Here is a 57671-nt window from a genome sequence, read left to right on the forward strand (position 1 = left end):
ACGCCAGAATGATCCTCGCCCGCTTGGCCAGCACCTGCGCCGTCGACCCCCGACGCGTCCAGTTCGTCAGCGTCACCCGCTCCCGCTCAGTCAAAATCAGAGGCACCATCGGACGACCAGCACGCGACATCCTCCGACGCTACACCGAATAACCGGCGAACTTCAGGCGCAGGACACTAGCGACGACGTCGAATCCTTCTTCACGATGGCGCCGTTGCTGTCCTCGTAGATCTCGTATGCCACCGAGTTGAAGATCCCGCCAGCGCGCAGACCGAGTGCTTTACCCAGTGCCCCGAATTGTTCGCACTGACGGTGTAGGTCTGACAGGTGCCTCCGCTGACGATCGCGCAGGACTCGCTGTAGGCGAAGCTCGGGAAGGCGGGCACGGGCCGACCGGCGCGTTCCTCAGTCCGGAGCGCGACGTCCGTACATGGCTGGCCCCGGTTCTGGTTGGCGATGGCGTTGCTGCAACCGCTCAGCGGGGTGGTGTTCGGGCTAGTCGGCGTGCTCATCGTCGCGGGTTACGGCTTTTACCTGGCGGTGGCCGGTCTGGTGGCAACCGCGCTGTTCGTCGTGGCCGCCCGGCTCGTGGCCGCACTGGGCGGAAGCGTGACCGTGCTGTGGTGCGCGGTCGCTTCTTCATGGTGACCAGGGCGGTGTTCCTGGGTTTGCGGGCCAGGAGCGGCGCGTGGCTGGTGGTTGCGTCAGGTGAGCGACGGCTCCTGATCCGCGCCAAGCAACTCCGCGTAGGCGCGTGCAGCCCCCGGGTGTGCCGGAACCGGCGGCTCGGCCACTGTCCAGAGCCGAGAACTTGAGCCGAAATCGGCCGGACGAAGCTGCAATCAATGGTCGTCAGGAGTGCGGCACTCGTCCTGACCGTACGAACGAGCTATTTCATCGTGCAGGGCGAAGGCGGCGATTGTCGGCGCGGGCGGTACCACAACATTCGGCTCGTCGAAACGTCGCTGCGACTCGTTGGTTGGCCCGTCCACTCGTCTACGGCGGGCCGCGACCGGTTCGGGTCGGTGCCAGGCAGTCGACGTGCGCTGCGCATGATCGTCGGATGTGTCTCATTTCACGCTGGCATCAGGTTTACGTGAAGGGGTTACTGTCCGCAGTCGCGAACCTTGATTCGGCGCGTGTGCGGCTGCCGGGGCAGCTGATTCTTGATCTTGAGCACTTGTCACGGCGTGACGCGCCTCCGCAGGCTTCCACTGTTTGGTGACTGCGCGTCACCCTAGCCGTAGCTGCGAGTTGCTGCCTCCTCGCTTCGGATATTGACTGTCATCTAGCGCGGCTCCTAAATTGTCGATCACTGTTCGGCCTACGGGGAGTCGGCTGTGTCGATGCATCATCGTCTGCGTTTTGCCATGTCGTTCTTTGTCTCGGCGCTCCTGACCGTCACGTCGTCGCTGGTCACAGCGACAGAGGCAGCCGCGGAACCATCCCGAAGCCCGGAGAGGTGTCCGGCCGGGGTCGAAGGTGAGGCGGCCGCTGCTCGCGCAGCTGTCGCCTGTCGTGGCCGGGTCGAGGTCACCTCTCTCGGTGACGAGCGGACCCAGGTGTTCGCGACCGGGGACGGCTCCTTCGTATCGGAGACCTCCGCGGTGGTCCGGCGGGTACGAAGCGCAGCCGGGAAATGGGTCAAGCCCGACCCGATACTGGAGGCGGATGATGAGGGACGACTCGTTCCTGCCGCCGCTGCTCTGGACATCTCCTTCTCGGGCGGTGGAAGCGGGCCGGCGATCACGGTGGGCAGAGGCGAATCACGGCTGAGCCTGACCTGGCTGAACAAACTTCCTGCCCCCAGAGTCTCCGGTGCCAGCGCGACGTACGCCGAGGTCTATCCGGGTGTCGACCTGGTTCTGACGGCCGAGGCTGAAGGCTTCACGGAGATGCTGGTGGTGAAGACGCCCACCGCAGCAGCCAACCCGGCGCTGACATCAGTGCGGTTCAAGATGGCAACCCGCAAGTTGAAGCTGCGGAAGGGTGCCAGCGGTGACCTGAGCGCCGTGACCGACTCCGGGGTGCGGCTTTTCGGTTCCGGCACGCCGATGATGTGGGACTCGTCGAAGCCGGCGGACGACTCTCGTGCTGACGGGCCGAGCCTGGCGTCCCGGCTGGCTGTGCCGGGTCAGCGATCCAAGGTGATGCCGCTGGCCCTAAACAAGGGACACCTGGTCATTCATCCGGACACCACCATGCTGCGCAGCAAGGCGATGAAGTTCCCCGTGTATATCGACCCGGGGATCAGTGCATCGACCTGGACGATGATCAACAGTGCCTATCCGAGTCAGTCGTACTGGAGTTACGACCGCCGGGACTGTCCCGCCCCGCACACCGCGGTGCCGTGCGCGAAGGTCGGTTACACCACCACCCCCAAGGCGATGATCTATCGGTCCCTGTTCTCCTTCAATATCAGCACCCTGCTGGACAAGCACATCCAGAAGGCTGTCCTGTCGATGGACACCGTCTACTCGTACTCGAACACCGACTACGGCACTCAGGCCCGGGTGGTGACCGGCGGCATCAACTCCGGTACGACATGGACCAACAGCGTCGACAAGTGGGGCGGCGTGGCGGCGACTGCGCTGAGTCATGCCTATGACCGCAAGCGATATCACACCGAATGGGGTGTGGTAGGAGCGGTGACGACGGCTTCCAAGGGCGACGCGACGGTACTGACCTTCGGTCTGCGGGCAGTCAGTGAGTCGAACGTCTACCACTGGAAGAAGTTCGACGCGAGCACGGCGGTGCTCTCAGTCACCTACAACTCTTACCCGAATGCGCCGCAGTGGGTCGATGTCGGGGAGAAGACCTGTGCTCGTGGCACGTCCCGGCCCTACATCCGGACCACGACACCCAAGCTCAGAGCGAAGCTGACCGATCCGGACGGCACGAGCAGGCTGTTGAAGGGCACGTTCTACTGGCGTAAATACGGTGTCGCCCAGAACGACAACGACAAGATCGCCCAAGGATCGGTGACCCCCGGCCAGACGGCAGTCGTGACGATACCGTCCGGCCGGCTCGCGGATGGCAGTACCTATGTCGTCGACGCCGTCGCCAATGACGGGATCGACAACGGCCAGCGGTCGGTCACTTGTGAGTTCATCGTCGACGCCACACCGCCGCCGGCGCCGGGCGGGGCGAGCTCGACGGCGTATCCGAACAACGGGCAGGCGAATGGCGGTGTGGGGACCGAGGGCACTTTCCGTGTCCTGCCGCCGGCCACGATTCCCACCGACCTTGACGGCTACGCCTGGACGGTCGACCCCGGTGTCAGCGCGGCAGCCGCCAACCAGATCACGGCGAATGCGACCAGCCGTGAGGGCGAGTTCAAATTCACGCCGGCTGTCGACCGCAAATACAACCTGCGCGTCTGGACCCGGGACAAGGCAGGCAACCACTCGGCGGTGCCGTTCGAGTACGAGTTCATCGTGCGCGCCGGCACCGGTCCGGACGCTCGCTGGACCTTCGACGAGCAGGACGGAAAGGATGTCAGCGAGCACGGCAACACGGTGACGGTCGACGGCGGCTCCTGGACGCCGGGCCGTGGGGGCTGGGGCAAGGCCCTGCTCGCCGACGGGACGTCGACCACCGCGGTGACCGCTGGGCCCATCACCACCAACGATCCGCAGACCGGTGACCCGATCAGTCTCCACTCCAACGGCAACTTCACCGTGGCGGCGACGGTCCGGCTGGACAGTACCGAGGGATCCGGGCAGCGGGTCATCATGGCGCAGGATGGGGACCGGACCTCGCCGTTCCTGCTCAGCTACAGCGTGGCCGATAAGAAGTGGCGATTCGCCGTGGCCGCCACCGATGCCGACGCCCCGGTGACGGCTGCCGTGCTGTCGAACGCCACCGCCACCACCGGAGTTTGGACCCGGCTGCTCGCGACCTATGACGGCACGACCCGTGTCCTGCGGTTGTACGTCAATGGCGCATTGCAGACCGCCACGGCGACCGCGGCGGCGGCGTTCGACGCCACCGGCCCGGTCACGATCGGCCGCGGCCGGCAAGCGGGTGTACCTGCCAACTTCTTCGCCGGAGCGATCGACGACGTCCGTATCTACGGCCGGGTGGTAGTGGGCACGGAGGGTGAGTTCACCCTTCTTCAACGCCCGAACCCGCCTCTGGTGACCTTTCCCGCCGGTGCGAGCGCTTATGTGGGACGCACGCTCACCGCCGTGGTGTCCGCCGGTGGGGACACCACCGTGACCCGGGTGCGGTATCAGGTCGGCGCCAATGGTGAGGCAAAGGTCGAGACGCTGTCCGCGGCGGGCGGTCAGAAGACGCTTACGCTGCCCGTCACCAGCGCCGGGACCCCTCATCTGATACTGACGAGCCTCGACAGCGGGAATCTTGAGTCGGCTGCCCACGGCTCGGTTCTGACCTTCACCGAGCCCCCTAAGCTCAGCGGCCGTGTCGTTGACGCCATCACCGATGCGGCGCTGTCCGGTGTTCCCGTCAGATTGCGACCGGGAGACCGGATCCAGAACACCAATGCGAACGGTGAATACGCGTTCACCGGCCTCGATCCCGGTGACTACACACTGAGCGTTGCCTACGCCGGAAGCGGCTGCGCGGCGATGACCGCCACGACTGAAGTGGCCGTGACCGGCGATGAGGTGCGGAATCTCAGAATCGCCCCGGAATCGGACACCTACGGCTACGTCTGCCGGGTGAAGACCTCCACCCCGTTCGTAGCGGGAACGACGAAGCTGGCGCTCTCCGGCTACAAAGCCGCTGTGCAGGTGCCGAACTTGCCGTTCGCGGTGCCGTACTACGGGAAGACCTACCAATCGCTATGGGTATCAGTCGATGGCTTCCTGTCCTTCGTGAATCCCTCGAGCCGCTACTACGAGGTCGGTGTCAGCCTCCCGGATCGTAGGAACGCGCCTTGGGCGGCTGTCGCACCGTTCTTGAGCAGCCTTGACGTTGATGCTCAGGCCAGCGTGTGGACGTCGGTGACCGGAACAGGCGCGGGGCAGAGGTTCGTGGTCGAATGGCGCAACGTGCTGATTCGCGGGACTACCAGCCGCCTGACGTTCGAGGCGATCCTCGCGCCGAACGGTGACATCACCTTCAACTACTCCGGTCTCTCGGGAGACCTGCCCAAGGGTGCCGGCGCCACCGTCGGTATCACCAGCCCCGGTGGCAACTATGCGATGCAATACTCCTTCCAGGAGCCGGTTCTCGCCTCAGGTGCAGCAGTCACTTTCATCCATCCGGCTGAGTCCGTGGCCAACCTGGTCGGCTCCATATCCGGCATGGTCGTCGACCCGACCGGCGAAGCCCGTGAGGGCGTCAGGGTGTGGATGGACGGCTCCTACTCCGCCGTCACCGACGGCACCGGGTACTTCCGTATCGACGGGGTCGAGAATGGCACGTACCAGATCGGTGCGAATGTAGGCTGTTTCGAACTCGACGATCAGTTGGCCACGGTGGACGGTGACAGCTGGCATGAAGGCGTATTGAGGGGTGCGACGGACTCCTTCGGTAACTGGTGTGAGGTTACGGAGGAGGCCTGGATGGCTGCGGATAATGAATTGCAGTTCGCTTTGAACGGTGAAATCAATACGAGCCTGCCATTCCCTGTGCGTTTCTTCAATAACTCCTTCACTGCGGCCACCGTGGACAGGTGGGGAACTCTCATCTTCCAAGGCGGTTCCATTCCAAATGCCGGTGGTCGCGTCTATATGTGGCCGGGTGCGCCGCAGGCCGTCGATGAAAAGACAAAGGTCTATACCGGCGTCGTAGGTGTTTCGCCGAATCGGAGATACGTCCTGGAATGGCGCGATCTGACCGTGCGCGACTCTCCGGACCTTCGTTTCGATCTGCAACTCGTGATCGGGGAGGACAGTTCGATCACTGTCGGTTCAAGGAACCTCCCGTCAGGGCGTGATGCAGAGATCTATTTCTACGGTGGCGGCTCGAGCTATATCGAATTGATCTACTACGAGGACGGCAGAGGATTGCGCGCCGGAAAGACCGTGACCTTCCGCCCCCCTGCGGCGGCCTGACATGACCGAACGACAGCGTGATCTGTGGAGGTCGCCGGTGACGACCCGCTTCTCCCGTCCCGTCGCGGCGCTGGCCTCCGCTCTTGCGGTCGTGCTGGCTGTGACGATGCAGGCCCAGCCGACGTGGGCGGCGAAGCCGGACCCGTTCGCCCCGCCCAAGGCGCCGGAGATGCCGGCTGTCGAGGTGCGCAAGGTGCACACGAAACCGGCGGCGCGCGCGGCCCAGAAACAGGCCGGCGATCGGCGGTCACCGAAATGGCCGTCCGCAGCCAGTGCCGACGTGACGGTCGGTGACACCAAGGCTCCGATCCGGTTCCGGCAGGCCTCCGGTGACGGGTCGGCGACGGCGAACGCCAGACTGGCGGCGGCGAAGCCGTCGAAGATGCGGGTGGATGTACTGGATCAGGCTGCCTCGCAGCGCGCTGCAGTCGACGGCGTGCTGTTCCGGGTTCGGCGTGCGGACGGACGGACCGGCCGGGCCGAGGTGGGTGTCACCGTCGACTACAAGGCGTTCGCGAACGCGTACGGCGCAGACTGGTCGACCCGGCTTCAACTGGTCAAGCTGCCCGAATGCGCACTGACCGATCCCGAACTGGTCCGGTGCCGGGGAATTGCGGTGCCGGGTACCAACGACACGGTCGCGCAGGCGGTGTCCGCCGACGTCGCGGTCGAGTCGGCGCAGCTGATGGCGGTCACCGCCGCACCGTCCGGCGCGGCCGGGTCGTACAGCGCCACCAAGTTGTCGCCGTCCGGCGTCTGGTCCGCAGGCGGCTCGTCCGGCGACTTCTCCTGGTCGTTCCCGATGCGGGTACCGCCGGGCATCGGGGGGCCGTCGCCGTCGGTGGAGCTGAAGTACTCCGCCCAGTCCGTCGATGGCCGGATGGTCGCCTCGAACAACCAGCCGTCCGAGGTCGGCGAGGGCTTCGAGCTGTCGACCGGCGGCTTCATCGAGCGCAGGTACAAGCCGTGCTCGGCTGACAAGAAAGACGGCAACAACACCAGCGATCTGCACAAGATTTCGGCAGACATGTGCTGGGTGACCGACAACGCGACCATGAGTCTCGGTGGCGCCGGTGGCGAGCTGATCCAGGATGCCGACAACGAGAATCTGTGGCATCTACGTAATGACGACGGATCGCGGATCGAACGTCGGTTCGGCGCCGACAACGGCACCCACGACGGCGAGTGGTGGGTGGTCACCACCACCACCGGCACTCAGTACTGGTTCGGCCGCAACAAACTGCCGGGCTGGTCCGCCGGTGACGACAACACCAATGCCACCTGGACCGCGCCGATCTTCAGCAACCACAGCGGCGAGCCGTGCTACAAGCCGGAGTTCAGTGCCTCATCGTGTACCACGCCGTGGCGGTGGAACCTCTCCTATGTCGTCGACCCGCACGGCAACAGCATGTCGTACTGGTACAAGGCGGACACCAACAACTATTACTCGCTCGGCCTCGGCAAGGTACGGACGTACACCCGGGGCGGCTACCTCGATCACGTCAGCTATGGCACCCGGGTACTGCCGAATCTCGAGACCGGGACCGACACGATCTTCAGCGGGCATGCAACAGCTCGTGTCGACTTCGATTACGGTGACCGCTGCCTCAGCGACTGCGGCACGAAAGACGCCGTCAAGTGGCCGGACACCCCGTGGGACCTGAGCTGCACCAGTGACACCGAATGCGATCCGCTGGCCCCGACCTTCTGGTCGACCCATCGGCTGACCACGATCACCACCAGTGTGTACGAGCAGACGACCGGCAAGTTCCGTGACGTCGAGCAGTGGGGCCTGACCCACTCGTACCCCGATCCCGAGGACGGCACCCGCGCCGGCCTCTGGCTCGAGAAAGTCAGCCATACCGGGCTCGTAGGCACCCCCACGAAGCTTCCCGACGTCACCTTCACCGGATACCCGAAACCGAACCGGATCGACGGTGTCGACCACTCGCCGGCGATGAACTGGCACCGTCTCACCGACATCAACACCGAGACCGGCTCGATTCTGCATGTCGACTACCTGGACAGCGACTGCGTCAAGGGCAGCAAGGTTCCCACGGTGCCGGAGAACAACAAGCTCCGTTGTTACCCGGTCCGGTGGACACCGAGTGGCCACGACGACGAACTGGTCGACTACTTCGCGAAGTACGTCGTCAACTCGGTCACCGAGACCGACCGCACGGGCGGCTCCCCGCGCGTGCTGTACCAGTATCGCTACATCGGTGACCCCGCCTGGCACTACAGCGACGATGACGGCCTGATCGACAAGGACGCCAAGACCTGGAACCAGTGGCGCGGCTACCAGAAGGTCGGTGTCCTCACCGGTGATCCCGGGGAGCAGACCTACCGCGAGACAACCTACTTCCGTGGCATGAACGGCGATCACCTGCCGAACGGAACCCGCTCGGCGACGGTTCCCGACTCACAGGGCGGCTCCGTTCCCGACGACGAGGCCTTCGCAGGCGTCACCCGGGAAACGCGAACTCTGCTCGGTGTCGGTGGCGCCGAGGTGTCCGGCGAGCTCAACGAACCGTGGAAGTCCGAGCCGACGGCCAGTCGCACCATCAACAAGGTCACCACCCACGCCCGCCGTACCGGAACCGCAGCGACCCACACCCGCACCACGCTCGACCACGCTCCGTGGGTCCGGACCACCACCACCAAGCACCATTTCGATGGGTACGGGCAGGTCGTCAAGACCGAGGACCTGGGTGACGCTGCGGTCCCCGGTGACGAACAGTGCGTGAAGACCACCTATGAGCCGCGCAACACCAAGGCATGGATCCTGTCGATGCCGCACCGGACTCAGACCTTCGCTGTCGACTGCGTCAAGGCTGACGCGGGCGGGCTGACCGAAGATCAGGTGATCGGCGACGGGCGGACCTACTACGACGACCAGAACTACGGTGTCGCCCCGAAGAAGGGTGACGTGACCAAGGTTGAGCAGATGGACGCGTACAACAACGGCAGTCCGTCGTACGCCCTGGTGAGCCGCAGTGCCTTCGACGATCTCGGCCGAGTCACCAACTCCTGGGACGTCCTCGGCAACGAAACCAAGACCGCCTACACACCTGCCACCACCGGCCCGGTCACCCAGACCGTCGATACCAACCCGCTCGGCTGGACCACGAAATCCTTCGTCGAGCCGGCGTGGGGTCTGTCCACCGCCACCGTCGACGTCAACCAGCTGCGTACCAGCCTCGAGTACGACGGTCTCGGTCGTCTCACCAAGGTCTGGAAACCCGGTAGTACACCCGGCACCGGCACTCCTGACATCGAGTACAGCTATCTGATCCGTACCGACGGGGTCAACGCCGTCACCACCAGCCACGTCAATGCCAAGGGCGGCGTCACCAAGTCCTACACACTCTATGACGGCCTCCTGCGTACCCGGCAGACCCAGACCGCGTCGCCGTCGGGCGGCCGGATCCTGTCGGACACCTTCTACGACTCCGCCGGCCGGCAGGTCCTCAGCTACGGCGCCTACTACGACAAGACCGGATCGCCCGGAACCGAGCTCGTCAAGCCGCTGACCCAGCAGGACGTGCCGAACCAGACCTCGGTGGAGTACGACGCCGCGGGCCGGCAGATCGCCTCGGTGTTCCAGCCGAAAGGCGTCGAACGCTGGCGGACCACCACCAGTTACGGCGGCGACCACGTCGACGTCTCACCCCCGGCCGGCGCCACCGCCAGTTCCACCTGGACCGACGCCCGTGGCCGCACCATCCAGGTACGCCAGTACCCGACCCGCACACCCAGCGGCGACGACTACGACAAGACCGACTACAAGTACAACTCCAAGGGCCTGCTCGCCTCGGTGACAGGGCCTGACGGCAGTCAGTGGGCCTACAGCTACGACTTGCTCGGCCGTCGGACCAGCAGCATCGACCCCGACAGCGGCACCACCACCACCAAATACGACACGGCGGGCCGGGTCACCAGCACCACCGACGGCAACGGTCAGGTACTGATCAGCGCCTATGACAAGCTGAGCAGGAGGGTGGCCCTCTACAAGAGCAGCGTCACCTCGAACAACCAGGTCGCGCAGTGGGACTATGACCAGGCGACGTTCGCCGACGGCGTGACCCCCGTCCTGGGACAGGTATTCCAGTCGATCCGCATCGACTCCGGCCGCTGGTACATCAAGGGTGTCACCCAGTACGACGAAAACTACCGGCCGAAGGTCAGCAAGGTGACCATCCCGACCGGCGAGACCGGCCTGGGCGGGAGCTACACCTACACCAACGGCTACAACGCAGACGGCAGTCTCGCCGCCATGAGCTATCCGGCGACCGCCGACCTGAACGCCGAGACGATCAAATATCGCTACACCGATCACGACCAGCCGCTCGACATGACCACGCTGTACGGCAACGGCATCGAGAGCAGCATCGTCTCCGACAGTCAGTACGACGCGCTCGCCCACGCCACCCAATACACCCTCTACACCGGCAAGTTCAGCGGCACCGGTTCCAGGGCCTACGTCTCGCTGGAGACCGACGCCACCACCGGCCGGCTCAACAAGATCAGCGTCCACCGCGACGGCAAGAACCCCAACACCGTCACCGACCAGAAGTACACCTACGACGACGTCGGTAACGTCACCAAGATCGCCGACAAGCCCGCCGGCGGCAGCTTCACCGACATCCAATGCTTCACCTACGACCGTCACCGGCGGCTCCAGGACGCCTGGACCCCGGCATCGGACGACTGCATCGCGGCGCCCACCAACGCGACCCTCGGCGGTCCCGCCCCGTACTGGCAGTCCTACAGCTACAACGCGGCTGGAGCCCGGACCGGACTGGTCGATCACGCCACCGCCAAGGGTGACGTCAGCACCACCTACCGGTTCGCCGACACTACACCGGCGGTTCCTACCACCGGCCAGCCGCACGTGCTGCGCAGCACCTCGACCGTCGACAGCACCGGAACCCGATCCGCCACCTACACGTACGACAAAGCCGGCAACACCAAGACCAGGCCCGGTCCCAACGGCACCCAGACGCTCGTCTGGGATGCCGAGAACCGTCTGCAGAGCGTCACCGACACCAGCGGCAGCAACAGCTACCTGTACGACGCCGACGGCAACCGGCTGATCAGCCGTGACAAGAACGGCAGGACCCTGTACCTACCGGGGCAGGAGGTCCGCTACAACAACAGCAGCGCCACGCAGTCCTGTACCCGCTACTACTCCTTCGCCGGTAGCACCCTTGCCCAACGCACCAGCAAGGGCCTGACCTGGCTCGCCAGCGACCACCACGGTACCCAGAACGTGTCGATCGACTCGGTGACCCAGACCGAGACCGTCCGCCGCCAGACCCCGTTCGGAGCCAGCCGCGGCCCCAATGTCACCTGGGCCAACACCAAGGGCTTCGTCGGCGGTACGGAAGACCCGACCGGCCTGATCCACATCGGTGCCCGGGAGTACGACTCGGCGCTGGGGCGGTTCATCTCCGTCGACCCGGTCATGGACAGCAGCAATCCGCAGTCGATGAACGGTTATGCGTACGCCGGGAACAACCCGATCGTCAACGCCGACCCCAGCGGCCTCATGTATCCGATGGAGAGCGGCGGCGGCAGCACGGTCACCGAGACGCCTCCCAGCACCAGCTCGACGCAGGAGGAAGAGCCGCCGTCCCAGCCGTCAGGCCAGGCGCAGGCCGCACCGCAGACCCAGTCACCGCCGAAGAAGGAACCCTGCGGATGGCTCTGCAAAGCCGGTAACTGGGTAGACGACCACAAGGCGGAGATCGCCGGCGCGGCGGCCGGAGCGGTTGTCGGTATTGGCTGCGGCATGGCCATCGGCTGGACCGGTGTCGGCGCCGTCGCCTGCGGTGCCGCAGCAGGTGCCGTCGCCGGCGCAGTCGAGTACTCCGTCAACACCGCCGTCGAGCATGAGGGCAACTGGAGTCTCGGCGGCATGACCAAGGCCGCGGTAGGCGGTGCCATCGTCGGTGGCGTCACCGGAGGCCTGTTCTCCGTGGGCGGAGCCGGAATTAAAGCCGGCGTGTCCTCGATGCTGTCCGGCACCGGAGCCAAGGCTGCCGTCAACGCCGGTACCTCGGCGGCCAAGAAGGAAGCCGGAAACATCGTCAGCGGTCTCACCCGCGGCGGCTTCCGGAATTCTGCTTCCAAGGCGAGTGCCGGTGCGGCCGACGGCATGCCGGCGGCTGGCAAGAGGAATTACGCCAAGGACAAGGGGCAATTGAGGCCCTTGACTGGTCCGTACCGTCCCGATGGGCAGAAAGTACTTCATGGCCATGGTGGCTGGGATTCTGCGGATGGCTACATCACCGTTCCCGAGGGTACTTCGGTCGCGTTCTATTCGGGGCATGGCACCGAGATCAATAGATTTAAGACCCTGATGGTCGGGGGGGATACGCGGATGGGGCCGGTAGATGTCAAGGGTCCAGGTTCCAGGATCCCGAACTATGCTCTTTACCCCTTGGAGGTGGGGGATTCGTACCGAGAAGGAATGACTCTCGTCTTCGAGCGGACATTGCTGAGCAATCTGCTTGAAGAGGGGCAGGGTACGGTCCACTGGGCGGCATGCCGATCGGTCTCGGGATAGGCTTGCGTGGCTGACGGGCGGCTCCGGCATGACCGATCATTCAATACTCGGGAGTTGATGTGGAATATCGTGACCTCTCTCCTTACTCGTATGCGCCCTCGCCTCTTCCGATGCTGAACGTCGGTTGGCTCGGGTTGGAGATGGGTTTTCAGGGCGGGCTGCGGGGCTCGGCGCCGGATGCAGGCTATGAGGTCGTTCGCGCGGCCTCACGCCGGGTGTCGAACAAGATGATGGGTTACCACGCTTGCGACTTCTGTGGTGATCTCGATGCTGCTTCGGGAAACGGCGAATATCGTTATTACTCGTCGAGCGGTGAAACATTCGTTGCCCCTGAGTTGCTGCTTCATTACATGGAGGTTCATCGCTACAGTCCGCCCGATGCTTTCCTGGAGGCGCTCGGCGGGGGTTCGGAACTGGCCTGGGATTGGAGGGCGGAACGCCTTTCCGCTATTCTCAGGGATGAGGTGGAAGATCCCGAGATCCGATGGAATGCCATATTCGACATTGCCAACTGGAAAGATGCTCGGGCGGTAGAGGCCTTGAGAGTGGCCGCAACGGACCCAATCCTTCTCGACAATGCTGGGTTCGAGATCGGGGAATCATTGGGTATGGTCCTCGGCGCAGATGCCGTTGGGGAGTTGGGCGGCGATGTGGCTGCTGGGGAGATACTCAGGGGAATCGAAAGTGTTCAGGAGAAGACGGGGTGATCTCGGCGCAGGCGCCACGTAGGCGTTTGCCTGCTCGACGGTCACCGGGCCGGTCAGCGCCACAGGCGGGTCCGGGATCCAGGATGGTACGGGGCGCCTGCGCGGCACGCTCAGCGTCAGCGCGTAACTCGTCGGCGCGTCTGCTGCCGTCGTGCATCTTGTCGCGCAATGCGGGGCCGGCGTCCCCGCTCCAGCTTCGGTCGGCCTCGTCGCGGACCGCGTATCGGTCGGTGACCGACTGGTCGGCCGTGGTGGCCAGCGAGCCCCGGTGAGCCACGTTGCCGAAGCCCGGATTCTTGCCGGCTGACCGGCAAGATGGGTGTCGATCGACATCAGGACCCCGGAACGAGTCCGCCGACGACTGGTCACGGCCGCGCACTCACGGTGGGCCACGGCAACCTGCTCACCGGCGCTGGCGACCATATTGCCGGGGCTCTCGGTGAGGTGCGCGATGGCCGCGCCCATGATCCGGGAGATGTCGCCGGCAGGCCGGGAACGTTCGTGCCGGCCGTCGACGGCGTCGGCGGCCTGAACGAGCCGGCCGGTGATCGCGTCGAGGAAGGCGAGCTCGTCGTCGAGGTTACCGGCCGTCAGATCGCCTCCCCGGTGGGCCCCAGCTCCTGCGCAATGCCGAGGTCAAGCAAGACCAGATCGAACCGGGGCATCGGAGTCTGCGTGGCGAGACCACATCGTGCGGCTGGCTGCAGGATCGATCGGCGACCACGCCGGGTGGAGAGGACCGATGATGCTGGACAACAGGGCCGTCATCCAGCGTCGCAACGACACCGATGCCCGCCGCCACTATCGGCACAGATTCGCCGAGGGCAAGACCACCATGGAAGCCATGCGCGCCCGAGTCGGGGTTGTCCCCCGTGAGAGCTACCCGCAAGTGTCCACCGCACGGTGACGATTACGGCGGCGGAAATTCATAGGTTTCTTCCTGTCCGCGCCGCTCCGGTCGCGGTCCGTGAAGGAGTCCTCATGCGATTCGTCAAACAGTTCCTCGCCGTCGCCGCCGTCGCTCTCGTCGGCGGGCAGAGCGCCGCCGCCGTCAAGGGCGCCTTCTTCCCCACCTTGGTGATCGGCGCTGTGACGGCGTTGCTGGCCGTGGTCGTCTACCGGTGGGTCGTGCGGCGTACCGAACGCCGGGAGCCTGCCGAACTCGGCCGGGACGGCTGGGGCCGGAAGCTGGGCCTCGGGACGCTCATCGGCTTTGCCATGTTCGCGGCAGTCATCGCCAACATCGCGTTCCTCGGCGGCTACCACGTCGAAGGGTGGGGTTCGCCGACCGGCGCACTGGGCCTGCTCGGGCTGATGGCGGCCGCCGCGGTCACCGAGGAGCTGGTCTTCCGCGGCGTGCTGTTCCGGATCATCGAGGAGCGTGCCGGCACCTGGATCGCCCTGGCCCTGACCGGCGTGTTGTTCGGCGCCATGCATCTGGCGAACCCGGACGCCAGCCTGTGGGGAGCGACGGCCATCGCGATCGAGGCCGGGTTCATGCTGGCCGCCTGCTACGCCGCCACCCGCAACCTGTGGGTGCCGATCGGCCTGCACTTCGGCTGGAACTTCGCCGCCGGTGGCGTCTTCAGCGTCGTGGTGTCGGGTAACGGTGAGTCGAAGGGCCTGCTGGAGGCCTCGACGTCGGGGCCGGTCGCGGTGAGCGGGGGCGCCTTCGGGCCGGAGGGCAGCCTGTACGCGGTGCTGGCCGGCGTGGTGCTGACGGTGGTGTTCCTGTGGATGGCCAAGCGCCGGGGACACATCGTCGCGCGCCGACGCCGCACGGCGCAGTCCCCGGCAACCGCTACAGTCACCCGGTGATCAAGCTCCGGAGGTTCCCGGGCCTGTGGCGGCGGTGGCCGGTCACGGTCCGGGATCTCCCGATCGCCCTGGCGTTCGCCGTCGCGGCGGCGGTTCCGGCCCTGGAACGGCAGGGCACGCAGCTCGGCAACCTCCCGGACCGCCCGTACGACGCCATGACCGTCGCTGTCGTCGCGCTGGAGTGCCTGCCGCTGGCCGTCCGCCGCCGGTGGCCGGCCGTCTGCCTCGCGCTGGTGTCGCTCGGCTTCGCGCTCGATCAGCTCCTGCGCTACCACACCGTCGCGGGTACGGGACTGGCCATCGCGCTCATCAGCGCCGGCGCCCACCTGCAACGGCACCGCCGGCTCGTCGCGGGTCTCGCCACGGCGGCGTACGTACTGCTGGCTTTCGCCCTGGATCGGCTCGGCTCGGGTGAGGGCCTCGTCGGGTTCACCACCTTCTACCTGCTGCTGGCGTCCGCGTGGGGCGTCGGGGCGTGGCTGCGCCAGAACCGGGCCGCCGAGGCGGAACGCCGCCGCCACGTCGAGGAGGCCACCCGGACCGCGGAACGCACCCGCATCGCCCGGGAGCTGCACGACGTCGTCACGCACCACGTGACGGCGATGGTGGTGCAGGCCGAGGCGGCGCGGTATCTGACCGGCGCCCCGGACAAGCTGGAGCAGACCTTGACCGCGATCACCGGCACCGGCCGCCGAGCCGTCGGCGACCTGCGGCAGCTGCTCGACCTGCTCAATCCCGATCATGACACCGGCAATCCGCGTACGCCCTCCGCCGGCGACCTGGACGCCCTGGTCGACCAGATCCGGCAGGCCGGGCAGCCGGTCGAGTTCGTCCGCGACGGCACGCCGTCGCCGGTCGGCGGCAGCACCGAGGTGGCGGCGTACCGGGTGGTGCAGGAGGCGCTGACGAACGCGCTGAAGCACGCGCACGGCAGCCGGACCAGGGTTCACGTCCACCACGGGGAAGGGGGGACGACCGTGGAGATCAGCACCGACGGGCCCGGATCCGGATCCGTGTCCCCGGGCGGCAGCGGGCGCGGCCTCGCCGGGCTCCGCGAGCGGGTCACCGCCCTCGGCGGCGACTTCAGCGCGGACGCGCAGCCCGGCAGTGGCTTCGTCGTCCGGGCCCGGATCCCCGCCGGAGACCCGTCGTGACCGCCGCGATCCGGGTGCTGGTCTGCGACGACCAGGAGCTGATCCGCGCCGGCTTCGCGACGATCATCGACGCCCAGCCCGACATGGAGATCGTCGGCGAGTGCGGCGACGGGCGCGCGGCGGTCGATCTGGCCGCCCGGCTCCGGCCGGACGTGGTCGTGATGGACGTCCGGATGCCGGTGCTCGACGGGATCGGGGCGACCCGCCTGCTGGCCGGCGCCGGGGTTCCCGAACCGGTGAAGGTGCTCGTGGTGACGACGTTCAACCTCGACGAGTACGTCTACGAGGCGTTACGGGCGGGCGCCAGCGGTTTCCTGCTCAAGGACGCCCCGCCGGCGCAGCTGCTGGGCGGCATCCGTACGGTCGCGACGGGTGCCGCGCTGCTGGCCCCGGAGGTGACCCGGCAGCTGGTGGGCAGGTACGCCGCCCGTATCCGCCCGGCCGAGGACGCTCCGGACGGCGGCCCGCTGACCCCGCGTGAGCTGGAGGTGCTCCGGCTCATCGCGGAGGGCCTGTCCAACAGCGAGATCGCCGCGGCACTGGTGATCAGCCAGGAAACGGTCAAGACGTACGTCTCGCGCATCCTCACCAAGCTCGACCTGCGCGACCGTGTTCAGGCCGTCGTGTACGCGTACCGCCGTGGCCTGGTGGTCTGAAGCGGTTGACAAGCCCTCGGACCGTTTCCGCTCGCCGGTGACGGGTAGGCCTTGACGAACGGTTCGAGGGGGAGCGACGTGCCTGGACGCATCGAGGACTACGCCGTCATCGGCGATCTGCAGACCGCGGCGCTGGTCGGGCGGGACGGGTCGATCGACTGGCTGTGCCTGCCGCGGTTCGACTCGCCGGCCTGTTTCGCGGCGCTGCTGCACGACGACTCGGCCGGGCACTGGCGGATGGCACCGGTCGCGGGCGGCCCGGCGACCCGCCGGCGCTACCAGGACGACACGCTCATCCTGGAGACCGAGTGGGACACCCCGGACGGCACGGTACGGGTGATCGACTACATGCCGCCGCGAGGCAAGGCCGCCGACGTCGTGCGCATGGTGGAAGGCCTTTCCGGAGCCGTACCGATGCGCATGGATCTGACCCTGCGTTTCGACTACGGGAAGGTGGTGCCGTGGGTCCGCCGCACCGGCCCGGACCTGGGCGCCATCGCCGGACCGGACGCGGTGTGGCTACGCACCGACATCGACCTGCACGGGGAGAACCGCACCACGGTCGCCGAGTTCACCGTGCGGGCGGGGGAGCGGATCCCGTTCGTGCTGACCTACCAGCTGTCCCACCTGCCCCGCCCTCAGCCGGTCGACGCCGAGCGGGCGCTGGCCGACACCGAACGCTTCTGGCGGGACTGGATCGGCCGCTGCGACTACGACGGACGCTGGCCCGACGCCGTACGCCGCTCGCTGCTGACCTTGAAGGCGCTGACCTACGCACCGACCGGCGGCATCCTCGCCGCCGCGACCACCTCGCTGCCCGAGCAGTGGGGCGGGCCCCGCAACTGGGACTACCGGTACTGCTGGCTACGTGACGCCACCTTCACGTTGCAGGCCCTGCTGGGCACCGGCTACGTCGCCGAGGCGAAGGCGTGGCGCGAGTGGCTGCTGCGTGCCGTCGCCGGCGACCCCGCCGACCTGCAGATCATGTACGGGCTCGACGGCACCCGCCGGCTGCCGGAGTACGAGCTGGACTGGCTGCGTGGCTACGAGGGCGCCAGCCCCGTCCGCGTCGGCAACGGCGCCGCCGACCAGCTGCAGCTCGACGTCTGGGGCGAGGTCCTGGAGAGCCTGCACCTGGCCCGCGAGTCCAGTATCACGGCCACCGACACCGCGTGGGACCTGCAGCGTGCCCTGCTGGAACACCTGGAGGGCAACTGGCGGCTGCCGGACAACAGCCTCTGGGAGGTACGCGGCCCGCGCCGGCACTTCGTGCATTCCAAGGTGCTGGCGTGGACCGGGTTCGACTGCGCGATCCGCGCGGTGGAGCAGCACGGCCTGGCCGGATCCGCGGACCGGTGGCGTGCGGTCCGCGACGAGATCCACGCCGAGGTCTGCGCCAAGGGCTTCGACACCGATCGCAACACCTTCACCCAGTCGTACGGCTCCCGCGGCCTCGACGCCGCCACGCTGCTCATCCCGCGCGTCGGGTTCCTGCCGGCCTCCGACCCGCGGGTGATCGGCACCGTGGACGCCGTACGCAACGAACTCTGCGAGGACGGTTTCGTACTGCGCTACCGTCCCGAAACCGAGGGCGTCGACGGCCTGCCCGGCACCGAAGGGGCTTTCCTGGCCTGCACCTTCTGGCTCGTCGACGCGCTCGACGCCATCGGCCGGCGCACGGAGGCGGAGCAGCTGTTCGAGCGGCTGCTCGACCTGCGTAACGACGTCGGCCTGCTCGCGGAGGAGTACGACCCGGCCACCGGTCGGCACATGGGCAACACCCCGCAGGCGTTCAGCATGGTCGGCCTGGTGAACTCCGCCCGCCAGCTCAGCGGAACCACCACCCGCACCAGCGCCGACGCCACCCAGCAGCACACCGGCCGACGCTGATCGTCGACTTCTGAAACAGGCCTTGGTCGGCCCCTGACTGCCTTCCGTGTGGGCCCATGGGCGACTCAGACCCACGGCTGCGGCGCAGATCACCACCTCGGTCTGACAGGGCAGCCGGACCTGCGGAAGCAGTGACGCGAATATGATCTGTGTTTCACAGCCGCGCGACGATCCGGCTGACGAGGGACGGCGGCTGACGTGTTTGCGCTGGTGGTTCGCTTCGATTGCCGGGATGAGGCCGCCGCAGCGCGCTTCGACGAGTTGACGGCGGCTGTCGTCGAGCAGATCACCGAGCATGAGCCCGGCACGCTGTCATACGCCACCTCGGCCGTCGAGAGCGAGCCGCTGGCCCGCGTCTTCTACGAGGTCTACCGAGACCGTGACGCCTTCCAAGCGCATGAGGACGCAGAGCACGTCCGGCGCTTCCATGAGGCGAAGGACTCGCTGTTGACCGCCACACGGGTGGAGTTCCTGCGTCTGGGCCCGGCCAAGGGGTGACCGCGCGGTGCTGCGGCCGTAGCACCGCGGGCGTCGCGCCAGGACGATCCTTCGAGCGCCCGCGGGTTGCCTTCGGCCGAGTTGACGTGCTTGGTGGCTCAACTGGGTCTGAAAGTGGAGTGCTGGCCGGCCGGCCGCTTGTGGGGCCACCTTGCACCCCGCCGGCGGGCGGAGCGGCGCCTGTCGGGTTTGTTCGCACCGACCCGGCCGCTGGCCCTGCGGCACCGAACTACGCCATCAGGCCGGCTCGGCCACGATGAGGCCGGAGGGAGGCGGCAGCTCGTGCAGGCCGGCGAACCGCCAACCCGTCGCGCCGAGCCAGGTGGCGACCTCGTCCACCTGGTACAGGTCGCCGCCGCTGATCATCAGGAACTCGCCGGCGCCGAACCGGGCCGACGGGTGCGGCGCCACGTCGGTGCGCCACCAGTCGACCAGCAGCAGGCGCCCGCCGGGGGCGATCGCCGCGCGCGCCCGGCGGAGCAGCTCGGCGATCTGCTCGGGCGGAAACAGGTGCACCACGTTGGCGACCAGCACGGCGTCGTGCCCGCCGGGCAACGGCTCGGCGAAGATGTCCTGCCCGACGGCGGTGAGGCGGCCGGCGAGCGGCCCGTCCGCCGCCTCCGCGGCGACCGCCGACGCCACCTCCGGCAGGTCGACCAGCGTCGCGCTGAGATCGGGGTACGCGGCGAGGATCGGCCTGACGAACGTGCCGTAGCCGCCGCCCACATCGAGCAGCCGCCGGTGCGGGCCGAAGTCGTAGCCGCGGGCCAGGTCGGCGGCGGTCTCGGCGGTGACCAGTTCGACGGCAGACTCGTACGCCTCGGTCTGCGTCTTGTCGAGCTGCGGCCGCACACCGCGCCGGGTACGGTACGCCTCGGTGGCGTACCGCCAGGTCGGGTAGCTCACCAGATCCCAGTAGCGGGCCAGCGGCCGCAGGTCGAACGGGCCCCGCCCGGCGAGGAACGCCTCGGCGTCGGGTGCGTTGCGGAATCGGTCGCCGTCGCGTACCAGCAGGCCCGCGTCGGCCAGCAGGTCGGCCATCGCGCGGGCGCTGCGCTCGGGAATGGAGCACCGCTCGGCCAGCTCGGCCGGGGTGCTGCCGTCGGGTGCGGCGGCCGCGAACAGTCCCACCTCGATGGCCGCGAACAGCGTCTTCGAGACCATGAAGCCGGCGGCCAGCTCGATGATGCGGGCGGGCGGCGGCGGGCCGGCCGCGGCGCTGTCGGTCTGCTCGGTCGGCGTGAACATGCGCTGCGGCTCGTCGGACATGGCGTGGTCCCCCTGTCACCCGTCGTTGAACCTCATCGTAGGCCGGTCCATTGTGGTCGCGTCACCCAGCGAATCGGCCCGGACGCGCTCGGCGACGGGCGCGGGGCTCGTCGCCGACGAGGACCAGCCGCGCCGACTCGACCGTGCCCCGGTACCCGCCCGGCGCCTGGCGGGGTGCTGTTGCGGCACGATTCGGGTCCCCACCAACGCCGGTCGGCGGCGGGAGTGGAACGGGTTCATTCGATTACTTGCCCTCGGCCTCTGAGAGCCGGGCCGAGGGTAGATCGTCTACCCGGCCCATGCCGTAGAACCCATGCGGCCGAGCTCCGGCGGGGTTACGTCGAGCCCGCCGGAGGAGCGGTCAGGTCTTTCGGTGCTTCCGTGGGCTGACGGGACGTGGTGTTGCCTGGCCGTTCGCGAATGAGCCGGCTGCGCCGGGCGGCGACGTAGCGCCGCATCTTTTCGGCGGTGCCGCAGTCCTCCATGCTGCACCAGCGGCGGCTGCGGTTCTTGCTCTCGTCGTAGAAGACGAAGCTGCAGCCCTCACACCGCTTGATGCGTTCCGTCGTGGCCGTGGTGAGCAGCCCGATCGCCGCGTGTACCACGGGCCGTAGCGGGCGCGCCAGTGAGTGGTCGTCGCGCCAGGTCCAGGCGAACCCGCCGTCCGGGTCGAGCCGGGCGTGGGCGAGCGCGTCCGCTTCGTCGTCCCGCAACTGGGCCAGAGTGGTCGGCTCCGGGCTCCGGCCGGCGGCCAGCCCCTGGAATATCTCGTCCAGGTAGGCGCGGGTATGCAGAGCGCGCAGAAAGGTGGCGTCCGCGCCGGCTGCATCGGCGCGGGCGCGTCGGCGTAGCGCTGTCGTCTCGGCGTCGGTCAGGTCGCCCGTGTACCTGCCCCAGGCGACCAACTCGGGATAGCTCGTGAGCACGTCGTCGTCCGGGGCGGCGCCCGGTGGACCGACCCGAGTGTTGACGAAGTCGAGCGCGAGGTTGCCGCCGACCAGACGCATGCGAGTCACTGTTTCCATCAAAACGCAGTTTACCGGTTGCGCGGCAGTCCGGCGCCATGTTTCCATCAAAATCTGCTTAGCCGGAAACGAGGTGAACCCGTGAAGCGCGCGGTTGTTGCTCTGATCGGCTTGGCCGGTGGCACCTTTCTGTACGGCACCGCTGAGGGCCTGCCGGTCGGCCTGCTGCTCCCGATGGCCGCTGACCTGGACGTCTCCCCGTCGCGAGTCGGCATGCTGGTCACCGTCTACGGCGCAGTCGTCATGATCACCTCGGTCCCGTTGACCGTGCTCTCCCGGCGCGTCTCGCGTCGATGGTTACTGTCCGGGCTGCTGGCCGGCTTCATCGTCAGCAACGCGGCCATGGTCCTCGCCACCTCGTTCGCACAAGCAGTGATGGCCCGGGTGGCCACCGGGCTGACCCATGCCCTGTTCTGGGCGGTCGTGGTGCCGGCCGCGGCCGAGCTGTTCCGGCCCGGCCTGCGCGGACGGGTGGTCGCGGCGGTGTTCGCCGGCGGCAACGTCGCGCTGCTCGTCGGAGTGCCAGCCGGCACCTGGCTGGGCGAGAAGGCCGGCTGGCAGGCGTCGTTCTTGGCGGTAGCCGGCCTCGGCGCGGTGGTCCTGGCCATGGTGGCGACCCTGCTGCCGTCGGCACGACCCGGCGAGGGGCACGCCACCTATGGCGCGGCCCCCGATGCCCGACGGTTCTGGCTGCTCGTGGTGATCGCCATCCTGACAACGGCCGGCGCCATCGCCGCCTACACCTACGTCGCCCTGTACGTCACCGAGGTCACCGGCCTCGCCGCCGCGTCCGTCGGCGCCATCCTCCTGGCGCGCGGTATCGCCAGCGTGCTCGCCATGCTCGCGATCGGAGCGTTCGTCGACCGCAACCCGTGGCGTGCCCTGACAGCGACCGTGGCGCTGCAGACCGTGGCACTGCTCGTCCTGTACATGTTCGGTCGGCAGCCGGTGGCGGCCGTCGGCATGATCGCCCTGTCCGGCATGGCATTCGCGGCGTTCACGGCAGTACTGGGTGGCCTGGTTCTGCAGGTGGCGCCCGGACGCTCCGACGTGGCGGCCGCGACGCTGTCAGCCGCGGTCAACGTCGGCATCACCGTAGGGGCCTTCGCCGGTGGCCTGACGGTGTCGGGGTTCGGCGTGGCAAGCACGCTGTTGATCGGAGCGGCGCTCGGAGGGATCGCCTTGGCGCTGGCCTGCGGTCAACCAGTGGGCCCTCGGCGGAAGCAGCGGGCGTTGTCCACCCGGTGAGGCAGCACGTTGCGGTCGTCGGCAACGAGAACAAATGTCACCCACTACTGAGGATCTTCGCTGGATGAGCCCGGCCGTGAACGACGAACTGTTGCGGCCAGGACTGGTCGACACAGTGCCGCAGGTGTTCTCCGCAGCGGTGAACGAGCCGACGTTCAGTTACGAAGGCACGCTGGAAGCGACGGTTTGTCTGTGTCGGCAAGCCCGCGATGACCGGTGGCACGCCGGCGACATCGACTTTCCGACCACCCCGATCCCGACGGCGCCGATCGGCTCTTCTCTGTCATGCTCGATCCGACCGGCCTCGCCTATCACCGCTTCGCCGAGGACCACTACGGCAAACCCGTAGACCTTGAGGCCGTACGTCAGGTCTTCGCGTGGACCCCGCTGAGCCCGAGCCTGGTGCGGCGCCTAAACGCTGAACGATCGACAGCCGACCTCCTCGCCGACCTGGCCTATATCGGCTATCCGAGATTGTTGGCATAGAGCTGTTCGCCTCGCCGACCCACCGACCGACGTCCGGCAACCGTCAAGGCTGGGCAGCAAGCGGATCGCGGCAGATGAGAGTGCGCCGCGGAGCCGAATCAGCTCCGGTACTGATCAGGAACCGGTAGCTCGAACCGGCGGCACAGCGCCAGGACATCGGCGCGGTCGTCGGCATCACCCGGGTAGGCGTCGCGGAACTTGACGGCCCATGCCGCAGCGATGCAGTCCACGATCCGATCGGCGATCTTGCCGCGCCCGGTCAGCGACTCGGCTGGATAGGCCTGACCCGCTTCCGGTGGCCCCAGCACGCCATCGCCATTCGCGTCGAGAATGATGACGTGCAGATCGACGACCGCTCCCGTGGCGTTACGCATCAGGAAGTTCCACGCCGTAGCGCCATCCTCCCCGACCCGCACGAAGCCGTGGTCTGACAGCCCGGCGAGGAAAGGGCTGAGGTGACGAGCCTCGATCGCGACGTCGAGGTCGCCATGCCCGCGGGTCTGGCCGCCCATCAGCGCGTCGACTCCCCAGCCGCCGTCGATCCACAACCGCGCACCCACCTGATCGGCCAGGCGGAGGACAAAGAGGACATCGTCAAGCGTGGTCTGCGCTCCAGGCGGGGTACTGCTCGGCATGAGGAAAGTATGCGGGCATATCGCCCCGGTTCCACACCGTTGCGACGGCACGCCGTCGAGCGGTACGCGGCAGAGGAGCATGCGTGATCTTGGGCTGGTCCCAGTAGTTGAATAGACCCCTCGCCAACGTTTGGGGTTGCCAGTAGCGCATGTCGGATTTGGCTGATCCGTGGCCACTTCGCTGCGTCGAGCGCTCCATCCAGTTCCGTTGTGGTCAGCAGGCGGAATCCCGGTTCTGCTCCAATGCGGCTGCCAGGTCGGGAACGTCGACGAAAGTCAGCGGACCCTCTTCACGTGCTGGCGTGAGCTCGATGACGCGGGGAACGGCGTGTTCCGCCCCGGGTTTGATGGAGACACCTGCACATCATCTCTGTTCGTTCTCGAGGGCCGGTTCAATCAGCCTGCCCGAGTGCTGCGGGTGTAACGGGCGGCCAGCGCGCGGAGATGGTCGACCAGTTCCACCGGTTCGGTGACCGTGAAGTCGGCGTCGAGGAGACTCAGGTGCACCGCCAGTGTCTCGATGGAGTCCGCGCCGGTGTGGAACACGCAGGACCGGCCGTCGTCGCCGGGTTCGACGGAGCCGGCCGCCGGGTTGATACGGGCCGCGATGTCGGCCGCCGGGGCGTGGACGATGACCGCGGCCCGGTACCGCCAGGCAGCCGCGGAGGCGCCGCGGGAGACGTGCGCGGCCACGTCGTCGGTGGGCAGCGGGCGTGGGGTGAACCGGGGGTTGTTCGGTGTCCGCAGGCTGATCCGGTCCACGCGGAACGAGCGCCAGTCGCAGCGGCTCAGGTCGTAGGCGAACAGGTACCAGCGGCGGCCCCAGTTGACCAGCCGATACGGCTCCACCTCCCGCCGGGAGGCCACCGCGCCGTGGGACTGGTAGTCGAATCGGATGCCTTCGTGCTCGCGGCAGGCGGCGGCCAGCGTCGACAGCACGGCGGGATCGGCGAACGGGCCGGCCGTGTCCGGGCGCACGGACACGGTGACCGTCCGCAGGGCGGTGGCCCGGCGGCGGAGCCGGGGTGGCAGCACCCGCTCGAGCTTGGTGAGGGCGCGAAGCGCGGTCTCCTCCACGCCGCCCGGTGAGCTGCCGATCGACCCCGACGCGGCGGCCTTGAGCGCGACGGTGACCACGACCGCCTCGTCGTCGTCGAGCAACAGTGGAGGCATGTCGGCGCCGGCGCCGAGCCGGTAGCCGCCGACCGCCCCGCGCAGCCCCTCGATGGGGTACCCGAGGGTGCGCAGGCGTTCGATGTCGGCCCGGATCGTGCGCCCGCTCACCTCGAGGCGCGCGGCCAGCTCGGTGCCCGTCCAGTCTCGGGGGCTCTGCAGTAGTGACAACAGGCGCAACAGGCGCGCGGACGTCTCCAACATGGTTCCAGAATCTCACCTTATTAGGAACGTTGTTCTCCTAATAGGGTGAGACCGTTTTGGCATGACGGAGATCCGGGAATTCACGATCGACATCCCGCAGGCCGACCTCGACGACCTCGCCGACCGCCTGGAGCGAGCCCGCTTCACCGACGAGCTGCCCGACGCGGGTGAGGACTACGGCGTGTCACTGGAGCGGGTCCGGTTGCTGGTGCAGCGGTGGCGCGACGGGTACGACTGGCGCGCCTGGGAGCGGAAGCTGAACGCCTTCCCGCAGTTCACGACGACGATCGACGGGCAGAACGTGCACTTCCTGCACGTTCGCTCGCCGGAGCCTGACGCGACGCCGCTGATCCTCACGCACAGCTGGCCGGGCTCGGTGCTCGACTTCATCGACGTGATCGGGCCGCTGAGCAACCCGCGGGCGCACGGCGGCGACCCGGCCGACGCGTTCCACCTGGTGATCCCGTCGATCCCCGGGTTCGCCTTCTCCGGCCGCACCGCAGAGAAGGGCTGGAACCGCTACCGGATCGCCCGGGCGTGGGCGGAGCTCATGCGCCGCCTTGGCTACGAGCGGTACGGCGTCCATGGCAACGACGCCGGGGCGCTCATCTCACCGGAGGTCGGCCGGGTCGACCCGCAGCACGTGGCCGGCGTCCACGTGACGCAGGTGTTCTCGTTCCCGTCGGGCGACCCGGCCGAGTTGGAGGGAATGTCCGAGGAGGACCAGGGCCGGGTTCAGTTCCTGCAGTGGTGGAACGAGAACGGCGGCGCGCACGACAAGATGCAGTCGCTCGCGCCGCAGACGATCGCGCACGCACTGGCCGACTCGCCGGTGGCCCAGTTGGCGTGGAGCGCGCAGCTGATCGGGTCGCTCGACCCGGACATCGTGCTCACGAACGTGAGCATTTACTGGTTCACCAGCACAGCCGGGGCGGCGGCGCGGCTGTACTTCGAGGACCGTCACGCGTCCGACAAGCCGGAGGGGCCGACGACGGTCCCGTTGGGGCTGGCCAACTTCAAGTACGACTTCCAGTCGATCCGCGCGCTCGGCGAACGCGACCACGCGAACATCGTCTCGTGGCGGTACTACGACGAGGGTAGCCACTACTCCGCGCACGACGCGCCGGCCACGCTGGTCGCCGACATGCGTGAGTTCTTCCGCAACAACCAGTAGAGGGAGACGTCGATGAGGGTGCTCGATCACCGGGCGCTGAACCGGGCAACGTTGGCGCGGCAGTTCCTGCTGTGTCGGACCGGGCTGCCGCCACTGGAGGTGACCGAGCACCTCGTCGGCCTCCAGGCACAGACGCCGCATACCTGGTACGTGGGTCTGTGGGCGCGAGTCGCCGGGTGCCGGCCCACCGACGTGGCCGATCTGCTCACCTCCCGCCAGGCGGTGCGGATGGCGTTGATGCGTTCGACAATCCACTTCGTCAGCGCGGCCGACGCGGTGGCCTTGCGCCCGCTCGTGCAGCCCGCCCTCGACCGGGACCTGTTCCGTAACAGCACCCACGGGCGCTGGACGCGCGAGCTCGACACCGACGCGGTGGTGGCGGCCGGCCGCGAGATCCTGGCGGAGCGGCCGCGCACCCCGGCGGAGCTCGGCGAGGCGCTGCTGGAGCGCTGGCCCGACAACGATCCCGCGGCGCTCGCGTACATGGTGCGCAACCTTCTGCCGGTGGTGCAGATCCCGCCGCGGGGGGTGTGGAAACGCAGCGGCCGCACGATGCACGCGCCGCTGGACGAATGGGTCGACGCACCGGCGCGGACCGCGTCGTTGGAGACGTTGGTGCTGCGGTATCTGGCCGCGTACGGACCGGCGACGGTCCGGGACATCCAGATGTGGTGCGGGCTCACGAAGCTGAGCGAGATCGTCGAGCGGCTCCGGCTGGTCGAGTTCGCCGGCGGGTACCTCGACCTGCCCGACGCGCCGCGTCCCGATCCGGACACGCCGGCACCCGTGCGGTTCCTGTACGACTTCGACAACCTGCTGCTCTCCCACAAGGACCGCAGCCGATTCGTCACCGACGAGTTCCGCACCAAGGCGGTAACGCCGCACGGGCCGGTACCGAACCCCGTGCTCGTCGACGGTGCCACTGCGGCGGCGTGGACGGTCGAGAAGAACCACGGCGAGGCCACGCTGGTCGTACGGACGTTCCTGCCGATGTCCGCCGCCGACCGGGACGCCGCGATGGCGGAAGGGCTCGACCTGCTTGCATTCCTCGAACCCGATGCGGCACACTGCGTCAGGTTCGACGCGGTGGCATGACGTCCTCCACCAGCGATCCGCCGGTCTGGTCCGCGGTTGACGAAGGGCAGTACAGCGATTAGCGCTGACAATGACCTTGTTGTTGGGGCCTCACGTAAACGACCGTTTCCGATAGACCCGGCTCGAGTAGGTCGCCGTCGACCATCGGCCCAGGTGCCTTCCCGACCTGCCGGGGAAATGCCTGCTGAAACCGATGGGGTGCACCTTCCGATGCGTAACTCGGCCACCGGCGGCTGGCGTTCTCCGAACCCGATTGAGTAGTGCTGGCTGTACCGGTGCTGGGTAGTGCGTGGGATCGTCCGACGTGGATTTGCTGACAACACTGAGTGAGTCAGTGCGAGTCAAGCAAATGGGAGTTCCCGTGTTCAGTATGGTGAATCGTCCGACGCGTGAATCGCGTTCCCCCGGCGGCTGGCGCCGGGGTGTGATCGCCGCGGCGGTGGCCTCGGTGGCGGCTGCCGGCCTTGCGGTCGCCGGTGTGGGCGTGGCGTCGGCGGACGTGTCGAAGGCAAGCGCCGGCAAGGGCCGGGACAAGGCGCTGCAGGCGGCCCTGGACGAGATCGTCAAGGACGGAACGCTTCCCGGGGCCCTGATGTCGGTCCGGGATCGCCACGGCCGGGTCACCGACTACACCGCTGGGGTGGGTGAGATCCGGACCGGAGCGAAGGTTCCGACCGACGGATACGTACGGATCGCCAGCAACACCAAGATGTTCACCGCGGTGGTCATCCTCCAGCTGGTAGGCGAAGGCAAGATGGCGTTGACCGATCCGGTGGAGAAGTTTCTGCCGGGTGTGGTGCGAGGGATCGGTGCCGGCGCGGCGATCGACGGACGCCGGATGACGATCGAGCAGCTGCTGCAGCACACCAGCGGGCTGGGCACCTACACGTTCCTCAACGGGGGGATCCTGCCGATCCGAAACCGGTTCTTCGAACCCCGGGAGTTGCTCGACTCCGCTCTGACTCAGCCTCCGACGTACACCCCGGGTCAGGACCCGGTGTGGAGCTACAGCAACGCCGGATACGTGGCACTGGGTCTCGTGGCGCAGAAGGTGACCGGCCGGCCGCTCGCCGAGGTGATCACGGACCGGATCCTGAAGCCGATCGGTCTGCGGGAGACCTATTACCCCGGCCCGGGTGAGCGCGACATTCGCACACCGCACCCGCAGGGCTATCTGATGGGCCAGGACGGCAAGCTGATGGATATCACCCGGTTCGACCCGGCGATCGCCGGCGCCGCGGGGCAGATGATCGCGACCCCGACCGACATGAACAAATTCCTGGTCGCTCTGCAGGACGGCCGGCTGCTCAAGCCGCGCGAACTGGCAGAGATGCGCCGGACGGTGTCGGCTCCCGGTTTTCCCGAGGGGTGGAGCTACGGCCTGGGCACGATCAAGTTCGAGCTCAGCTGCGGGGTGACCGCGTACGGCCACGGCGGCGACGCCGACGGGTTCCAGAGCCGCGTCGGGATCACGACCGACGGCCGGGCGGTCACCCTCGTCGGAACCAATGAAGACGCCAAAGAGGGCGAAATGCTGGCCCTGTTCGACAAGGCGTTGTGCGCCGGTAAGTGAGATCAACCTGATTCCCCGGGCCGGTGTGGTGGCGGTGCCACCGCACCGGCCCGCTGCCTTGTGCCGACGTGGCCACCGCGTCCGACGAGGTCCGGCGCGAGGGCGGAGCGTGAATCGCCCCGTGGCTGCCCCTGCTGGTGGTGGGCCGGCCCGTGAGCAGAAGGGCTGCATGACCATGTCCGTGATCGACCTCGGCGACATCAAACACCTGCCGGACGAGCCGAAAAGCGACCCGCGCGTGCATCGGGGGATCGCCCGGTTCCGGATAGGCCGGCTGGCGAAAGCCGCGACAGCGGTGCTGACCGTCCTGGCGCTCGGTGGCTCGGCGCTGCCGGGCCCGCCGGTGCTGCGTGAGGTCTGGTCGACGGCGGTCTCGGACACCGAGTCGTGGTCCGTCGATCAGGACGCGGTCTACGTGCACCGGGCCCGCGGCGGAAGGACCGAGCTGACCGAGTACGAGTCGGCGACCGGCGAGGTCCGCTGGACCCACCCGGTAGCGACCGGCCCGTCCCGGGCGAACGTCACCGCGCGCCACGGTGTGCTACTGCTGCCCAAGGCCGAACAGTCGATCGACGTCGACGGTGGCGCCCCGGCCCGGGTCGTCACCGCCACCCAGCAGGATGGGCTGACCGTGCTGCGGTACGCCGACGGTACCCCGCTGGCCTCCGGGTCCGTGCCGTGGCGGCCGACGTCGTACGCCACCCGCTCGGGCAGTTACCTGAGCGCGGTGGACGGACGGCTCGTCGTCGTCGACCTTGTGCTGGAAACCAGCGGAGACCTGATCCGGGTGGCCGTCTACCGGGCCGGCGACCTCGGCCACTCTGGGGCCGCGAGGTCAAGGGATACGCGACCGTGCGGGACTGCGGACCGCTGCTCTGCCTCACGAAGAACGGCCAGGGCTTCGTCGTCGAGGCGGTCGACCCGGATACCGGGGAGCAGCGCTGGGAGATGCCGGGTGGCCAGTTCACCGGCTCGGTCCCGGGTGGGGAGCGCCTGCTTGTCTCCGGCGCCGTAGACAAGCCGACGCAGACCCTCGTCGACACGGCCACCGGACGGACGATTGCTCCCGCTGGTAGCGGCAGCCTGCTCTCCGTGGATCAGCAGAAGGGCACCGCCCTCCTGCTGCGTCACATCGACCCGGCCACCAGCGCCCTGAGCCGGATCGTCACCGCCACCGGCAGGAAGAGCACGGCCGGGCCGTCCGGTTCCCCGCGTAGCAGGTGCCGGAAGTGCGCCGGCTCCGCCGCTCTGCCGGCGAAGGCCCGGCCGCGCGCCCGGCGCAGGCGCTCGGCCAAGGTCGTCGTGGTCACGGTTGCATGGGTGGCCGTTTGCCTGAACGGGCGAAGCCTCCGGTCGGGCGGACCGCACCGGCAGCGCCGATGGCGGCAGCGGATCGCATGGTGGAATGCCTCCGTCGGGTTCGACCGGTCGTGAGTGCGACGGGCTCATGCCCGGCCAGGATCGATGATCGATGGGGGAGAGTCCGTCGGGAATGTTCGGCAGGTGTGGATTTCGCTAATCGTGGTGCCGATAATGGTCGACCACGAGAGTTGCGGCACACATGAGTGCGACCAAACCGAAAAGAATGCTGAGAGCGGTCGTCAGGGTGGTCGCGCCTATCGACGAGGCGACTGCATTGGCGGCCACATTGAGAATCAGCAGAATCCACAGCGTCGGTCGCAGGTGGCCTCGGTTGTTCCGGAGGTGCCGTTGGTCGTTCGATGAAATGCGATCCGTCATGTTTGCAAGGCTACTGAGGACTGCCGTTGACGACGATCCAGCCACCGAGACAGCTGATGGTACAGCCTGCTGTACTGCCTGGTGATCGACGATGTTCTAAGGTTTCGGCGTAAAGATCTTTCAGGAGGTCGTCATGCGGCGATATCTGGTCGAACGGATTCGCATCGCCGTCGACGCGCTGGAACATCTGGTCGGTGGCCTCGGTACCGCTGTTCTGGCTCTGGCGACCTTGATGTGGCTGTTCGTTGTTCTGGTTCTCTGCGTCGGAGGTGTGGGGATCTTCTTGATCCCGGCTGCGTTACGGACCGTTCGATCGAGCGCCGACCGCGAACGCAGCCGCCTGTCCCGTTGGGGTCCGGAGATCCTCGGGCCACCGGAGTTGTCCGACCGAACCGCCACCGCGATACGTGATCCCGCCGTGCGTCGTGAGCTCCTCTGGTTGCTGGTGCATGCGACCGCCGGGTTCTCGGTGGGCATTATCGGGCTGACACTGCCGGTAACCGCCCTGCAGAGTGTGACCTTTCCCTTCTGGTACACCCTGGTGCCGCCGGAGGCGGGCGGGCCGGGCCTGGTGTCGTGGAGAATCAACGGGTTGCCGGACGCGATCGGTGTCGCGCTGCTCGGTGTCGGCATGCTGGCAGTCATCTTCGGCGCCGGGCAGTGGATGGCCAAGTTCCAGGCCCTGCCCGGTCGTCGCCTGCTCGCGCCGCCACCCGGCACCGATCTTTCTCTCCGCGTGGCTCAACTGACCAGTACCCGAGCCGCCGCGCTGGATGCGCATGCCGCTGAGCTGCGCCGCATCGAGCGATCGCTGCACGACGGCGCCCAGAACCGCCTGGTCGCGGTAGCCGTGCTCCTCGGCGCCGCACGGCGGGCTCTGGCACGTGATCCCGAAGCGGGCGCTGAGTTGCTGGATCGGGCGCAAGACGCCGCCGAGCAAGCGCTCGCTGAGCTCCGTACGGTCGTGCGAGGCATCCTTCCCCCGGTCCTTGACGATCGGGGATTGGCCGGCGCACTCGACGGGCTGGTCGCCGGGTGCGCGTTGCCGTGCCACCTGGATGTCCGCCTGCCCGCCAGATGCGCCGTCTCCGTCGAGGCCACCGCCTATTTCGTGGTGGCCGAGTCGTTGACCAACGCGGTCAAGCACAGCGGTGCGACCAGCGTCTCCATCACCGTTGTCATCGATGCCGATATGCTGCATCTCACCGTGAGTGACGATGGGCGCGGCGGTGCCGACGAGAGCGGAGGCTCCGGACTGGCCGGCATCCGCCGTCGCATCGAGGCGTACGACGGGCACTTCCGGCTGACGAGCCCGGTCGGCGGGCCGACGACCATAGATGTGGAGCTTCCGTGCGGATCGTGATCGCCGAAGACGATGCGTTGTTGCGCGAAGGACTCGCGCTGCTGTTGCGGGCAGAGGGCCTCGACGTGGTCGCCACCACGTCGACGCCGGCCCAATTCCTCGTCGCCGTCGACGAACACAAGCCGGACGTTGCGATCGTGGATGTACGGATGCCGCCCACCCACACCAACGAGGGGATCGTCGCCGCCGGTGAAGCGCGCCGCCGGCTGCCGGGGCTGGCGGTGCTCGTTCTCTCCGCCTACGTCGAGCAGGCCTTCGCCACCGAACTTCTCGTCGACGGCGCCGAACGACTCGGTTATCTGCTCAAGGAGCGGGTGGGCCGGGTCGACGAGTTCCTCACCGCCCTGCACCGGGTCGCCGATGGCGGCACCGCGGTCGACCCGGATGTGATCGGACAACTCCTTGCCCGTAGCCGCCCGGACGCCGCCCTGGACCGGCTGACGCCGCGAGAGAAGGACGTCCTGTCGTTGATGGCGCAAGGCCTCGGTAACGTGGCCATCGCGGAGCGCCTGTTCGTCAGCGAGGGCGCGGTGCACAAGAACATCCGCAGCATATTTTCCAAGCTCGATCTGAACCCGGCTGATCGGGTCGACCGCCGGGTGACCGCCGTCTTGCGTTATCTCGAGAGCACCCTGCACCAGTGATTGTCGAGACAGGGCCCTTCGCCGGGGCCCTGTCTCAACTGCTCTGCGTACGGGTGGGCACCGCGGCACGCCCGCGGGCCGGCACGCGGATCCGACTGTCGGCGGATACCCGACGTCTCCCGACCATATGAGGCCGCACGGCGACACCGACGGGCATCTCGACGAGTCCCACCGCGACCACGGAGACGTCACAGGTCAGCACGGGGCGCTTACCGGCAGCGCGGCCGGTCACCGTTATCAGCAGGCCGGCGAAGATGACCGTACAACCGAGCACCTCTCCCGCTGACAGACGTTCCCCCAGGAGTGTGGTGCTCAGCAGTGCCGCCGCGAGCGGCTCCGCCATGCTCAGCGTTCCCGCGGTGACCGCGCTCGTGCGCCGCAGGCCCTTGCTGTAGAGCGAGTAGGCCAGCGCGGTGGCGACGAGTCCCAGCCAGGCGATGATCGCCAGGGCACGTGGCTGCTCGACCTCGCCGCGGCTGTTGATGATCAACGGTGCCAGCACCAGAGCGCCGACCAGCATGCTCAGCCCGGTCGTCGCCTTGATGTCGCCCGCCCGCGATGTCATCCGTTTGGCGGCGACGGTGTACGCGGCGAAGAGCGCCCCGGCGAGGATGCCGCATCCCGCACCGATCAGGTCGACGCGACCGTCGCCACCCGGCACGAACAGGATGCCGCACCCCACGATCGCCGCTGCGGATCCCCAGATCCACCGGCGGGTGATCGCCGGTCCGCCGGTCCAGCGTGCCGCCAGACCGCTGAACAGGGGCACCGTCGCCACTCCGAGCACCGTCCCCAGCGCCGCTCCGGTCAGCGCCACGGAGGTGAGGAAGGCCACCTGATAACCGGCGCCGATCGCGCCCGTCACCACTACGGCGAACCAGAAGCGCCGGCCGCGGTGCCGTAGTGCCGGCAGATGCGGCAGACACAGTGCGAGCAGTGCGGCGCCGCCGATCAGGTGCCGCCACCCCGCCACCGCGCCGGGGCTGAGGATGCCCGCTGCCAGACTCTGCGCCGGCCCGATCGTGCCCCACATCACTGCCGCGATGAGTATGTAGCCCGCGCCCTTGCCTTCTTCGTTGTCGGTCACCGCACGCCCGGGGTAGTCGGGCACGGGGTGACGTGACGTGATTCCCGTTCGCGCCCGCCTTCATGAAAGGGAGTGCGAGGGTGGCGGTCCGGCCCGAGTCGGGACTCGCGCATTGAAGTGTCTCCTGAGGTCTGGATCAGCGGGGCGCAGCCCGGAGATGCCGGAGACCCTCACGGCATGGCTGACTCGGGCCACGTCCTAATCGGAACGTCGATCGGTGGTACCGGCGACGGGAATGCGCCTCACCCGGCGCAGCCGGTGAATCGCCGCAGCGCGGCACGATGCCGCCGCCGGACACGCCGTGATTGACGCGTCGCGACGACGGCACCGGCTGTCGACTCGCAGGTCAGCGGCAGAGGGCCGTGTCCAGGGCCTGGTCGAGATGTTCGGCTGCGGCCTGACTGGTGATCATGGAGTTCACCGCGATCGACGCGGCTTTGCCGGTGGACGTCACGCCGACGTAGGTCACGTAGCCGGGAGCGACGCCCCCGTGGGTCCAGGCGAAGCCGCCGCAGCTGAGGCTGAAGGTCGCGATGCCGAGGCCGTACCGGGCGCCGCCGACCGTGTCGAAGCCGGGGGCGTCGACGGTCTTCTTCATCTCGGCCAGTTCCGCCGGTTTGAGCAGCTTGCCGCCGAGCAGGCCCGCCAGGAAGGAGTTGATGTCCGTGGGCGTGCCGACGAGAGCTCCCGCGGCCCAGGCCGGCGACTGCTCGGCTGCGGTGACGTTGATCAGGTTCGTCGGAGACGCCGGGTAGTAGCCGGTCGGGTGGACGCCACGGATGGTGGTCTCACCTTCGCCGGGCCAGTAGGTGTCGCGAAGTTTGAGCGGCTCGAGGATGCGCTTGGTGATCAGCTTCCCGACCGGGCTCCCGGTGACCTTCTGAGCAATGAGGCCGGCCAGGATGTAGTTGGTGTTCGAGTAGGCGAACTTCTCGCCCGGCTTGGACTTCGGCGCGATGGCGAATGCCACCTTCAGGAGGTCGTACGGCTCGTAGTAGGTGTTCAGCGCGTTGACGAAGTCGGCGAACAGCTCATCGTCGTAGTCCTCGAGTCCGCTGGTCTGCTGAAGCAGCTGGCGTACCGTGATGTTGCGTCCGTCGATGCCTCCGGCGCCGCGGACGACGCCCGGCAGGTAGGTCTCGACCGGCTCGTCGAGCTTGACCTTTCCTTCGCCGACGAGCTGGAGGACCACCGTTGCGGTGAACATCTTGGTGTTGCTGGCGATCCTGACCCGGGCGTCGACCGGCATCCTCTGCTTGGTCTTCACATCGGCCACACCCGCGGTGTAGCGCTTGACCCGGCCGTCGGCCTGCCGTACCGACGCCAGCGCTCCCGGGAACCCGTCGACGGTGACGAGGTTGTTCAGGCTTCGCTGTACGGGGCCGCCGGAGCGGGAAGCTGCCTGAGAAGCGGGGGCCGCGACCGCGATCCCGAGAGCGAGGCTTCCGAGGGCCGCCAGCGAGGCGGCGGCGCGGCCGAGGGCCGGGGACGAGGTGCTCGGACGGAGGGTGGGCATCGGATTCTCCCGGGCTCAGCGATGTTGATCTGACACCGCAAGCCTTCCGGCCGGCTGCTCCCCGATCGATCCCGCAGCCGGGACAAATCGCGGTATAGCCTGCTGTACCGAAATGAGCCGGGAAGGCAGCGAGCCGGCCAACACGGGTCATCCCGTGAAGCCGGCTCGCGCTCGTGACATCGGTACGTCCGGTGCTCCTCAGTCCTGTGACGTCGACGACGAGCGGACCCAGAGCGCTACACCGCCGATGACGCAGGCCACTCCCACCCAGACCACAAGGGTCTCGACTATTTCCGGGAGATAGTCGTTGAGGGGGAAGATGTGCGACGCGGTTGCCCCGGCGAAGCCGATGACGAAAAGGGGGATCGCGGCGATCCGTTGCCACTTCATGGTTTCTCCTGCATCTGGTCGCGGCGTAGCTGAAGGGCGGGATGACGGGGCGCCGTGAATCCCAGAGAACGGTAGAGGTGATCGCCGCCACTGGTCGCATGGAGATCCACCACGCTGACGGTCGTCTCCTCAGCGAACCACCGCAGCAGCGCGGTCAGGCAGCTCCGGGCATATCCACGACCACGGGCATGCGCTTCGGTGCTGACGTTGAAGACGTGACCGCGCAGCCCTTCGACATTGCGAGGGCTGGGGGCATGCCGATCGCACATGCCGGCGGCGCCACTGACTATGCCGGCTTCGGGCACCTCGTACACGAACGCGGCGAACGTCTGCGGCTCACTCAGGGATCGAGTGAACCAGTCGAGCGCGGCGGCCCGCCACGGCGCCGCCACGTCACCGACGGGTGCGCCCATCGCTTCCAGCATGGTCACGCGAAGTGCCACCAACGCCGCCGCGTCGCCGACGTCTGCCCGGCGTACTCCCGTCATGGTGTCGTTCCCTTCGTTTCGTTGCACTCTTCGGTACGAGGCCGAGCCGAGCGGTCGAAGGCCGGGTTCGCCCTTCGACCGCTGCACCACGCTGGAGCCGGCACGTCGGCTACTCCTTGACCCCGATGCCGGTGACCGGCGGAACCCGGAGCAGCCGCGCGATCGGCAGGATCGTGGTGAACAGGGCGAGCAAGGTGGTGCCGCCGATGATGGCCACCCATCCCATCGGCGGCACGTAGGGCGTGCTCTGCCCGGTGAGGGTGCGTACCACCGACGTCAGGGTGATCGCCGCGATCACGCCACCGATGAGCAGTGAGACACCGAGAAGGCCGGTCTGTTCCGCATGGACCATTCGCTTGACCTGCTTGGTCGTTACCCCTACCAGGCGCAGAAGGGCCAGTTCACGGCTCCGGGCCAGGGCTGCCATCACCATGATGTTGGCGGCGGCGAGTGCCGCGTAGCCCACCATGATGCCGATCAGCAGCTTGTTCAGCCACGCGCTCAGCGCGAGATCCTCGGCGATCTTGCCGGAGACCTCGGATGTCCGGGTCACGGCGCTGCCGGGATACGTCTCGGTGATGGTGCTCAGAGACGGCATGAGGTCGGCGCCCGGCTCCGCGCGAACCAGGATTCGGTCGTACCCGCTCGCGGCGGTGTGGCCCCTGACGACGTCCTTGGCGACGGTGACGTCACCGAAGCCGATGCCGCGGTCGTAGATCGCAACAAGGCGAAGTGTCGTCGGTGAGCCGTCCCCGAGCCAGACGTTCACCTGCTGACCGACCTTCCAGTTGTTCGACTCGGCCTGCAGGGTCGACACCGCCACGGCCGGGCCACGCAGATCCGCGAGGCTGCCGCTGTGAACCTTGAGGTCCATGGTGCGGTCCGCGCCCTCGGGGGAGATGGCCTGTGCTCCGAGGCCCGTCGCGCCTTCCGATCCCTTGATGATCATGGATGTGGTGCGGATGCCGGTCGCTGCCTCGACGCCGGGAACCTTGCGAATCTCGGTGAGAGCGCTGTCCGGCAGACCGGTGGCGGACACCATCGAGTACTGGGCGAGCATGCCCTCACGGGTCTGGGTGACGGTCTGCAGCTCCAGGTTGTCCTGGAGGAACCAGACGGAGCCTCCGAATCCCACGGCCAGCACCAGGGCGGTGAGCACGGTGACCATTCCCTGTGCGTTGGCTCGCAGGTTTGCCGCGGCGAGGTAGCCGCTGTTGCCCCAGACGGTACGCAACACGGGGGTGAGAGCGCGTGCCGCAGCGCGGTTGATCCACGGCGCGAGCAGGGCGACCGCGATGACCAGCACGAACAGCAGACCCATCGCGGAACCAAGAGCGGCGGTGCCCTTCGCCGTGGTGGTGAGTGTGGTCAGGAAGACGCCGGCGCCGAGCGCGACAAGGCCGAGGACGAGTCGGAGTCTTCCATTACTGCGCGATTCGACGGCGATCTCACCGAGCGCCTCGGTCGGGCGGATCCGCACCGTTCGGCGGGCGGCGAGCAGTGCGGCGCCCACCGCTACCAGGGTCGTCGCCACCGCTACCGCTACCGCGGCCAGCGCGCCACCGGTGAGGGGGAAGGTGTCCGGAATGAATGTCCGGTCGACCAGCTCCTGGCGCAGCCGGCGGGTGAGGAACCAGCCACTGGGCAGGCCGATCGCTACCGACACGAGGCTGAGCAGGCCGACCTCAGCGAGAATCAGCCAGACGACCTGGCCCGGGGTGGCAGCGATGGCACGCAGCAGGGCGAGGTCACGACGACGATGCCGGACCGCGAGGCCGATGGTGCCGGCCACCACGAACATGACCAGCAGCGCGACGTATCCGCCGAAAACCCCGGAGAGCTGGACCAGCATGGTTGCCGCGAGCTGTTCGGCAGACTGCTCCAGCAGTCCGCGATCGGCGCCGGCGTACACCCGGATATCGGTGTCGCCGAACAGCCGGCGCACGTCCGCTTCCAGGGTGGTGATCGACGCGCCGGGCTTGGCGATGATGCCGATGGCGTCGACCTGACCCTGCCGCGGGAACACGGCTGCCGCGTGCCCGTCGGTGAAGAAGGCCACGGGCGCGGACCCGGTGCGCAGTTTCGGGCCGGCGGACCGGGCCAGGCCGCTGACCTCGTACATTCGCGCGGTGCCGTCGACAAGGATCGGCACCCGGGAACCCACGGCTGCCACGCCGGTCAGGCGCTCGTCCAGGACCACCTCGTCGTCGCGCTGCGGCGCGGTCCCCGTGGTCAGCCGATAGGGAGTCAAAGCCGCGCTGCTCCACCCGTGGCTGGTGGCCGCACCCTCCGGCAAGATCGCGGGTACGGAGGTGTCACCGATGACCGTGGCCACTCCGGGCACCTGCTTGACCCGGTCGATCATCGAGGCCGGAATGGTGCCGCCCTCCGGTAGCGGGACGGTGACGGTCTCCTGGCCGCCCATGGTGGTGGCCGTGAGGGTGATGTCGCGATGGGCGACGACCACATCGGTGGCGGCGAATCGCTGCGGTTCCGCTTCGAATCGCATGCCCGATTCAACGAGCACGCCCAGAGACATCAGGATCGTCACTCCCGTCGTCAGGGCGAGGAGGGTCGCTGCCGCGCTACCCAGGCGGTGGCGCAGCATCTGTGCGGCGAGGCTCAGCATGGATCAGCCCTCCCGCGCGGCGCGCTGCCGGGCACCCAGCGACGCCAACTGCTCAGCGATGCGCTCCGCACCCGGCTGCGGCATGTCGCGCACGATCCGGCCGTCCGCCAGCACCATGACCCGATCGGCGTACGACGCGGCAACCGGGTCGTGGGTGACCATGATGACGGTCTGACCGGACTCGTCCACCACCGAGCGCAGCAGGCTCAGCACTTCCGCAGCGGTTTGAGTGTCCAGCGCGCCGGTCGGCTCGTCACAGAAGATGACTTCCGGTCGCGTCGCCAGTGCCCGGGCGATCGCCACACGCTGCTGCTGGCCACCGGACAGCTGAGACGGGCGGTGCGACAAGCGCTCGGCGAGGCCCACTCGATCGACCACCTGCCGTATCCACACGGCATCCGCGCGTTTTCCCGACAGGCGCAGTGGAAGAACGATGTTCTCCTGCACCGTCAGGGCTCCGATGAGATTGAATGCCTGGAAGATGAAGCCGATTTTCGACCGGCGCAGCTTCGTCAGGCTCGTTTCCGACAGCTTCGACAATTCCGTGTCGCCGACCCAGACCAGGCCGTCGGTTGGTCGGTCGAGCCCGGCCGCAGTCTGCAGAAGTGTACTCTTGCCGGAACCGGAGGGGCCCATTACCGCGGTGAAGGTTCCCCGCCCGAAATTGGCATCGACGCCTGCGAGAGCGGTTACCGCCTGCGTATCCGTGCCGTAAATCTTCCGCAGTCCCCTGACCCGTACGGCCGCCACCGGCGAGTTCAGGTCGGATATCGTCGAGCCGTTGCTCCGGGCGCCATTGATGGGAATCATCGTTCCTCCTGAGTTGCTGATTGTTTGCTGGCAAAACCGTATTTTCGTTCGCCGCGAGCAGCAATCCAGGTGGCGGGAGATCAGTGGTGGTGCAGGCTGTACTGTCCGGTGCCGGGTGGCGGCGACGGGAGCGGGCCGGCGGTAGTCGGCAGCGTGGTCGCGTGACCGGGAGCCGTGAGCCGGCAACCCGCTCCGACCTCGGTGGCGGAGTAATGGCTCAAAATTCACGCCGCAGACTGTTCAGATTCTGCCCGGTGATGATCATCTCCACCCTTCGGAAACCGCTGTGAAGGATCAGGGAAGCGGAAATGGCGTGAACGCCGCCGAGGCGGTTGGGGTGGCAGCACTACCCCGGTTGTCCAGCAGACTGGATTGAGCGGCGGAGGATGCGATCAGCAAACTCGTCTCGTTCGATGTCAAGAGACGAGAATTGCACAGTCCAGGAGCTCAGGTGTTCGCACAACTCTCGCAACAGAGCAGTGGCCGGTCTCGGCGTGGCCGGCGTTTCACCGGTGTGATGACAGCCGCGGTGTTGCTGGCCGGAAGCCTTTCGGTAGCCGGGCCGGCAGTCGCCGCCGAGGCGAAGACGTCGCCGGATCCCATCCCGTCGAAGATGAGGTCGATCGTCGGCGTCGACAGGTATCCGGGGGCGCTGGCGGCGGTACGCGACAAGCGGGGCAGGACTAAGCACTACACCGCTGGTGCCGGTGATCTGCGGACCGGTGCGCCGGTGCCGGTGAACGGCAGGGTCCGCATCGGCAGTACCAGCAAGACGTTCGCCGCCGTGGTTCTGCTGCAGCTCGCCGAGGCGGGCGACGTCGACCTGAATGCGTCGGTCGAGTCCTACCTGCCGGGGCTCGTGCGGAGCAAGGGGGTGGACCCCAGCAAGATCACGGTCCGTCAGCTTCTCCAGCACGACAGTGGAATCCCCGACTACACCGACGTGATGTTCAAGGTCATGGGTGACCTCGTCAAGTACCAGCACATCTACCTGGAACCGCGTCAGCTGGTGGACTTGGCGAACACGGAGGAGGGCGGCCCGGCCGGGCGTGGCTGGGCCTACAGCAACACGAACTACGTTCTGGCCGGTCTCATCGCCCAGCGGGTGACCGGGCGGCCGTTCAACGAACTGGTCACCGAACGCGTCATCAAGCGAGTCGGTCTGCGCGACACCTACGTGCCCGGCGTCGGTGAGGAACGTATCCGCGGCCGGCACCCCAAGGGATACCAATACGATCCGGGTACCGGCAAGCTGCTCGACTTCACGCGGATGGATCCCAGTTGGGGCTGGGCAGCCGGTCAGCTGATCTCCACTCCGGAGGACATCAACACGTTCCTGCGCGCGCTGCTCGACGGGGACCTTCTCACCCCGCGCATGCTCGCCGAGATGCGTCACACCATCCCGACGCCGACTCCGGGTCAGCGGTACGGCCTCGGACTGTTCAGCCTCTCGCTGAGCTGCGGTGGGGTCGCCTGGGGGCACGGGGGTGACATTCCGGGCTACTCGAACATCAATGCGGCCACCGACGACGGTCGCGTGGTGACGCTCGTCGTCACTTCCTTGGACGGGTCGATCAACGACCCCTCCGGCAGGGAGAACCGGAACGACCTCGTCGACGCTGCTCTGTGCGCAAAGGCCTGATCGACTGAAAACCGAGAGACGACGTTGCCGGGTGCGACCGCACCCGGCGACGTCGCGTCGTGCACAGCTTTGCCCGCCCTGAGGTGGCCTCGCTCGCAAATGCGCGGGCCTGGTCTTTTTCGTCTTTCTCGGGGCCGGTGCGGAAGCGCCTGAATCATAGGGTCGGCTGAATTTGTGAATGCGGATGGTAGTGCCTGCTGCACCGGCAATGGGCAGTGCACGGGATCGTGCAGCACCACGGTGACGACAAGACTGTGTGAGTCAGATTGAAACGGCAATAAAGGAGTTTCCGATGTTCAGTTTCTTCGGCCGTCCGGCACACGGCACCCAGGCTCGTCACGGTCGGCGTCGTGGCGTCGTGACCGCGGTGGTGGCAGCAGTGGCGACAGCCGGCGTCGCGGCGGCGGGCGCGGCGTCAGCCGGGGCCTTCGAGAGTGAGCAGGCGCCGATCGCGAAGGACCAGGCGCTGCAGTCGGCTCTGGACGGCCTGGTCAAGGACGGATCCCTGCCGGGGGTTCTCATGTCGGTGCGAAGCGCGGACGGGCGGGTGACGGACTACACCGCCGGGGTCGGTGATACCCACAAGAAATCCGCGGTGCCGGCGGACGGCTACGTGCGTATCGCCAGCAACACCAAGATGTACACCGCGGTCATTATTCTCCAGCTCGTGGGCGAAGGAAAGATCGCGCTGACGGATACGGTCGAGAAGCATCTGCCCGGCGTCGTACGGGGAACCGGTGCCGGAGCGGGAATCGACGGCCGGAAAATGACCGTCCAGCAACTGCTGCAGCACACGACTGGTCTCGGCAACGACACCTCCCTCAACGTGCCGGGGGGAATTCTCGCCGTGAAGGACCGATACTTCGAGCCCCGCGAGTTGCTTGACTCGGCCTTGGCGCAGCCTCCGGCATCGGGCAAGGGAAAGGCGCGGGTGTGGAGTTACAGCAACAGCGGATATGTGGTGCTGGGCCTGGTGGCGCAGCGAGTGACGGGGAGGCCGTTCGCTGAACTCGTCAACGAGCGGATCATCAAACGTATCGGTCTGACGGAGACCTACTACCCCGGACCGGGCGACCGCGACATTCGCGCGCCGCACCCGCAGGGATACCTGCCCGCCAAGGACGCCCAAGGCAAGCCGACCGGGCGCGAGCTGATCGACATCACGCGATTCGACCCCTCCGTTGCCGGTGCCGCGGGACAGATGATCGCCACCCCCAGTGATGTCAACAAGTTCATGATCGCCCTGCAGGACGGCCGGCTGATCAATCCGCGCGAGCTCGCGAAGATGCGCGAAACCGTTGAGGCGCCCGGTCTGCCGGAAGGCTGGCGCTACGGTCTGGGCACGATCGAGTTCAAGCTCAGCTGCGGTATCACCGCCTACGGGCACGGCGGCGACGCTGACGGCTTTCAGAGCCGAGCCGCGATCACCGCGGATGGCCGTGCGGTCACGCTCGTCGGAACGAACGACGAAGCCGGCCAGCAAGAGGTGCTCGGCGTTTTCGACAAGGCGCTGTGCGCCACGACGTGATCACGGCTGAGTAGCCCTCCGCCGAGGGCTCGACGCGAGAGACCGGACGTGTACGGCCGGACCGGGCAGAGCGGTCCGGCCGTACACGCCGATCCCGGTGCCCGATCACCATGCGCGACTGAGGGCGCCGCGGCGTCTTGCCTCTGACGCATACGTCAAGGCTTACGGTCGCGCTTCACCGACTTCGAACCAGGAGCGTCACGTGCATTCAGTGCCTTCCGTCCACCGTCAGGTTCAGTTGTCCGCCACTCCGGACGGCCTGCCGCGCCCGGAAGATTTCACCGTCGCCGAGGTTCCGGTGCCGCCCCGCGCCCCCGGCGAGGTCCTGGTCCGCAACGGTGCCTTTCTGGTCTCGGCAGCCCTGCTCCGGACCCTCATCGGCGCCGCCGCCGCGGGACTGCCCGGCCCGCGAGCCGGCGATCCACTGCCCGGCGCGGCGATCGGCGAGGTTGTCGCTGCGCCCGGCTCCAGCGGCCTTCGCCCGGGTGAACTGGTCGGGCACGACCTCGGCTGGCGCGAGTACGCGGTCGTCCCGGTGGACCGGTGCCGCCGGCTCGGGAACACTCTGCCGGATCCGCTGGCTCACCTGTCCCAGGGCTGGACCGCTTATGCGGCACTGACCCGTGCCGCTGCGGTGGGTACCGGTGACACGGTGCTCATCACCGGTGCCGCCGGTGCCGTCGGTTCCCTCGCCGGCCAGATCGCTCGTCGTCTCGGTGCCTCTCGAGTGATCGGCACCACGGGTTCCCCCGCGAAGAGCGAGTTCCTGACCACCCGGCTCGGCTACGACGCAGTCGTCGTGCGCGGATCGGAACCGATCAGCGACCAGCTCGCCAAGGCAGCGCCGGACGGCATCGACGTGGCGCTCGATACTGTCGGCGGGGAGCAGCTCCAAGCGGCCGTGCAAGCCGCCCGGCCACATGCCCGGTTCGTTCTGGTCGGAGCGCTGTCCTCACAACTGGCCGCAAAGGGCGCCGGCACCACTGCGGCCGTGGAACTGGACCTCGTGCCCATCGTGCTCAAGCGGATCCGAATGCAGGGATTCAACGCCGCAGACCATCCCGGCGCGCTCGACGAATGGACGCCGCGGTTCGGCGACTGGCTCCGCGCCGGAAGCATCCAGTTCCCGCACGTCCGGATCCGCGGAATCGAGCAGGCTGCGCGGGCGTTTCAGGAGGTCGTCGAGGGACGGCATATCGGCGCCGTCTTCGTAGAGCTCTGACAGCCGGGAGGCGATATGCGTATCGGTGACGCGGCGGCAGCGGCGGGAACCTCGCCCCGGGCCCTGCGCTTCTACGAGCAACGCGGACTGCTGCAGCCACCGATGCGCACCCACACCGGGCAGCGGACCTACAGCGCCGCCGACGTCGCCCGGGTGAAGATCATTCGTGAACTGCTGTCGCTGGGCCTGACCATCGACGATGTCGCCGCTCTCAGCGACCACCTTCATCTGCTCGACGGGGACAGGCTGCCTGAACACACCGTTCCCGAGCGCATCCGGCTCCCTGAGGCGAGCGAGACGTTCGGCCGGCGGTTGAAGGTGATCGATGACAACATCGCCAGGCTGACCCGGCTGCGGCAACTGTTGTCCGTCTGCCACGCTCAGCTGGCCGGGCACGCGCCGGGCGCGACGGCGAACATGTCCACCCGTCGTGCCTGACACATCGACCAGCATGTCAGCTGTACCACGACTGACCACGGGCCTTCGGGCAGGGCAGACGATTTATGGCGATGGCCGGCCGATGGAGGGCGAGATCCGAGATTCGAACCTACACATCCGGACAGCAATCTGCCAGTCACTCAAAGTAATTACTCGTGTGCGCGTGCTGTTTCGGTCATGGCGGACGGCATCCCGACGGGCCGTGGGGACTGCGGGAACGGGAGGCGCAGGTCCTGCCAGTGCTCGCGGCGTGCAGGTTCAGTTCACCTGCCCTGCCGCGGTGCTCCACGTCCGCATCCGATCCCGTTCTCGATCGGGCGCGACCTGAGCGTACCAAGGATGCGGCTTTGACCTGCTGATTTCCACTCCCGTCGGCGACGGTGCCTCCGACCACAGCGGACAGTGATCTCTCCTGCAAAACCATCCACTGTGATCTTTCTCGCCCTCGACTTGGGTTCATGATCCACATGACTATTGGCGAAGTGGATGACCATCGGCAGCAACCGCTAGGCGCGAACCGAAGCGGACAGGCTGATGGCCGGGGGTCGGGCGGCGCGGGCAGTCGACGGCTGTCAGGAACAGGGGTCGTGATGCAGGGCATGTCGGTACATGATCGTCTCGCCGGCCAACTCGATCGGCTCTGCCACGTCGTCGGCCTGGACCCGGCCGCCCCGGTGCAACTGCTGTCCGGGGTTCTTGGCGAGCACGGACAGCGGCCGCTCGCGGCGCCTCCGGTCTGGCCGTCCGGTGTCGCCGACGATCACTCACCGATCGAGTTCTCGCTCGCCTACAACGCCTCCGAACCGCCGGCCCTGCGGATTCTCGCCGAGGTGCTCGCACCCGCACCCACCGTGGCGGCGAACATGGCCGCCACCTACGACTTCCTGCATCACCACGCCGAACGGTACGGGTTGTCCACCGGCCGCCTCGACGCCGTTCGCGACCTGTTCGACCACGACAGCCCGTACGGCGACTTCGGGATCTGGATCTCCCTGGTCTTTCGTGCCGGACGACGGCCGGAGTTCAAGGTCTACCTCAACCCCGAGGTGGCGGGCGTCGACCGGGCGCCGGAGATCGTCGCGGAGGCACTGCGGCGGCTGGGGCTCAGCTCGGCGTACTCGGTCATGCTCGACCGCGCCGTGCGCCCCGGCGAGCTCGGCCGCCGCGACCGCCTGACGTTCTTCGCCCTCGACCTGCACGACGGCCCGCAAGCCCGGGTGAAGCTCTACCTGTCGCATCACGACGCCGGGGTGGACGACGTGGCGCGTGCTTCCACCACCGTCGACGGCGTGGACCCCGCCGAGGTGGCCGCCTTCTGCGCGCGCAGCACCGGCACCGCCCGATTCGCAGGGCGACCGCTGGTGGGCAGCTACACGATCACCGAGGGCGCCGGCCGTCCGGTCGGCTACAGCATCTACGTGCCGATCCGTGACTACGTCGACGACGACCAGAAAGCCTACGACCGGATGCGGCCGCTGCTCGACAGCTACGGCTTCGACCGCACGGTGCTCGACCGGGCGATCACGGCGGTCACCGACCGGCAACTCGACCGGGGCGTGGGGCTGCTCGCCCATGTCTCTCTGCGTCTCGGCCCACCCCGGCCGGGGGTGACGGTCTACCTGTCCTCCGAGGCGTACCAGGTCATGCCGCCCCGGCCACTGTCCGTCCCCGCCTGAGGAGTCCTCCGTTGTCGTCGAACCGCATCCCGCTGCCACCGCCGTACCGGATAAAGGTGGTCGAACCGATCCCGTTCCTCTCGCCGCAGCAGCGGCGCGAGGCCATCACCGCGGCCGGGTACAACCCGTTCAACCTGCGCGCCGACCAGATCACGGTGGACCTGCTCTCGGACTCCGGCACCGGGGCGAGCTCGGCCGCCCAGGAGGCCGCCGCCGCGCTCGGCGACGAGTCGTACGCCGGCGCCCGTTCCTTCTTCCGGTTCCGCGACGCGGCGGCCGAGCTGACCGGATACCCCTACCTGCTGCCGGTGCACCAGGGCCGGGCCGGGGAGCGCGTTCTGTTCGCGAACCTGCTGCGCCCGGGGCAGATCTGCATCAGCAACACCCACTTCGACACCACGCACGCCAATGTCGAAATGGCCGGCGCCGAGGCACGCGACCTGCCCTGTCGTGAGGCCGCCGACCTCGACAGCCTGGAGCCGTTCAAAGGCAACATCGACCTCGACGCGCTGGAGCGGACCCTGGCCGGTCCGGACGGCTCACGAGTCGGCCTGGTGCTGATGACGATCACCAACAACGGGCTCGGCGCGCAGCCGGTGTCGATGGCCAACCTGGAGGCGGTCGCGGCCATCTGCCGCCGGTACTCCACGCCATTCTTCCTGGACGCCGCCCGGTTCGCGGAGAACGCCTGGCTCGTGCGGCAGAAAGAGGACGGCTATCAGGACTTGACGCCCCAGCAGATCGCCACCCGGGCCTTCGAGCTCGCCGACGGCTGCCTGATCAGTCTTAAAAAGGACGGCCTCACCGCGATCGGCGGCCTCATCGGGTTACGCGACGAGGAACTGTTCGGCCGCTGCGAGGCCAACCTGATCGCCACCGAGGGCTTCACCACCTACGGCGGGCTCGCCGGCCGCGATCTTGAGCGCTTGGCGCAGGGCCTGCGGGAGGTGGTCGACCCGGCGTACCTGTCGAGCAGGGCCGAGCAGACGGCCCGGTTCGCTCGCATGATCAACGAGGCCGGGGTCGACACCGTGCAACCCGCCGGCATCCACGCCCTCTACCTCAACGCCGGCCGGCTGCTGCCGCATCTGTCTCCCGGTGAATTCCCCGGGCATTCGCTGGTCTGCCAGCTCTACCTCGACGGCGGCATCCGCTCCGCCGAACTCGGGTCGCTCTACCTCGGCGCCCTCGACGCCGATCATCGAGTCGTCACTCCGGCGCCGTTCGAGCTGGTCCGGCTGGCGATCCCGCGCCGGGTCTACACCGAGGAGCATTTCGCGTACGTCGCCGCCGTGCTGGGCGCCATCGCGAAGAATCCGGAGCGGATCCGTGGCTACCGGATCGCCTCGGCGCCCGAGCGGCTGCGCCACTTCAAGGTTCGCCTCGAACCGCTGCCCTGACGACCAGCGGTTCCGCTGCCACTCGCCGCGAGCGGCAGCGGAACCGGCTCTCTCAGAGCGCGGATGGCAGCGGCAGTCGCGACATCGCGTGCCGTACCAGCGCAACCAGAGCCGCTTTGCTCGACGACCGGTCGCGGGCGTCGAGCCACACCAGCGGGACGTCGGCGCCGAGCTCCAGAGCACCACGGATCTCGTCCTCGGTGTAAGGACACTCGCCGAAGAACCGGTTGACCGCGGCGACGAACGGGATCCGCCGACGCTCGAAGTAGTCGACAGCGGCGAAGCTGGTGTCGAGTCTGCGGGTGTCGACCAGCACGATGGCACCGATCGCGCCCTGCGCCAGCTCGTCCCACATGAACCAGAATCGATCCTGGCCGGGGGTGCCGAACAGGTAGAGGACAACGTCCGGGCTGATCGTGATACGCCCGAAGTCCAGTGCCACGGTGGTGGTGGTCTTGGATTCCACGCCGGTCACGTCGTCCACCCCGACGCCGGCCTCGGTGAGCAACTCCTCCGTGGTCAGGGGTGCGATCTCGCTGACCGACCCGACCAGGGTCGTCTTGCCGGTGCCGAAACCACCGGCCACGACTATCTTGACTGAGGTTCGTTTCATCGTTGAGTCCTTGTGACTAGGCCTAGAGCCGTTCGAGGCCGGCTAGGACCGCGCCCAGCAAACCTGGGTCGATGACCTTCTGCTGTGCTGGGGAGCCACTGTCCAGGTAACCCTGTTCCAGCAGCACGTCGACCATCACCTTGACGATTGTCAGAGGAGTGTGCAGGTAGGCGCCGATCTCGGCGATCGAGATCCAGTCCTTGCACCGATCCAGAATCTGGAGATACTCGGGTTCCAGGCGCCTGACGTCCGCCGCGATCGCGATGACCTGGGTGGCTAGATCCAGGCTGCTGTTTCGTGGCGTGGTCCTCCCGTTGACCAGGATGTACAACGGGAGGAACCCTCCGGTCGCTGTTTCGTCGTCGCCGTCCCAGCCGTCAATCATGGCTTGCTGAGGCGTCGGAACCCGGCTGCGCCGACCGGGCCGGCGCGCCCAGGTACTCACCGATCCGGGTGACCAGGCGACTGACCTCGTACGCCACCATCCCCATGTCCACGTCCTGATCACACAGGACGGCCAGGCGCGCGTTCTGCCCGGCGGCCGCGATGAACAGGGTGTGCTCGAGGAACTCGATGATCACCTGCTGGACCGCACCGCTGGAGAAGCGGCGACCGGTACCTGCCGCCACGCTGTACATCGAGGAGGCACCGGCAGCGAGGATCTCCGCCAGCTCCTGCGCCATCGCCGTGGACTTCTGAACGATCAGCCCGTCGGTGGACAGCACGACCACGGAGACGACATGCGGCAACTCGACGAGATCGTCAAGCATCCAGGGCAGTTCGATGGAGGTCGATTTGGTCATGTGTTCCTGCCTTGCTCAGCTGAATTTTCTGTCTCATCACTGTCGGCGGTGCGCCCGGCGGTCCGCCCTCGCTGGTACTGCGCGAAGCGGCTGCGCGCTTCCTCCGGAGATCGCGTCGCGGCGATCTCGTGCGTCGGCTCCTCGGCCGGCGCTTCCTCACGCAGGCCGGGCGCCAGATGTTGCTGCGGCTGCCGGTGCGGCAGTGGTGGCTTGCCGCCCTGTGTGGCGGCCTCGGCGGCGGGCTGATCGCGTGCCTGGACGCCGGGTCCGCTCATGGGGCTCCTTACGGTGTCGCCGGAAGGATCGCCGGCGTCGGGTGTGGCGTCGGACTCGGGTTCGAGCAGAACGACCGCCGATCGGGACATGGCCGGTTCCGTGTCGCCGGCGTGGCCGGGCCCACGGCGAGCGCTGTTGACCGGGGGCACAGCGGCCTGGGCGGCGGTGGCGGTGATGACCTGCTGGCCTCCAGCGTCCGGCGTGCGATCACCGGCGACGAGCAGGCGTTCCGGCAGCAGCACGATAGCGAGCAGGCCACCGTAGGCGGAGCTGCGCAGGTTCACCTGCACGCCCTCCCGCTTCGCCAGCTCGGCCACCACGTAGAGACCGATCTGCGCGCCGTCCTTCAGCTCGACGACCTCGGGCGTGGGCGCGGCGGCGAGCAGTGCGTTGGCCCGCTCAACGGCGTCGGCGTTCATGCCCACACCAGCGTCCTCGATCTCGATGGCGACGCCGTGGTTGACCTTGACGGCGGTGACCCAGACCGTCGTCGAGGGCGAGGAGAACGCCAGCGCGTTGTCCAGCAGCTCGGCCAGCAGGTGGATGACCTCGGCGACCGCGTACCCGACCAGGTTGGTGTCCACCGCGCTGCGCAGGCTGATCCGCTGATAGTTGTGCGCCTCGGCGAAGGAGGCCAGCAGGACCCGGCGCAACGGCATCGGCTTGGAGAACCGCCGGCCGATCTGCCCGCCGGCGAGGATGACCAGGTTCTCGAGGAAACGCCGGGTCTGGTTGAGCTGGTGGTGGATGTCGAAAAGGTGGCTCAGCATCTTCTCGTCGCCGATCTGCCGCTGCAGATCCTCGATCACCTTCAGGCCGCGCTGCAGCGGACGCTGTGGACGCCTCGCGACACCCATGAGCATCGCGGTACCTGCAGCCCGGGCCTTGGCCTCGTCGACGGCGGCTTCGGCGGCGGCCCGCACCGAGCGGTTGAGCACACCCGCCACCTGACCGATCTCGTCGCTGCCGTAGTCCTCCTGGGCGAACTCGACAGCCAGATCGACGGGCTCACGCCCGCGCAGCCGGCCCATGACAGCGGGGAGGCGCTCGTCGATCAGCTTCTCAGCGTCGTCACCCAGCCTCGACAGACGCACCGACAGTGCCCGATCGACAAGGACGGCCGACTGGCGCAACGCCCAGAGGATGGCGCCGACCGCCACCAGCAGCGCCACGAGACTGCCGGCCAGAGCGGTCAGGAGCTGGTTGTTGCCGGTCCGCAGAGTCCGGGCGGAGACCTGATCGGCCTCGTCGATGGTCAGCTCGGACAGTTGCGCGGCGGCCGTACCGGTGAGCTGTGCCCACTGGCGGCGGGCGTCCGCGAGCGCGGCCGGTGTGCCCTTTCGCCAGGCACCGGCCGCGATGATCGCGTTCTCAGCGGCCTGCAGCGCCTGCCATTCGCCGCTGGCTTCGATGGCCTGCAGCCGCTCACGGACCTTCGGCTCCATCTGCGAACGGCTGACCTCGAGCTGATAACGGTAGGCACTGGCCAGGCGGACGAACTCCAGGTACTCGGGGCGGCCCAGGGCGTTGGCGGCGAACGCGCCGTCCATCGTCGACGCGGCCCGTGACATCAGGTCGCTGGCGCGGAACAGTTCCGTGGCGGTGATGCCGCCCTGGGCGGCCACGGCGTCGGGAACAATGCGTGCCTGGTCGTCGAAGAGGTTGGTCGCCGCGTCCAGCAGGTCGTTGTAGAACAAGGACGTCTGCTCGCCGGTGGTGGACTGGGCGTCGACCCCGCTACGGGTGTCCGGCAGCTGGTCGAGGTAGCCGGCCAGGGTCCGCCAGCGCTGCTGGATCGAGCCCGGTGCGGCGGCCAGCGAGTCGTCCGCGACGGCACGAAGTTTCTTCAGCTCGCGGTCGGTCAGCTGCCGCTGGTCGAGCAGCGGTTTGAGATCGCCCGTGGGACGGGCCAGGAACGCGATGCTGAGCCGGCGTTCCTGCTGGATCGAGGAGAGCGCGGTGACAGCGGGGATGGAGACGTCGCGAACCGTGATCGCGACGGTCCGGTTGTAGAAACCTTGGAAAACCAGGTACCCGGAGGCGGTGAACCACAGCAGCAGGGCCACGACACTGGGGACCATGACGAGGCGTACCACGCGTCGCTTGATCGACTGCTGTCGCTTCTTCTGCGGAGGGGTTGCGGTCGACGCCGAGTCCGTGTTGGGATCGGTTCGCGTACTCGCGGGGTCGGCCGGTACAGACGCCAACGTTCATCCAATCTAGGGCAGCATGAGGCATCGATCAGTGTCCTAAGCAGACCGCTGAGATGGATACCGACCCTAGCGTCGTGCTGAGATCCGCACCAGCGAGGATTTTTCGTTTTTGTCCGAGTCGCCCTCCGACCGTGCAGGTCAGCGGATCTTGCTCCGCCAATGAACAATTCGGCATCCGTGTGGCAGCCGCCGTCTCGTCCGCCGCAAGCCGGGGTTCGATACCGGCCAGGCGCAGTCGGCCCGCCGGGTTCGTCAAGCGCATCGGAGCTTCACCTGGCGGGGCCACGGCCTGGGCGCCTGGCTCGTCACCATCGCCCGGAACCTGGTAGCCGGCAAGTCCGGCCGTTATCGCCTCGAGATGACGACCGGCCATGTGCTCAGGAGGCGACGCCGGCGAGAAGGCTGAGGTGTATCGCAACCTAGGGTTGCGCTCGACCTGCCTGCCAGAAACAGAAACGGTGCGGGCAGATGTAGATCTTGCCACGCACCGCTGGGAATCAAATTGTGCTCGAGGGGGGACTCCACCCTTGTGCGGTATTCGTCACATTTTCGGAACTATGGTCAACGATCGCGACGGAATACCTGGTTGCGGCATATTCGCCACCCGAAGTCCGGGGCTTCCGGCCGCGCCCCTGGTTGCGCAGTCGCTCGGACGGGTGGTCGCAGTGGTGAGGGCGGTGCCTACCACCGCTGGTGCCGCGGCTGTCGGCGGAGGACCGGGCGGGCCCCCGGCGCCGGCCGATGTTGCGGGGTCTACCGGTGCAGCGGCCGGCGATGCCGTTGCCAGCACCGCCTCTGGTGTCGAAGCGGGACGCGGTCTTCGGAGTGTGTCTGACCAATCGGCAGGGGGCCGGATCGGGGACCTGACGGTCACGGCCGCGCTGGGCTGGGCGCCGGGGCTGCGGGTCGGGTTCACGGTCACCGACGGCGTGATCGTGGTCGTACGGCACCTACTGGCACAAGGCGGTGGAGGCGCTCGGAATCGGCGTCTGGACGAGGTTCCAGCGACCGAGATCGAGACACCGATCGGACGCCACGCGGAACCGGTCGCCAGGATCACGGCACGGGCGAAGAACTGCTGGTCACCGACCCAGACGGTCTTGAGGCCCTCGGTGCCCGCCTCGGTCGGCTTGTCGGTCAGCTCGACCCGGGTGACATCGTCGGTCAGGAACTCGGCGCCGAACTTCTCCGCCTGCGCCCGCATGTTGTCCATCAGCTCGGGGCCCATGATCCCGTCCCGGTGACCCGGGAAGTTCTCCACCTCGGTGGTGGTCATCAGCGCGCCACCGGAGTTCACGCCCTCGATCACCAGGGGATTCAGGTTGGCCCGGGCCGCGTACAGCGCCGCGGTGTAGCCCGACGGTCCGGAACCGATGATGATCAGATCGCGAATCGACTCCATCAGGAGGCGGGGATCAAGTCGGCGAGCAGCACTTCGATGCGAGCCTTGATCTCGTCACGGATCGGGCGGACGGAGTCGACGCCCTTGCCGGCGGGGTCTTCGAGTTTCCAGTCCTCGTAGCGTTTGCCCGGGAAGACCGGGCAGGCGTCACCGCAGCCCATGGTGATGATGGCGTCGGATTCCTTGGCGGCGTCCCAGGTGAGCTTGGTGGGGGTCTGGTCGGTGATGTCGATGCCGACCTCCTTCATCGCCTCAACGGCGGCGGGATTGATCGTCTCGGCGGGTTCGGACCCGGCGGAGCGGACCTCGACCTTGTCTCCGGCGAGGTGGCGTAGCCAGCCTGCGGCCATCTGGGAGCGGCCGGCGTTGTGGACGCAGACGAACAGAACGGTGGGTTTGGTGTCGCTCATGAGTTGTGTCTTCCTCAGTGGTGGGTGGTGAGCTGGCTGATCAGTTCCTGGACCCGGATGTCGATCTCGTCGCGGACGGCGCGGAGGCCGTCGAGGTCGGTGCCGGGCGGGTGGGGCAGGTCCCAGACCTCGTAGCGGGGTCCGGGTAGCCGGGGAACGGCTTCGCCGCCGCCGGCGATGACGACCACGTCGACGCCGGCCAGGATCTCGGCGGTGATCGGTTTGGAGTAGGCGTCGTCGAGGGTGAGGCCGCGTTCTTCCAGGACGGCGGCGGCGGACTTCGAGACGGTCTGGGCAGGCTGTGAGCCGGCCGAGTGGACCCGCACCGCATCATCCGCGTGGTGGTGCATCAGTGCGGCACCCATCTGGGAGCGGCCGGCGTTGTGGATGCAGATGAACAATACCGACGGCGTCGTCTCGGACGGCGCCAAGGCGGTGAGCCGGTCGGCGGCGAACCCTTCGGCGAGGTCCGGCAGCCGCGGGTCCGCGAAAGCGGTGCGGTGCAGGGTGACGTAGGAATCGGTGACGTAGCGGGCCACGGTCTCGGGCGTATGAATCCCGTCGAATCGGGCGGCCAGCCGGGTGGTGGCCGCCGCGAGCCGTGTCGGAGCATCGGTGTTCATGCGCGGTGGGCCGGGTCGGCGTCGTGGGGCACCACGACGGCGTCGGCGGTGTCGCCGGCGTGTGGGTACAGCGCGGCCAGCAGGCCCACGCCGATGACCAGGCCGATGATCTGGGCGACGACGAAGCCGGGCACCGAGGCGGGGGTGATACCGGCGAAGGTGTCGGTGAAGGCGCGGCCGATGGTCACCGACGGGTTGGCGAAGCTGGTCGAGGAGGTGAACCAGTAGGCGGCGCCGATGTAGGCGCCGACCGCGGCCGGGGCGACCGAGGTGCGGCCGGACCGGCCGAGGGCGAAGATCAGCAGGAGCAGGCCGACGACGGCGACGATCTCACCGAGCCACAGGTTGCCGGCGGCGCGTTCCTTAGTGGACATAGTTACGGGGGCCAGGTCGAACATCAGGTTCGCCAGGATCGATCCGCCGATGGCTCCCAGGGTTTGCGCTACGGCGTACCCACCGAGGTCTTTGATGGTGAGGCCGGTGCCCGAACGGCGGCCGAGGAACCAGTCGGCGGCCGAGACCACCGGGTTGAAATGGGCGCCGGAAACGGGACCGAAGGTCAGGATCAGCGCGCCGAGGGCGAATGCGGTGGCGACCGAGTTCTCCCGCAGTTGGAGGCCCACGTCGTTCGGGGACAGGGTGGTGGCCATGATGCCGGAGCCGACGACTGCGGTGACCAGGAGCATCGTGCCGAGGAACTCGGCGAGTAGCCGCCGCCAGAGGGTGATCAAGAGGGTGACTCCGGTTCAGTTGGTGATGGTCAGTTGGTCGAGCAGTTGATGGACCCGGCGTTCGAGGTCGTCGCGGATCGGACGGACCTGCTCGGGCGTCAGGTCGGCGGGGTCGTCGACGTCCCAGTTCTCGTAGCGGGTGCCGGGGAAGACGGGGCAGGCGTCGCCGCAGCCCATGGTGATGACCACGTCGGCGGCGCGGACGACCTCGTCGGTCCACGGTTTCGGGTATTCGCCGCGGATGTTGATGCCGCGTTCGGCCATGGCGGTGATCGCGGACGGGTTGATCGCGACGCCGGGTTCGGAGCCGCCGGACCAGGCGATGGCGCGGTCACCGGCCAGGGCGGTGAAGAAGCCTAGGGCCATCTGGGAGCGGCCGGCGTTGTGGGTGCATAGGAACAGCACGACCGGTTTGCCGTCGACGTGGTGGCCTTCGACTCGGGCGAGGGCCTGTAGGCGTTGGCGCGCGAAGCGTTCGGCCAGCAGCGGCAGGTAGTTCGGGATGGTGTGGGTGGTGGCGAACTGGTCGTAGCTGGTGTGCAGAAACCGCTCGATGGTCTCCGGGCCGTAGATGCCGGTGAACTCACCGGCCAGGCGGACGGCGGCGGTACGCAGGGCGAGTTCCTGGTCGACGGAGATGTCGAGCAGGTCGGGGTGGATGAGGTCAGCCATGGTCGGCTCCGGTGTTGAGGACGGGTGCGATCCGGTCGATGCGGTCGGCGAGGTCGGTGTAGGCGGCCTCGAACGCCTCGTCGGTGTCGACGCGGGCCGGGTCGGGAACGGACCAGTGCAAACGGGGCCGGATCGGGCCGGTGAGGTCTTCGTGGGCGTTGTCGCAGACGGCGATGATCAGGTCGCCGTCGTGGACCACGTCGTTGACGTGGTTGGTGCCGGTCGGGTCGAGGGCGAGGCCGTGCTCGTGGGCGATGCGGACCGCGCGGGGGTGGACCCGCTGGGCGGGAATGGTGCCGGCGGAGGCGACCGGGCCGCCGATGCGGTCGCGCCACAGGGCCGCGGCGAGTTGGGAGCGGGCCGAGTTGTGGGTGCAGACGAACACCACCCGGTCCGTCGTGTTCAGGCGTGGCGCGGTGAGCGATGACAGCACGCCAGGGATGAGGCGCAGATAGGTGCGGCGGCGGTCGCCCTCGGACCGGGTGCGCACGAGCAGGCCGGCCTCTTGAAGAACCTTGACGTGGTGGGCGACCAGGTTGGTGGGCATGGCGAGGTCGGTGGCGATCTCGCCAGGGGAGGCGTCGCCGAGGGTGAGGGCATCGACGATGGCGAGGCGGGCGGGGTCGCCTAGGGCGGCGTGCATCCGGGCCCGTGCCACCAGCGACGAAGGTTCGGCATTCATTGACTCAATAATTGCTGAGTCATCCTGGTTGCGGCAAGCGAACAGCTGGTGAACGAGGTGGTCTGAGCGTTGGGTGCCGACTCGGCGCCTGCTGTAGCCGACTTCGAGGTCGCTCGAGGCGTTCGGTTTCCGGGCTTGCATCCGGTACCGGGGTACAGGCTTACCGACGAGGGCATGACCGCCGATGACCTGGCTTGGGCGCCCGAAGCGTGCATCCTGCCGACCGCCGACGTCCGCTGCGGGTGGCCGAGTTCGACGACCTGTTCGCCACCTCGATGCGTGACCAGCAACGGCTGTCGCCGACCCGGCTGCGCTGGCGCCTCGATCCGGCGGCCGAGGCGACCGCCCGGGCTTGACCCGCCGGGAGTCGGCCTGCTGTTCCTTCTCCTCGTTCACTTTCATCACCGAGACCGACACCCTGTTGCTGAACGTCGAAGTCCCCGCGGCACACGTCGTGGTGCTCGGCGCCCTCGCCGCACGGGCGGCTGCCGGGACGCGGCAGGGAGCGGATTGCGCAGCAGTCAGGTCGCCGCTGCGGCCGGGGTGAATCTGCAGACGCTGCGTTACTACGAGCGCCGTGGCCTGCTGGCCGAACCGGACCGCACCCTGGGCGGGCACCGGCTGTATCCGGCCGAGACGATCACCGTGAAGGTGATCAAGGCGGCGCAGCGGCTCGGGTTCACCCTCGACGAGGTCGCCGACCTGCTCGAGACCGGCGGGCATCACCGCCACTCGTCGGTCGCCGGGTGGCGTGCCCGTGCTGTGGCGAAGCTGGCCGAGGTGCAGCAGAAGATCGATGACTTGCAGGTGATCGCGGCGACACTGCGGGCCGCTGTCGACGCCGGTTGCGACGACCTGGTCGCCTGTGCCGGGCAGCCGTGCTGCCCGATCCCGTTCGCCACGATCGCCGTAGGAGCCCCCGATGCCGACCCTCGTTGACCGCATCTTCCGTTCGGGGCTGGCCGGTCCCGCTGGGGCCGCGTGCGCGGCGTGCTGCCTGATTCCGGTGCTGCTGGCCGCCGGGATGCTCTCCGGCGCGGGCTGGGCCGCGGCCGGGGCGTGGATGCCGGGCATCGCGATCGTGCTCGCGGTGTCTGCCGGTGCCGCATGGTGGTGGACCAGCCGCCGACGCCACCGCAACGGCTGCGCGGGTGGGACCTGCGTGTGCAGCACTCCATGACCACAAGGTCCGGTGCCGGCCGCATGGGGTGCCGGGCGTGACCGTCCGGCGTTCTCTGCTGCTGTTCGTCCTCGCCGCTGTCGCCGAGATCGGCAGCGCATGGCTGATCTGGCAGGGCTGGCGCGAGCACCGTGGCCCGTGGTGGATCGCCGGTGGAGTGATCGCGCTCGGGATTTACGGGTTCGTCGCCGCGTTCCAGCCGGACGCGAACTTCGGGCGGATCCTGGCCGCCTACGGCGGAGTCTTCGTCGCCGGTTCGTTGATCTGAGGCATGCTCGTCGACGGGTTCCG

Annotated in this window: 45 protein-coding genes and 5 pseudogenes (1 of these 50 running past the window's edge); 29 read left to right on the forward strand and 21 right to left on the reverse strand. The window is 67.9% G+C overall.

The window, feature by feature from the left end:
- Nucleotides 1–456: 456 nt before the first annotated feature.
- From CLV67_RS48565 to CLV67_RS48605, 10 genes are all read left to right on the forward strand, one after another.
- Complete coding sequence (locus CLV67_RS48565) at nt 457–648, forward strand: hypothetical protein (RefSeq protein ID WP_106330789.1); 192 nt, start codon at nt 457–459, stop codon at nt 646–648.
- Between the two features lie 698 nt (nt 649–1346).
- Nucleotides 1347–6026, forward strand: a complete 4680-nt coding sequence (locus CLV67_RS48570) for a LamG-like jellyroll fold domain-containing protein (RefSeq protein ID WP_146169624.1) — start codon at nt 1347–1349, stop codon at nt 6024–6026.
- 37 nt (nt 6027–6063) lie between these two features.
- Nucleotides 6064–12597, forward strand: coding sequence for a putative adhesin (locus tag CLV67_RS48575; RefSeq protein ID WP_146169625.1), 6534 nt, complete (start codon nt 6064–6066; stop codon nt 12595–12597).
- 59 nt (nt 12598–12656) lie between these two features.
- Nucleotides 12657–13304, forward strand: a complete 648-nt coding sequence (locus CLV67_RS51560) for a HEAT repeat domain-containing protein (RefSeq protein ID WP_444978870.1) — start codon at nt 12657–12659, stop codon at nt 13302–13304.
- Nucleotides 13305–14046: 742 nt separating this feature from the next.
- Entirely contained in the window at nt 14047–14211 is a 165-nt protein-coding gene (locus CLV67_RS52505; protein ID WP_170154293.1) for a hypothetical protein, read from the forward strand.
- 74 nt (nt 14212–14285) lie between these two features.
- Entirely contained in the window at nt 14286–15122 is an 837-nt protein-coding gene (locus CLV67_RS48585) for a CPBP family intramembrane glutamic endopeptidase (RefSeq protein ID WP_106330793.1), read from the forward strand.
- Nucleotides 15119–16276 (forward strand): sensor histidine kinase, encoded by a 1158-nt coding sequence (locus CLV67_RS48590; protein WP_106330794.1) that lies wholly within the window; start codon nt 15119–15121, stop codon nt 16274–16276. The genes CLV67_RS48585 and CLV67_RS48590 overlap by 4 nt, the downstream gene beginning before the upstream one ends.
- Nucleotides 16273–16932, forward strand: a complete 660-nt coding sequence (locus tag CLV67_RS48595) for a response regulator (RefSeq protein ID WP_106330795.1) — start codon at nt 16273–16275, stop codon at nt 16930–16932. The genes CLV67_RS48590 and CLV67_RS48595 overlap by 4 nt, the downstream gene beginning before the upstream one ends.
- 78 nt (nt 16933–17010) lie before the next feature.
- Nucleotides 17011–18822 carry a glycoside hydrolase family 15 protein gene (locus tag CLV67_RS48600; RefSeq protein ID WP_106330796.1) on the forward strand — a complete coding sequence of 604 codons (1812 nt, stop codon included), beginning with the start codon at nt 17011–17013 and terminating at the stop codon, nt 18820–18822.
- Nucleotides 18823–19020: 198 nt separating this feature from the next.
- Entirely contained in the window at nt 19021–19320 is a 300-nt protein-coding gene (locus CLV67_RS48605; RefSeq protein ID WP_106330797.1) for a putative quinol monooxygenase, read from the forward strand.
- A gap of 237 nt (nt 19321–19557) precedes the next feature.
- Here the strand turns inward: CLV67_RS48605 and CLV67_RS48610 are convergent, their stop codons facing one another.
- Both CLV67_RS48610 and CLV67_RS53035 read right to left on the reverse strand, forming a co-directional pair.
- The gene (locus CLV67_RS48610) at nt 19558–20589 is read right to left on the reverse strand and encodes a methyltransferase (RefSeq protein WP_106330798.1); all 1032 of its coding nucleotides are present in this window, start codon (nt 20587–20589) and stop codon (nt 19558–19560) included.
- Between the two features lie 335 nt (nt 20590–20924).
- Complete coding sequence (locus tag CLV67_RS53035) at nt 20925–21614, reverse strand: CGNR zinc finger domain-containing protein (RefSeq protein WP_203737866.1); 690 nt, start codon at nt 21612–21614, stop codon at nt 20925–20927.
- A gap of 81 nt (nt 21615–21695) precedes the next feature.
- On the opposite strand from CLV67_RS53035, the gene CLV67_RS48620 reads away from it, so the two are divergent.
- Both CLV67_RS48620 and CLV67_RS54655 read left to right on the forward strand, forming a co-directional pair.
- Complete coding sequence (locus CLV67_RS48620) at nt 21696–22862, forward strand: MFS transporter (RefSeq protein ID WP_170154294.1); 1167 nt, start codon at nt 21696–21698, stop codon at nt 22860–22862.
- Between the two features lie 64 nt (nt 22863–22926).
- Nucleotides 22927–23348 (forward strand): annotated as a pseudogene (locus tag CLV67_RS54655) (hypothetical protein); the annotation flags it as partial.
- 98 nt (nt 23349–23446) lie between these two features.
- Here CLV67_RS54655 and CLV67_RS48630 read toward each other — a convergent pair.
- Together CLV67_RS48630 and CLV67_RS48635 are read right to left on the reverse strand one after the other, a co-directional pair.
- The gene (locus tag CLV67_RS48630; protein WP_170154295.1) at nt 23447–23983 is read right to left on the reverse strand and encodes a nucleotidyltransferase domain-containing protein; all 537 of its coding nucleotides are present in this window, start codon (nt 23981–23983) and stop codon (nt 23447–23449) included.
- Nucleotides 23984–24379: 396 nt separating this feature from the next.
- Complete coding sequence (locus CLV67_RS48635) at nt 24380–25360, reverse strand: helix-turn-helix transcriptional regulator (RefSeq protein WP_106330801.1); 981 nt, start codon at nt 25358–25360, stop codon at nt 24380–24382.
- Between the two features lie 61 nt (nt 25361–25421).
- Here CLV67_RS48635 and CLV67_RS48640 point away from each other — a divergent pair, with 61 nt between their 5' ends.
- The 4 genes from CLV67_RS48640 (at nt 25422) to CLV67_RS48655 (ending at nt 30217) form a co-directional block, all read left to right on the forward strand.
- Nucleotides 25422–26534 carry an epoxide hydrolase family protein gene (locus CLV67_RS48640; protein ID WP_106330802.1) on the forward strand — a complete coding sequence of 371 codons (1113 nt, stop codon included), beginning with the start codon at nt 25422–25424 and terminating at the stop codon, nt 26532–26534.
- 12 nt (nt 26535–26546) lie between these two features.
- Complete coding sequence (locus CLV67_RS48645; RefSeq protein ID WP_106330803.1) at nt 26547–27629, forward strand: winged helix DNA-binding domain-containing protein; 1083 nt, start codon at nt 26547–26549, stop codon at nt 27627–27629.
- 370 nt (nt 27630–27999) lie between these two features.
- Complete coding sequence (locus tag CLV67_RS48650) at nt 28000–29202, forward strand: serine hydrolase domain-containing protein (RefSeq protein ID WP_203737864.1); 1203 nt, start codon at nt 28000–28002, stop codon at nt 29200–29202.
- A gap of 169 nt (nt 29203–29371) precedes the next feature.
- A complete protein-coding gene (locus CLV67_RS48655; protein WP_106330804.1) occupies nt 29372–30217 on the forward strand; it encodes a hypothetical protein in 846 nt (281 codons plus the stop codon).
- A gap of 112 nt (nt 30218–30329) precedes the next feature.
- Here the strand turns inward: CLV67_RS48655 and CLV67_RS51565 are convergent, their stop codons facing one another.
- Nucleotides 30330–30512 (reverse strand): hypothetical protein, encoded by a 183-nt coding sequence (locus CLV67_RS51565; protein WP_146169627.1) that lies wholly within the window; start codon nt 30510–30512, stop codon nt 30330–30332.
- 205 nt (nt 30513–30717) lie between these two features.
- Entirely contained in the window at nt 30718–30942 is a 225-nt protein-coding gene (locus tag CLV67_RS51570; RefSeq protein WP_146169628.1) for a hypothetical protein, read from the reverse strand.
- Nucleotides 30943–31075: 133 nt separating this feature from the next.
- Between CLV67_RS51570 and CLV67_RS48665 the strand changes: the two genes are divergently transcribed.
- Nucleotides 31076–32305 carry a sensor histidine kinase gene (locus tag CLV67_RS48665; RefSeq protein ID WP_106330806.1) on the forward strand — a complete coding sequence of 410 codons (1230 nt, stop codon included), beginning with the start codon at nt 31076–31078 and terminating at the stop codon, nt 32303–32305.
- A complete protein-coding gene (locus CLV67_RS48670) occupies nt 32293–32949 on the forward strand; it encodes a response regulator transcription factor (protein WP_106330807.1) in 657 nt (218 codons plus the stop codon). Before CLV67_RS48665 ends, CLV67_RS48670 begins: the two co-directional genes overlap by 13 nt.
- 34 nt (nt 32950–32983) lie before the next feature.
- Here the strand turns inward: CLV67_RS48670 and CLV67_RS48675 are convergent, their stop codons facing one another.
- From CLV67_RS48675 to CLV67_RS48700, 6 genes are all read right to left on the reverse strand, one after another.
- Complete coding sequence (locus CLV67_RS48675) at nt 32984–34060, reverse strand: DMT family transporter (RefSeq protein WP_106330808.1); 1077 nt, start codon at nt 34058–34060, stop codon at nt 32984–32986.
- 322 nt (nt 34061–34382) lie between these two features.
- Nucleotides 34383–35552 carry a serine hydrolase domain-containing protein gene (locus tag CLV67_RS48680; protein ID WP_106330809.1) on the reverse strand — a complete coding sequence of 390 codons (1170 nt, stop codon included), beginning with the start codon at nt 35550–35552 and terminating at the stop codon, nt 34383–34385.
- A gap of 198 nt (nt 35553–35750) precedes the next feature.
- Complete coding sequence (locus CLV67_RS48685) at nt 35751–35942, reverse strand: hypothetical protein (RefSeq protein WP_106330810.1); 192 nt, start codon at nt 35940–35942, stop codon at nt 35751–35753.
- Complete coding sequence (locus CLV67_RS48690) at nt 35939–36430, reverse strand: GNAT family N-acetyltransferase (RefSeq protein ID WP_106330811.1); 492 nt, start codon at nt 36428–36430, stop codon at nt 35939–35941. The genes CLV67_RS48685 and CLV67_RS48690 overlap by 4 nt, the downstream gene beginning before the upstream one ends.
- 109 nt (nt 36431–36539) lie before the next feature.
- Nucleotides 36540–39059: an ABC transporter permease gene (locus CLV67_RS48695; protein WP_106330812.1), complete on the reverse strand. Its 2520-nt coding sequence runs from the start codon at nt 39057–39059 to the stop codon at nt 36540–36542.
- Between the two features lie 3 nt (nt 39060–39062).
- On the reverse strand, nt 39063–39869 hold the full coding sequence (locus tag CLV67_RS48700) for an ABC transporter ATP-binding protein (protein ID WP_106330813.1): 807 nt from the start codon (nt 39867–39869) through the stop codon (nt 39063–39065).
- A gap of 517 nt (nt 39870–40386) precedes the next feature.
- On the opposite strand from CLV67_RS48700, the gene CLV67_RS48705 reads away from it, so the two are divergent.
- The 6 genes from CLV67_RS48705 to CLV67_RS48730 all read left to right on the forward strand — a co-directional run bounded on the left by CLV67_RS48705 (nt 40387) and on the right by CLV67_RS48730 (nt 47775).
- The gene (locus CLV67_RS48705; RefSeq protein WP_203737862.1) at nt 40387–41511 is read left to right on the forward strand and encodes a serine hydrolase domain-containing protein; all 1125 of its coding nucleotides are present in this window, start codon (nt 40387–40389) and stop codon (nt 41509–41511) included.
- A 292-nt stretch (nt 41512–41803) separates the two neighbouring features.
- Nucleotides 41804–43039 carry a serine hydrolase domain-containing protein gene (locus CLV67_RS48710; RefSeq protein WP_106330814.1) on the forward strand — a complete coding sequence of 412 codons (1236 nt, stop codon included), beginning with the start codon at nt 41804–41806 and terminating at the stop codon, nt 43037–43039.
- Nucleotides 43040–43241: 202 nt separating this feature from the next.
- Nucleotides 43242–44261, forward strand: a complete 1020-nt coding sequence (locus CLV67_RS48715; protein ID WP_106330815.1) for an MDR family NADP-dependent oxidoreductase — start codon at nt 43242–43244, stop codon at nt 44259–44261.
- A 15-nt stretch (nt 44262–44276) separates the two neighbouring features.
- On the forward strand, nt 44277–44699 hold the full coding sequence (locus CLV67_RS48720) for a MerR family transcriptional regulator (RefSeq protein ID WP_106330816.1): 423 nt from the start codon (nt 44277–44279) through the stop codon (nt 44697–44699).
- A 599-nt stretch (nt 44700–45298) separates the two neighbouring features.
- Nucleotides 45299–46375 (forward strand): tryptophan dimethylallyltransferase family protein, encoded by a 1077-nt coding sequence (locus CLV67_RS48725; protein ID WP_239166960.1) that lies wholly within the window; start codon nt 45299–45301, stop codon nt 46373–46375.
- Nucleotides 46376–46386: 11 nt separating this feature from the next.
- Nucleotides 46387–47775 carry a tryptophanase gene (locus tag CLV67_RS48730; RefSeq protein WP_203737860.1) on the forward strand — a complete coding sequence of 463 codons (1389 nt, stop codon included), beginning with the start codon at nt 46387–46389 and terminating at the stop codon, nt 47773–47775.
- A gap of 52 nt (nt 47776–47827) precedes the next feature.
- On the opposite strand, the gene CLV67_RS48735 is transcribed toward CLV67_RS48730, so the two are convergent.
- Genes CLV67_RS48735 through CLV67_RS48750 form a run of 4 tightly spaced genes read right to left on the reverse strand, consistent with a single transcriptional unit; the run spans nt 47828 to nt 51563 of the window.
- The gene (locus CLV67_RS48735) at nt 47828–48388 is read right to left on the reverse strand and encodes a GTP-binding protein (RefSeq protein WP_106330818.1); all 561 of its coding nucleotides are present in this window, start codon (nt 48386–48388) and stop codon (nt 47828–47830) included.
- A 22-nt stretch (nt 48389–48410) separates the two neighbouring features.
- Complete coding sequence (locus tag CLV67_RS48740) at nt 48411–48773, reverse strand: DUF742 domain-containing protein (protein ID WP_106330819.1); 363 nt, start codon at nt 48771–48773, stop codon at nt 48411–48413.
- On the reverse strand, nt 48766–49191 hold the full coding sequence (locus tag CLV67_RS48745; RefSeq protein ID WP_106330820.1) for a roadblock/LC7 domain-containing protein: 426 nt from the start codon (nt 49189–49191) through the stop codon (nt 48766–48768). Before CLV67_RS48745 ends, CLV67_RS48740 begins: the two co-directional genes overlap by 8 nt.
- A complete protein-coding gene (locus CLV67_RS48750; RefSeq protein WP_249037995.1) occupies nt 49188–51563 on the reverse strand; it encodes a sensor histidine kinase in 2376 nt (791 codons plus the stop codon). Before CLV67_RS48750 ends, CLV67_RS48745 begins: the two co-directional genes overlap by 4 nt.
- A gap of 382 nt (nt 51564–51945) precedes the next feature.
- On the opposite strand from CLV67_RS48750, the pseudogene CLV67_RS48755 reads away from it, so the two are divergent.
- Nucleotides 51946–52083 (forward strand): annotated as a pseudogene (locus CLV67_RS48755) (ECF subfamily RNA polymerase sigma factor, BldN family); the annotation flags it as partial.
- Between the two features lie 615 nt (nt 52084–52698).
- Here CLV67_RS48755 and CLV67_RS48760 read toward each other — a convergent pair.
- The 5 genes and pseudogenes from CLV67_RS48760 to CLV67_RS48785 form a co-directional block, all read right to left on the reverse strand.
- Nucleotides 52699–53082, reverse strand: a pseudogene (locus CLV67_RS48760) (NAD(P)/FAD-dependent oxidoreductase); the annotation flags it as partial.
- On the reverse strand, nt 53082–53492 hold the full coding sequence (locus CLV67_RS48765) for an arsenate reductase ArsC (protein WP_106330821.1): 411 nt from the start codon (nt 53490–53492) through the stop codon (nt 53082–53084). The pseudogene CLV67_RS48760 and the gene CLV67_RS48765, both read right to left, overlap by 1 nt.
- A gap of 14 nt (nt 53493–53506) precedes the next feature.
- Nucleotides 53507–54801: pseudogene (locus CLV67_RS54925) on the reverse strand (arsenate reductase/protein-tyrosine-phosphatase family protein).
- 60 nt (nt 54802–54861) lie between these two features.
- Nucleotides 54862–55518 carry an arsenate reductase ArsC gene (locus CLV67_RS48780; RefSeq protein WP_106330823.1) on the reverse strand — a complete coding sequence of 219 codons (657 nt, stop codon included), beginning with the start codon at nt 55516–55518 and terminating at the stop codon, nt 54862–54864.
- Nucleotides 55511–56200: an arsenate reductase/protein-tyrosine-phosphatase family protein gene (locus tag CLV67_RS48785; protein ID WP_106330824.1), complete on the reverse strand. Its 690-nt coding sequence runs from the start codon at nt 56198–56200 to the stop codon at nt 55511–55513. Before CLV67_RS48785 ends, CLV67_RS48780 begins: the two co-directional genes overlap by 8 nt.
- Nucleotides 56201–56409: 209 nt before the next feature.
- On the opposite strand from CLV67_RS48785, the gene CLV67_RS54090 reads away from it, so the two are divergent.
- The 4 genes and pseudogenes from CLV67_RS54090 to CLV67_RS48805 form a co-directional block, all read left to right on the forward strand.
- A complete protein-coding gene (locus CLV67_RS54090) occupies nt 56410–56556 on the forward strand; it encodes a hypothetical protein (protein WP_239166959.1) in 147 nt (48 codons plus the stop codon).
- A gap of 154 nt (nt 56557–56710) precedes the next feature.
- Nucleotides 56711–57139 (forward strand): MerR family transcriptional regulator, encoded by a 429-nt coding sequence (locus CLV67_RS48795; RefSeq protein ID WP_106330825.1) that lies wholly within the window; start codon nt 56711–56713, stop codon nt 57137–57139.
- Nucleotides 57123–57380, forward strand: coding sequence for a hypothetical protein (locus CLV67_RS48800; protein ID WP_106330826.1), 258 nt, complete (start codon nt 57123–57125; stop codon nt 57378–57380). Before CLV67_RS48795 ends, CLV67_RS48800 begins: the two co-directional genes overlap by 17 nt.
- A gap of 37 nt (nt 57381–57417) precedes the next feature.
- Nucleotides 57418–57671 (forward strand): annotated as a pseudogene (locus tag CLV67_RS48805) (YnfA family protein) (it continues 91 nt past the right edge of the window).

The organism is Actinoplanes italicus, assembly GCF_003001815.1.
GTDB lineage: Bacteria > Actinomycetota > Actinomycetes > Mycobacteriales > Micromonosporaceae > Actinoplanes > Actinoplanes italicus.

What these genes read in the sequence shown, in the direction of transcription:
- CLV67_RS48565 (WP_106330789.1), top strand. Translation starts at nt 457, where the DNA reads ATGGCGTTGCTGCAACCGCTCAGCGGGGTGGTGTTCGGGCTAGTCGGC.
- CLV67_RS48570 (WP_146169624.1), top strand. Translation starts at nt 1,347, where the DNA reads ATGCATCATCGTCTGCGTTTTGCCATGTCGTTCTTTGTCTCGGCGCTC.
- CLV67_RS52505 (WP_170154293.1), top strand. Translation starts at nt 14,047, where the DNA reads ATGATGCTGGACAACAGGGCCGTCATCCAGCGTCGCAACGACACCGAT.
- CLV67_RS48585 (WP_106330793.1), top strand. Translation starts at nt 14,286, where the DNA reads ATGCGATTCGTCAAACAGTTCCTCGCCGTCGCCGCCGTCGCTCTCGTC.
- CLV67_RS48610 (WP_106330798.1), bottom strand. Translation starts at nt 20,589, where the DNA reads ATGTCCGACGAGCCGCAGCGCATGTTCACGCCGACCGAGCAGACCGAC.
- CLV67_RS53035 (WP_203737866.1), bottom strand. Translation starts at nt 21,614, where the DNA reads ATGGAAACAGTGACTCGCATGCGTCTGGTCGGCGGCAACCTCGCGCTC.
- CLV67_RS48630 (WP_170154295.1), bottom strand. Translation starts at nt 23,983, where the DNA reads ATGCCGAGCAGTACCCCGCCTGGAGCGCAGACCACGCTTGACGATGTC.
- CLV67_RS48635 (WP_106330801.1), bottom strand. Translation starts at nt 25,360, where the DNA reads ATGTTGGAGACGTCCGCGCGCCTGTTGCGCCTGTTGTCACTACTGCAG.
- CLV67_RS48640 (WP_106330802.1), top strand. Translation starts at nt 25,422, where the DNA reads ATGACGGAGATCCGGGAATTCACGATCGACATCCCGCAGGCCGACCTC.
- CLV67_RS48645 (WP_106330803.1), top strand. Translation starts at nt 26,547, where the DNA reads ATGAGGGTGCTCGATCACCGGGCGCTGAACCGGGCAACGTTGGCGCGG.
- CLV67_RS48650 (WP_203737864.1), top strand. Translation starts at nt 28,000, where the DNA reads ATGGTGAATCGTCCGACGCGTGAATCGCGTTCCCCCGGCGGCTGGCGC.
- CLV67_RS48655 (WP_106330804.1), top strand. Translation starts at nt 29,372, where the DNA reads ATGACCATGTCCGTGATCGACCTCGGCGACATCAAACACCTGCCGGAC.
- CLV67_RS51570 (WP_146169628.1), bottom strand. Translation starts at nt 30,942, where the DNA reads ATGACGGATCGCATTTCATCGAACGACCAACGGCACCTCCGGAACAAC.
- CLV67_RS48665 (WP_106330806.1), top strand. Translation starts at nt 31,076, where the DNA reads ATGCGGCGATATCTGGTCGAACGGATTCGCATCGCCGTCGACGCGCTG.
- CLV67_RS48680 (WP_106330809.1), bottom strand. Translation starts at nt 35,552, where the DNA reads ATGCCCACCCTCCGTCCGAGCACCTCGTCCCCGGCCCTCGGCCGCGCC.
- CLV67_RS48685 (WP_106330810.1), bottom strand. Translation starts at nt 35,942, where the DNA reads ATGAAGTGGCAACGGATCGCCGCGATCCCCCTTTTCGTCATCGGCTTC.
- CLV67_RS48690 (WP_106330811.1), bottom strand. Translation starts at nt 36,430, where the DNA reads ATGACGGGAGTACGCCGGGCAGACGTCGGCGACGCGGCGGCGTTGGTG.
- CLV67_RS48695 (WP_106330812.1), bottom strand. Translation starts at nt 39,059, where the DNA reads ATGCTGAGCCTCGCCGCACAGATGCTGCGCCACCGCCTGGGTAGCGCG.
- CLV67_RS48700 (WP_106330813.1), bottom strand. Translation starts at nt 39,869, where the DNA reads ATGATTCCCATCAATGGCGCCCGGAGCAACGGCTCGACGATATCCGAC.
- CLV67_RS48705 (WP_203737862.1), top strand. Translation starts at nt 40,387, where the DNA reads ATGACAGCCGCGGTGTTGCTGGCCGGAAGCCTTTCGGTAGCCGGGCCG.
- CLV67_RS48710 (WP_106330814.1), top strand. Translation starts at nt 41,804, where the DNA reads ATGTTCAGTTTCTTCGGCCGTCCGGCACACGGCACCCAGGCTCGTCAC.
- CLV67_RS48720 (WP_106330816.1), top strand. Translation starts at nt 44,277, where the DNA reads ATGCGTATCGGTGACGCGGCGGCAGCGGCGGGAACCTCGCCCCGGGCC.
- CLV67_RS48725 (WP_239166960.1), top strand. Translation starts at nt 45,299, where the DNA reads ATGTCGGTACATGATCGTCTCGCCGGCCAACTCGATCGGCTCTGCCAC.
- CLV67_RS48735 (WP_106330818.1), bottom strand. Translation starts at nt 48,388, where the DNA reads ATGAAACGAACCTCAGTCAAGATAGTCGTGGCCGGTGGTTTCGGCACC.
- CLV67_RS48740 (WP_106330819.1), bottom strand. Translation starts at nt 48,773, where the DNA reads ATGATTGACGGCTGGGACGGCGACGACGAAACAGCGACCGGAGGGTTC.
- CLV67_RS48745 (WP_106330820.1), bottom strand. Translation starts at nt 49,191, where the DNA reads ATGACCAAATCGACCTCCATCGAACTGCCCTGGATGCTTGACGATCTC.
- CLV67_RS48765 (WP_106330821.1), bottom strand. Translation starts at nt 53,492, where the DNA reads ATGAGCGACACCAAACCCACCGTTCTGTTCGTCTGCGTCCACAACGCC.
- CLV67_RS48780 (WP_106330823.1), bottom strand. Translation starts at nt 55,518, where the DNA reads ATGGCTGACCTCATCCACCCCGACCTGCTCGACATCTCCGTCGACCAG.
- CLV67_RS48785 (WP_106330824.1), bottom strand. Translation starts at nt 56,200, where the DNA reads ATGAATGCCGAACCTTCGTCGCTGGTGGCACGGGCCCGGATGCACGCC.
- CLV67_RS48800 (WP_106330826.1), top strand. Translation starts at nt 57,123, where the DNA reads ATGCCGACCCTCGTTGACCGCATCTTCCGTTCGGGGCTGGCCGGTCCC.